We start from the raw sequence: 41,927 nt of genomic DNA, 5'->3' as shown, positions 1-41,927 counted from the left end.
CCACCGCGGTCACCCACCCGCCCGTACGCGAGACCTCCGCCGCAAGGGCCGTTGCCAGAGTCAGCGCTCCTGGGCCGTGGGCAGCCAGCACCGTTCCGGGAACAAGCCCCGGCTGGGTCAGCAGCGATGCCAACTCGTCAGCGACGGGCAGCAGCCGCTTGCTGTGCCCGATGTCCGCAGCATGCGCTATGTCCAATGCGCCGACCCCACGAGGGCCGGCTGGGTCCAATGCGCCGACGGCACGACGCAGCTGCACTGCCATCGCGACAGACTAGACGAACAATCGTCTTCACGAACGGTTGTTTATCAGCCGCTGCCCGTGCGTGTGCTTCCCCTGCAGCCTCTGGACAGGGGTTGGGCCGGCTACTTCGTGCCGACCAGCAGGGTCGCGCCGACTGGACCCGCCATCTCGCTATGCAGCGTGCCGGCGGAAACCTCGCACCAGTCCCCCACTCCCATGACCCGGGTCTCGTCCTCCAGTCCCAGCCGGAACTCGCCTCTGGTCACCATCGCCATGGCGGAGAACTCGTGGCTGTGAAGCTCGCCATCGGCGTGAGGCTCGAACTCGGCGTCGCGCGGTTCGCCATAGCCCTGCGCTGCCAGCTCGGAACGGAACTCGTCTTCGGTCATAGAGCCACAGTAGCCAGCGCCGTGCCAATCGCTCACGCGGGCGAGCTCGCGACGGTGCCTGTCGCTACCGCTAGCGAGCTAGCGACTGTGCTTGTCGCTATCGGCAGCAAGCTAGCGGTAGTGGGCGAAGAGCTCTTCAATGAGCTCGGCGATGCCGTCGGAGGTGTGGCCCCGGGAGAGGTCGATGGTGGCCACATTGCCGTACACGTGAATGTGATCGACGCCGCCCCGCTGGAACAGACGCCACGCCAGCAGGTCGGCCGGGTCCTCGGCACTGGCGGCATCTTCGGCACTGTTGTAGTAGCGGTGGCCCGCCCCGGTCAGCGGACGGTTGGTCTCGAACTGCACCGTGCCCACACGGACCGACGACGGTCGTTCTGCTACTCGAACGGGCTGACCCATGGCCGATGAGCGTAGCGACATATGTCGCTAGCTTGGGGCTGCTCGTATCCCGGATATTCCGCCCTTCTTGCACGAAACAGGAGCCCGACATGGCCGCTGCCGACACCGCTGAGATCACCGAGGAGCAGTTTGCTGCTGAGGCGCTGGATTTCTTGGAGGCCAACGCCAAGCGCAAAGCCGAGCGGCGAGAGTTCGTCTGGGGCGAGGGGCCCGACAACGCGGCACTCTTCGAGGAGATCGACCGCGAGCGCGAGCGCGCCGAGCTGGAGGCGTCGAAGGAGTGGCGTGCCGCCAAGTACGACGCCGGCTTCGGCTGGATCAGCGGGCCGGCCGAGCTGGGCGGCGGCGGCATGCCCCGCAAGTTCGAGCGCGTCTGGGGCCAGCTCGAGAGCCAGTTCGACACACCCGACGGCGGCTTCTTCGGCATCGGCCTGGGCATGGTGGCGCCGACGATCCTGGCCCACGCCGAGCCTGAGGTGTCCGCCGAGGTGCTGCCCCAGATGTACCGGGCCGACATCGTGGGCTGCCAGCTGTTCTCCGAGCCAGGCGCTGGGTCAGACTTGGCCAGCCTGCAGATGCGGGCCGAACGCGACGGCGAGGAGTGGATCCTCAACGGCCAGAAGGTGTGGACGTCGGGCGCGCACTATTCCGATATCGGCGAGGTGATCGCCCGGTCCGACTTCGACCTGCCCAAGCACCAAGGCCTGACTGGGTTCCTCGTGGACATGAAGGCTCCTGGGGTGGAGGTGCGGCCATTGCGGCAGATGACCGGCGGGGCCAACTTCAACGAGGTGTACTTCACCGACGTGCGCGTGCCCGACTCGCACCGCCTCGGCGAGGTGAACCAGGGCTGGGGCGTGGCGTTGACCACGCTGATGAACGAGCGGGCGGCCATCGGCGGCGGCTCGGGCGGCGGCACTGGTGGGGGCAGCTTCACCAAGCTGTCGGCCATGGCCGCCCACTACGGGATGGCCGACGACGCCCTGGCCCGCCAGAAGCTCGCTGAGATCTACACCCACGGCAAGGTGCTGGGCTGGTCGAACCAGCGCACGATGGATGCGCTGCGCGCCGGCAAGACCCCAGGTCCCGAGATGTCGCTGTCGAAGATGGGACTTATCCGCCAGATGAACGCCACTTGTGAGTTCGTGGCCGACACCATCGGCCCGAAGCTGGTGGTCGACTCCGGCGAGTGGGGCACGTTCTCGTGGGCCGGCTACGTGCTGGGCTTCCCGGCAATGCGCATCGCCGGCGGCTCAGACGAGGTGATGCGCAACATCGTCGGCGAGCGTGTGCTGGGGCTGCCCAAGGAGCCCGGCATCGACACCACCAGCCCGTTCCGGGAGCTGAAGGTCGGCACCCAGCGCGCCGAGTGAGTTCGCCGGCATGAAGATCGGGCTGGCACCGACGAACAGCGACTACGGCCCTGCGACTGCCGACATGGCAGTCGAGGCCGAGCAGCGTGGCTATGACTCGCTGTGGGTGGGCGAGCACAGCCACATCCCCGCAAGCCGCCAGACGGTTCACCCCGACGGGGGCGATCTGCCGCAGCTCTACTGGCACATGCGCGATCCGTTCGTCTCGCTGGCGACGGCCGCGGCGGCAACGTCGAAGATCAAGCTGGCGATGGGCGTGTGCCTCGTGCTCGAGCACGAGATCTTGGACTTGGCCAAGAGCGTCGCGACGCTGGACGAGGTATCCGACGGTCGCCTGCTCTTCGGTGTGGGCGTGGGCTGGAACCGCGAGGAACTGGCCAACGTGTCGAACGTGCCGTGGGCGCAGCGCTACAACGCCATGCGGGAGACCGTTGCCGCACTGCGGCTGCTGTGGACCGAGCACGAAGCCTCCTACTCAGGCGAGTTCGTGAACTTCGCGCCTTCGTGGGTGTATCCGAAGCCGACGCAGCGGCCCGGCCCCCCGGTGCTGGTGGGCTGCCGGGGCCGGATCGGGATGCGTCACGTCGCCGAGTACGCGGACGGCTGGTGCCCGCTCGATGTGGGCTTCAGGGATGTCAGGGTCGGCATGGAGCGATTCCGGACCGCTGCGGAGTCAGCGGGCCGCGATCCCGACGGCATCCCGATCTCCATGTACTGCTACGCGAGCCCCGACGCAGAGAAGCTGGAGCTGTACCGCGAACTCGGCGTCGAGCGGATCGTCCTTGCCGCCCCCGACGGCGCGGAGCGCTTGGCGCGCTACGTCGACCGCAACCAGCACCTCGTCGACACCTTCGCCGACTGACGCCCGCTGTTGTCCGAGCGGGTCAGAGCCGATCAGGCAGATCGGCGAGGGGGACGAGCTCGCCTTGGGGGGTTTCGATGTCGCCTTCAGGCAGCATGAAGCGCCAGAACGCTATGCCGAAGGGGCGACCTTCGGTGTCGAGCCAGTTGGGAACGCCCGGGTCAATGTGGGAGATCACGGCAGTGAAACGTCCGTCGGCATCGGCGACCATCTGGGCACGGTTGAGCGAGATGGAGCGGTTCGCGTAGTCGAGCGACTGCAGGTGGCGGTTCCACAGGCTGACGTTGGCGTAGCGGCAGTCGGGCCAGCGGCCGCGGATCACCAAAGCCTCGTCGGGTCCGACCACGAACGGTGCCAAGGCATAGGCGGCGTCGGTGGCGGACAGGCCGAGGTCGCCGGGCAGGCCGGGTGGCGGGAACTCGTTCGGCACCAGTGACACCCACGACCGGGGTTCGCCCTGGGCCATCGGCACACGGTCCACCGTGAGCTCGCGAATGAAGGCGGCGATTCGCCGGATGCCTGCGCTCACGGCGGTATCGGACGGCCGCGCCGGGGGCGTGCCGCCAATGACCTCGATCTGCATGGCCGGCCACCGATCCGGGTCGGTGCCCGCGTGCGTGGCGTCCTCGAAGTAGTGGCGGCTGATGATCTGCCCTTCGTCGGGCGGCGGCGCCAGCCAATTCCCCTCTTGGGGCTCGCCGCCGATGACGATCTCGAAGCGGCCGTCGGCATCGGTCTCGAGCGTCGTGTCATTGAGCACGCCGAGCACCTGGTTGTCCATCGACCCCCAGCCGGCGCTCGACTCCACGGTGATCGACAGGTAGTCGGCGTCCTTGGTCTCCCCCCGCACCCGGTAGGCGTAGTCAGCCGAGACCGGGGCCTCGAAGTAGACCGTGTCGGGGTTGTCGCCGAGCAGCTTGCGGTTCGGCGTCACCAAGCGTTCGAAGCGGGGGGCAGACGGGTCACGCTCGAACAGCCCCACCAGCCCCCACTGCAGGTAGTGCATAAGCGCCCGGTGCGCCTCGACGGCGTCGGCGGCGGTGTACAGGTTCCACTGGGGCGACACCCAGCGCTCGTCGACGTCACGCAGCACCTCGAGCAGCTCGGCGAGGGCCCGGCGGGACTCGGTCTCGGGAAGCGGGTCCATGATCGTGGCCGGCTCAGCCCTCTGGGGGCAGGTCGAAACGCTCGATGTACTGGGCCGTGGCGTCGCGGATGCCCTCGGCGGTGAAGCCCCAGTCCTCGGGCTGGTAGCGGTGCACTCCGTATTTGCCCTTGGGCTTGTGATCCAAGTAGTCCCGCACGGCGGTGGCGTAGGCATCGGTCATCGACAGGCCCATCTGCTCGAGGGCCGCACCCAGCGTGGCCACCGGGTCGGTCACGAGCTGCACGTAGTTGACGTCCACGAATTGCTCGTCCGGCACCACGCCGGTTGCTCGCAGATTCACCGAGTCGTTGAGGGCGAACGCGAAGGCATCGTGCACGAAGTGCGCATTCCCGACGGCGTCGACGTCGCTGAAGCGCATCCAGTGGACCATGGCCGTGATGTTGGCCGTGGAGGCCATCGTGCGGGCCGGGTCGCGGTGGGTCTGGATCACCCAGGCGTCGCCGAATGCGGCGAACAGCTGCGGCAGCACGAACAGGTGACCGGGCGTCTTGAGCACCCATTGCGTGGGACCCCCGCCGTGCTGGAGCACCTGGAGGATCTGCCGCTCGTAGCTGTAGTTCACGTCCAGGTCAGGAATCCACTCAGTCAGCGGGGCGATCATGCTCCAGTGGAACCCGGCGAAACTGCCGGTGGTCAGGGTGATGCACTCGACGGGCAGGTCGGCCCGGAACTCGTGCATAGCCAGGAACTCGGGCTGGATGTCGGCCCAGAACTCCTGCTCGCACTGCCCCATCTCCATCCGATCCGCAAGCCCCCCCTCGGGCAGCGGCACCGGGTGGAGCGCCTCGGCGCCGAGCGGGGCCCGCAGGTCGGGGTGCAGCCCCAGCAGCTCGAACAAAATCGAGGTGCCCGAGCGGGCCGGGCCGGCGATCATCACCGGTGAGGCCACCGGCGCCGCTGTGATCTGCGGCGTCGCGTCGATGGCGGCGGTGAGCAGCAACCGCGTGCGCAGCGAGCGCAGCAGCTCCTGCTTGGTCATCAGCCGGCCCAGCAGGTGCATGGACGAGGCGTCCAGCTCGGCCGACAGGGACTCGAAGCGATCCTGCCAGCCCGGATCGCCCAAGTCGCCGGCCGGCATGCCGCCGACGGCTGCGGTGGCCAGCTTCAGCAGCTCACCGGTGTCGATGGGCACCAGGTCCCCGGGACGCCCCCCGATCGAGTCGCCCATGAGGTTGATGCGTCGCACCCAGTCAGGCCGGGTGTACCGCTCTCCCATGGACGGAAGTGCATTGCTTTCATGAGACATACGGGCGGCAACGTATCAGCGCTTCGCTATCACGGTCGCCGCACTCGGCCCCAAGCGCAGCAGTACGACGGTGGCGGACCATGACCTGGCATCGGAGGATCGGAATCCCATTGGAGTCGTGTCACACGGGTTCGATACCTTCCACGCCGTGCGCGCTTCATGCCAACAGCAAGAGCCAATCAGAATCCGGTGAGCACTTCGTTCTCCTCCAAGAGTGCCCGACGGCTGCTCCGCAAGCTGACGGGCGATTCGGAGGCTGCGTTTCGAGACGACCAACTTGAGGTCATCCAGCAGTTAGCTGACGACCGGGGTCGTGTACTGCTCGTGCAGCGAACCGGCTGGGGCAAGAGTGCCGTCTACTTCATCGCGACCAAGATGCTGCGAGCGGCAGGGTTCGGTCCGACGCTCCTCGTCTCACCGTTGCTCGCACTCATGCGGAATCAGATCGAGGCAGCAGAAAGGATGGGCGTACACGCGGTCACCATCAACAGCTCGAATCGGGCTGAGTGGGATGAAGTGATTCAGCAAATCGAAGATGACGCAGCTGACATCGTCCTGATCTCTCCGGAACGGCTGGCGAATCAGGACTTTCGTAGCGATGTGCTGCCGGTCATCGGAAACCGCTGCGGCCTGCTGGTCATCGACGAAGCCCACTGCATCTCCGATTGGGGCCATGACTTTCGACCCGACTACCGCCGCCTGGTCCGGGTGCTGGACTTGCTGCCGCCTGGGGTTCCTGTGCTGTGTTGCACGGCGACGGCCAATGACCGAGTCGTCGCCGATGTAACGGCCCAGCTTGGATCGGAGTTCGAGGCTGTACGTGGCCCGCTCGGTCGCGAAGGGCTCCGTTTGCACGCGCTCACCATTCTCTCGCCGCCAGAACGACTGACTTGGCTCGCAGCCACGTTGAACGAGCTGCCGGGCACTGGAATCGTCTATTGCTCCACAGTGCGCGACACCGAACGAGTCGCGAGCTGGCTCATATCGCAGGGGATCGAGGCAGTCGCCTACAGCGGTGCGACCGATGCTCAGACTCGACCAGGTATTGAGCAGTCGCTGCTGAGCAATTCCGTGAAGACAGTTGTCGCGACATCCGCTCTCGGCATGGGATTCGACAAGCCTGACCTGTCGTTTGTCATCCATTACCAGTCGACCGGTTCCGCGATCGCCTACTACCAGCAGGTCGGTCGTGCGGGACGGGGGTTGAGCGAGTCGTGGGGCATACTGCTGCGCGGCGCCGAAGACGCCGACATTCAGGACTACTTCATCACCTCGGCGTTTCCAGAGCCGTTTCAGGCTCAGCAGGTGGTCGCTCTCCTGGAGAGTGATCACGAACTGATGACGACAAACCAACTGCTCCAGGAAACCAACGTGAGGCCGAGTCGGCTCGAGAACCTCCTGAAGAACTTGGAGGTGGACGGCGTTATCGAGCGCATTGGAAGGGAATGGCGGCGGACCCTGCAGACGTGGACGTTCGATCATGACCGCGTCGATGCTGTGACGTCACTTCGGCGCTCGGAGCTTCGACAGCTCTACGAGTACATCGACACGGACCAATGCCGTATGCGATTCCTCAGGAGTTGTCTCGACGACCCCGTCAGTGAGTCTTGCGGCATGTGCGACAACTGCAGCGGAGTCACGCTTGAGAAGGCCTTCGAGCCCGATGAGATCCAGAAGGCCGTCGAGTTCATGCGCAGCGCAAGCATGGTCATTGAACCGCGCAAGCAGTGGCCGAACCGCACGTCCATTCGGGCGGCGGCCCGTCTGGAGGAAGGAAGGGTGCTGTCCAGATGGGGCGACGGCGGCTGGGGCAGCATGGTGCGCAAGGGCAAGCAGTCAGACGGAAGATTCCGGAATCGCCTGGTGAAAGCCTCCGTCGCACTCATTCGTGAGCGGTGGCAGCCGGATCCCGAACCGACATGGGTGACGTTTGTGCCGTCCCGCCGCCATCCGCAGCTGGTTGCAGACTTCGCCGAGCGCCTCGCCGGGGCATTGGAGTTGCCGTGTCAGGATGTTGTACGTCAGATCCGTGACTCACGACCGCAGAAGTCAATGCAGAACAGTCACCAGCAGTACCGCAACGTTGCAGGAGCCTTCAGCGTCGATGGCCCCCTACCTGCTGGACCTGTGCTTCTCGTCGACGATGTCGTCGACTCTCGCTGGACACTGACGGCCGTCGGCCACATGCTGCGAGAAGCTGGATCAGGCCCTGTCATCCCATTCGCGCTTGCCGACGCTTCGGAGAGGTCGATCTCGTGAGACGCGGCGACGACGCACTCGCGACGCTCGCCCTCGTCAGTCGGTTGTCCGTCGGCGTCGTTCAGCCGTTGAAGGCTTCGGAATATTGGAAACTGAGTGCGCTCCTCGAAGCTGCTCCTAGCAGCCTGCTGGGAAAGACCGCCGCTGATCTGGCGGTTGGCTCTGGAATCTCGAGCTCTCTTGCAGATCGCGTGGCTGCTCTGGTGGATCGGGCAACGGCTCTCGCCTTCGAGCTCGAACGGCTGGAACACTCCGGTGTGCAGACGCTTACTCCGTTCGACGAGCACTATCCCAGCAACTGGACGCAACGACTCGGCCCCAAGGCCCCTCCGCTGTTGTACGCAGCGGGGTCGGTCGAGCTGTTGGACACCGCTGGGCTCGGGGTCGTGGGCAGCCGAGACGTGAGCCCTTCGGGGGCTGAGGTCGCTGTCGAAGCGGCCAAGTGCGCTGCTCGGCACAGCATTCCATTGGTGTCGGGCGGGGCCCGGGGGGTAGATCAGCTCGCCATGAATTCGGCGTTCGACTCAGGGGGCGCAGTCGTCGGGCTGCTTGCGGATTCTCTGTCTCGCAAACTCGCCAAGAGCGATGTCCGGGCTGCGATCCACAGCGGACTGGCGCTCATGTGCACGCCCTACAACCCCGACGCCGGCTTCAGTGCCGGCAACGCCATGGGTCGCAACAAGCTCATCTATGCCCAATCGACGCTCACCCTCGTCGTCGCGAGCGATGAGGACAACGGCGGCACCTGGTCCGGCGCCACCGAGGCACTCGACCACAAGTTCGGCCGGGTCGCCGTCTGGCGAGGACCGGGCGAGGGACCAGGCAACGAAGCGCTGGAACGGCGCGGCGCACTGCCCATCTCGGACCTTGACGACCTAGAGCGTCTCCTCGATGATGGCGATGCCAACACGACCCCCGATGCCTCTCCGCTCGCTTCCGAAGCTGAACAAGGAGTCCTGTTCAGTATCGCTACCGCAGACTGAGTCATCCACATCAGCTAGCACCTAGCCCTGATTCGCCAACTGGCGAGGTCGCCACCCCCAACGCCAGCGCTGTCGCCGAACGCCTTGCCGTCGTGCCTGCCGCGCTGCCGGTCTCCAGAGAAACCTGAGGGCCAAGTCCACGGGCGGGGATAGCTTCACGCCATGAGCCAATCGGAACTGCCGCGCGCTATCGACTTCATATTTCCTACCCTCGAAGCGCTAAAGGAACTCGGGGGCTCGGCGCGACGAGGTGAAGTGATTTCTGCTGTGGCAGAACGCGAAGGTCTCACGGATGAGCAACTCGAGGCTCGCTACGAAGCCAGTGGCGACCTGATTGCGGATGATCGGATCAGTTGGGCTCTGAGTGATCTCAAGAAGATGGGTGCTGTCGACAATTCCAGGCGCGGAGTCTGGGCAATCACAGAGGCTGGCCAGAGAATCGAGAGCCAATCCGAGATTGACACACAGCTGCGGGCCGTTCGAGCCGGGCTCGCGGCCCGCACAGCACCGCGACGGCACAACGAGCACGCTGACGCCGACGACAATCATGAACTGGACCTCGCCGAGGCCTCCGATCCGGACACCGGATGGCAAGCGACCCTGCTGCAGCGGCTGCTGGACATGTCGCCTGCTGGGTTCGAGCGCCTGATCCAGCGGCTGCTGCGTGAGGCCGGGTTTCGAGAAGTCGAAGTACTCGGACGAAGCGGCGACGGAGGCCTTGACGGGGTCGGCGTCTACCGGCTGTCCCTGGTGTCGTTCCCGATCTACTTCCAGTGCAAGCGCTACAGCGGCTCCGTCCCACCAAGTGCCGTCCGAGACTTCCGTGGAGCCATGGCCGGCCGCGGCGAGAAGGGCCTCCTTGTGACCACAGGCACCTTCACCCGAAGCGCTCGCGACGAAGCGAGCAGGGACGGCGCCTCGCCAGTCCAGCTCATTAACGGCGAGGATCTCTGCGATCTTCTCAAGGAACACGAACTTGGCGTCGTGACCCGCATCCGTCAGATCGAGGATGTCACAGTGGATGCCGAGTGGTTTGCCCGATTTGAGTCGGTCTAACTCTCGGACCCGCGAGTGAGCCAGCCACGCAGCCTCCCTTGGTTCTCGATTTAGACCAGCGACGGCTCGCCGCTCAGTCTCTCTCGATGCGATGCAAGAGCCAGTCCGGCAGCTCAGCCGAGCCACTCAATTCAGTCGTCTCCATGTAGACGGGTGCGGCCTCTTCCGCCAGTTCATCTGCACCGAATAGCGACTGCAATCCCGCTCGCTCGTCCCTCTCTCGTTGCCGCCGCTCTCGCAGTTCCGCTCGATACTCCGCGGACTGCTCGCGAGCCTGCCGAAAAACGGATGACATGATTCTGTCTCCCGCCGAATGGTCTGTCGCGAACACGAGCACGTACACCGGGTTGCCGCGCTCATTGCCCATCTCGATGGTGAGCGTCTTCCGGTATCCAAGCTCGCGCTCCAGCTTGAAGCGAAAGAGTGACAAGTAGAGATGTCTCGCCTCAGATGCCGCCAAGTCGTTGCTCTGGCGTCGGTCGTCAATCGCCCGCCAAGAATCCGAGCCAAGCAGCGAGGTGATCTTCACCGAGAGAGTGTCGTCGACTCCCATAGCGTTATCCCAGCCCGCCAGTCGCGGGATTGACGTGTGGGGCAGCAGAATCAGCATCTCGGCCTTGGTACGCGCACGTGAGTTCTTGAACTGAGCCAGCGCTTGCAGGGTGGACCAGTTCACGTCGAGACCGTCGGGGTCGACGAAGCAGAAGGTGGGAGCCCAGTCGAGACCATCGTCGCGGAGTCCCGCTAGACAACCTGCGATCGTCTTGTTGCAGTCACCCTGAATGACTCTGAATCTGTCGTCGTTGGGATATCGCTCGCGGAGCTGCTTCTTCAGGTGAGCGGCGTTGGGGTCTAGCTCAAAGAAGCGCAGGGTGCTAAAGCCCGGTTCTGTTTCCAGCGCGCGCACCGTTGAACCAAAGAAGTGACGGTCTTCGTCATCTCGCCGAACGTTGTTCACGCTGCCTGCGAAGAGATCCAAGTACAGCGTGGAACGTGCACTCCGGGAGGCCGTCGTGAATTGCGGCAGGTAGCGCGCCAAGGCATCCAGCTTGACTTCGGTCCAGAAGCCCCAGCTTCGGGGGCGTTCACCATCTCGCACGGGCCTATGCAACCGAGACGTTCACGGCTATGTCGTACGCCACTTCCGAATTGTGCGAGACAACAGGGTGCGACCTCGAAAGACTCGCCACAGGCATTTCGTCGTGGAAGCGCCCTAGGAGTTCGCGGCCCTTGGCCTTGGGGGTGCGGCCTCCCCACTGCTTGAAGAAGAACGCGACATCGGCGGCAGCGCACTGGTCTCTGAGGTCCAACACCCACTCCTCTTCGATCCGCCGGGCACGCGGACCGCTCTCGCCGCCGGCGATGAGCCAGTGGATGTCGGTCAAGTCGAGATCTGGCAGCGCCTTCAAGAGTGGTTCGGCGCTGATGAAACGAACCGCGGCGTCGACCGAGCGCAAGTGATCGATCCGGAAGGCGTAGCGAGGCGTCTCGACTGTGACCCCCATCCACACGTTCGGAGGCCAATCGAGATCGCCAGCCACCGACGCGAGCCGCTTCGAGCGCTTTGTCAGCACCTGATACGTGTGCTGCGGGGTGTCGGCCATCACGGCAAACACCTTCTGAATGAAATCCAGCGGCACCTCTGGATGGAAGAGATCGCTCATCGAGTTCACGAAGATCAAGCGGGGTCGGCGCCAGCGCCGGGGCCGATCGAGCAAGTCGTAGTGCAGCGTGAGACCGAATCCTGGGCCGCTCAGCTTGGGATCGCCGTCTCGCTCGTACCGCGGATTGCCCATCGCCTTGAGACGTTTCGCCAGCGTCAGCGCGTAGCAGTTATCGCAACCGACCGATGTCCGGTCGCAGCCCGTGGTGGGGTTCCATGTCGCTTCGGTCCACTCGATTCCGGTGCGGTCGCTCACGATCCCCTCCCTTCGGCAGATAGGCGGTCGGACAAATCGTCGACCTGTGCGTTGCTCAGCGCAACGACTCGTCGGCAAGTGCACGAACTCCAGAGTGCACAAGGGGTGTGACAAGCACTCCAGACGAGAGTACGCGGGTTCCGTCGTCAGCAACAGGGCGACGCCCACCCGATGGAAGACACGCGGCTTGCTCGCCGCGGCAACTCACTCGGATTCGGCCGTGCTTGCCAGGCTCTCGGCAAGGGCTTGGATCTCGGCGAGGGCGGCTTCGAGGTCTTCGGCGATCTCGGCTGCGAGGACATCTGGCGGGGGCAGGTTGTCGGCGTCTTCGAGGCTCTCGTCGCGCAGCCAGAACAGGTCGAGGCTAACTTTGTCGCGGGCGATTAGCTCGTCGTAGGTGTAGCGCTTGAACCGCTCGGACTCGGTGCGCTTGTGGCGGGTGTCGGCTCGGTAGCAGGAGACGAAGTCGTCGAGGTCGGCTCTGGTGAGCGGGTTCTGCTTGAGCGTGAAGTGCTTGTTGGTGCGCAGGTCGTACACCCACAGCTCGCGGGTCCACGGGTCCTCGGCGCCCTCGCGGCGGCGGAAGAACAGCACGTTGGCCTTCACGCCCTGCGCATAGAAGATCCCCGTGGGCAGCCGCAGCAGGGTGTGGACCTCGCAGTCGTGCAGCAGCCGGCGGCGGATCGTCTCGCCGGCGCCCGCCTCGAAGAGCACGTTGTCGGGCACCACCACGGCCGCGTCCCCGCCGATGCGCAGCAGGCTCACGACGTGCTGGACGAAGTTGAGCTGCTTGTTGCGGGTCGTCGCCCAGAAGTCCTCCCGCTCGTAGCTGTCCGATGACGACCGGCCGAACGGCGGATTGGTCAGCACCATGTCGAACGGCTCGCCGGGAGCGTCCCGCAGAGCGTCGTCCACGACGATCGGCGAGTCGGACTCGGGGCTCTCGATGCCGTGCAGCAGCATGTTCATCGCGCACAAACGGGCAGGCAAATCGGCGATCTCCCAACCCGTGAACGCACCCGAGCGCAGGTGCTCAACCTGATCGGGCTCCAGGTGGGGGAACCGCTCGACGATCGACCGGTACGCGCCCAGGAAGAACCCGCCGGTGCCGCAGGCGGGATCGCAGATGCGGTGACCGGGCTCGGGCGCCATCACTTCGACGATCGCGTTGATGAGCGCCCGGGGCGTGAAGTACTGGCCCGCTCCCCTCGCGCCTTCCTGGGCGGTCTTCTCGATCAAGCCCTCGTACGCGTCGCCCTTGAGATCGGCGTCGTAGCTCATCCACTCGTGCTGGTCGATGAACTCCTTGATGAGCTGCTCCAGCTTGGCCGGCGTCTGAATGCGGTTGCGGGCCTTGTGGAAAACCACGCCGAGCATGTCCTCGCCGGTGCCCAACGCCGAAAGGCACTCGCTGTAGTGGGCTTCGAGCTCGGCGCCCGAGCGGCTCAGCAACGACTGCCAGTCATGCTCCACAGGAACGATGCGCTCGCCGCCCAGCATCACGAACTGCTCATCGGCCATCTTCAGAAACAGCAGATACGTGAGCTGCTCCAGATAGTCGCCATAGGACAAACCGTCGTCACGCAGCACATCACAGAAGTCCCACAGCTTCTGCACCAACGCCTTCGGGTCCTGCGCAGCCACCGGCTCACGCTACGTCGGAGTGGCCCCAAATCTGGCGGTGGCTGTCCGCCGCGCACAAGGCTGTCGTCATTAAAGATATGGAAATAGCTTGAAATTCATCCGATTTCTGAACGAACATCCGGGCGATGGCCAGCCTCCACAAGCGCATCGCAAGAATGCGCCGCAACCCCCGGAATGTCTCTTGGGTTGAACTCGCCGGCGTCTGCGATGCGCTGTTCGGCAAGCCCGTACGCATCACCGGGAGCCACCGCATCTACGATGTGCGGTGGTCGGCCTCGCGCCTGCTGGTCTTGCAGCCGCGAGGCTCCAGCGCCAAGCCATACCAAGTCCGCCAAGTGCTCCAAGCCATCGACGAACTGGGACACCACAATGGCCACACTTGACCTCCGAGACGTGTACCGCTTCTGGACCGAGTGGTCCGAAGAGGATCAGGAATGGGTCGGCCTGTGCGATGCCTTCCCACTCATGAGCTGGTTGGAACCTGACCGCGAAGCCGCGGAAACGGGCATCAGGTCGGTCGTGGCCGAAGCAATCGAGATGCTCACGGCCGAGGGCCAGCCCCTGCCGCCACCGACCGGACTGACGGAGGATCAGCCATAGACGTTCGCGGCATGCGGCGATGACGCGCCTGCCGCTTCGAACACGAGGGCTGTTGACCGATCGGCAGGCCGGCTGAGGGCGGTACTGCGACCGGTCTCCCAGCAGGAGTGCTGATCACCCCTAGCGTGCGATCTCGTGCACTGGCGCTTCCAGGTCTTGGTCGATGAGTATCCGACCAAGGCGACGCGAACAGCGGAATCCGTGTGGATGTGGTGCATCGGCGTTCAGTACGCAATCCAGACAGTCTTGGGCACGGACAACGAGCACTACGAGAACATGGAATGGGTCCGGCATCGGATGACGTGGAGCGTGGACATCGAGCCAAGGCGGCGTCGACGTGAACGGGAGCTGTTCGGCGAACTGCTGCCTGCGGCACGAGTATCGCTACATTCGGCGGCGTTCATGGACCGAAATCGCGTCACCGGCTTGCGGCTCGTAGATCTGCATCCATGGGTTGCGGAGACAGCCGAACCGCTCTTCGAGGACGGACACCGAAAGCAAGCGATCCTCGCGGCGGCGCAGAACGTCGAGGTCCGCTGGCGACAACTGCTCGACATCCCCACGGGCACCCTCGCTGAACTGGCCCAGGAGTCGTTTTCTGCGGCCGAGCCGAACGCGGGTCACCCTCGGTTACGTTTCGTCACTCAGGCATCAGATACTTCAACGGACGAATGGCGCAACCTGCACATCGGAGCAATGGACTTCGCGAAGGGGTGCGCCGGGCGCATCCGCAATCTCAACCTGCATCACCCACCAGATCGCGAACCGGAACCGGAAGCTGTCATCGAGACCCTCAGCGCGCTCAGCCTGCTGGCGCGCTGGATCACCGATGCCGAAATTCACCGCGCCGAATAACCCGGCTCGAGCGGCTCCGCCCCCATCGCGGCCAGTGCTCAATCTCATCAAGGGCCGACGAACACAATGGATCAGGACGAGATGCACCCACCTTGGCCCGAACAAACGCTGTAGTCAGACCCCGCGCGAGTGCCCTTCATTAGCTCGTCCGCTGGATGACTTCCGACGGAAGGACGGCAGATGAAGCCGAAACAGTGGAGCAGACCTTGCTAGGAGAGTGGTGGTTGGCTGGTGCGGACTCGTCGGAGCAGGACGTTCCGCCGCGAGAACAGATCGTTGCCGGCAACCTCGACGATGGCGGCGGCGGCCCATGGGACCTATCGACATACGGGCTACTCGGCGATGACATTCGAGAGCCAATGTCGGCTCAGCGAGGCTTGCATCCACCGAGGAGAACAGTTTGGGGCGCGACACAAGAGCAGGCTCGCATCAGCCTGCTCGACTGTTTCCTGATGCGGCATCCCATGATGCCGCGGCACTCGCGAGATGGGGGCCAACTCTGGGTGACCGACTGCCTGGTAACCGGCAAGTCTTGGGTCTTGCCGAGCGACCAAGTCGACTTGATCGAACTCGAATTCGACGACTTGGCTGCGTGGGCCGCCGACCTCGCGGACTTCGATCTGCAGCGCGACGGCGCGCAAGTGACGGTGTCACTACAGCCACGCACGGTGTCAGCGGCCAGTTGCGACGTCGAGCTGCGATGGGGCTTCAGGTTGCCTGATTCGGAGTGGGAACTGGAGTTACAGCCGACAGCGACCATCGTGATCGAGACGAAGACAACGGTCGGCGAGATCGCAACTCGGTGGGCAAGACCGCTCCAGCGACTGCTCCAGTTCATGTGCATGAGGGCCAGCCGCATCACTCGAATGGCTGCTCGCTTGTGCCACTCGGACAGTCCCCATGACCGCATCGAGATCGTGGCGGGACAACGTGGCGTGCACGAACGCGGCGATCTGCAGGACACCGGCATGATCGCTCGGCACAACGACATGCTGGCGACGCGGCGCGATCTGGATAACGCCGGTGTCAGCCTCGACACGTTGCTAGACAGGTACTGGTCCAAGCGGGATGACGACCAGTGGCAAGTGGCATTGCTCCACCTTCTCGGTTCGCAAAGCGCAGGTAGCGAAACAAGTCGGGGAACCTCATTCCTCGACGCGGTCCTGGCAGTGGAACAACTGCACCCAACGGTACGCACATCACGGCAAATGCCACGGTCTGAGTACAGGCAGCGTGTCCAAGCCATCTTGGACACCTGCCCGACCGAACACCGAGAATGGCTGGAGCAGGCTCTTAGCAACAGCAACCGCAAGAGCTTCGCAACCCAGATGCAAGAGATGGTGGAGGAAGCGGGGGCAATTGGCGCAGACGTCGTGGGGGCCTGGCCGAAGTTGAGGGAATACGCGAGAGACGCACGCAATGACACTGCGCACGGCAACGACTACGTCCGGCAAGAAACGGTCAACCAGTACCGAGGCACCGAAGTCGGCCTCCAGTGGATTGCGCGGCGCGTGCTGCTGGCACAGCTGGGGATGCCGTCATCGGCCGCCGACGCGCTCATCCGACAACACATGGACTACCGGAGGTCGCTCCGATCCCTGAAGCATTGGCAGACACAGATCGACCACGCCGAGCCGAGCACTTCACAACCCGCGTTGCTTCGACCACAGCGAGATGCCATACGGACCTCCTGGATACGAATGTGCCTTCGATCGCTTCAACGCTGCCTCCGTCGCGCAACTGGCAGACGATGAGGAACAACAAGGTCCTCCGAAGCGTCGATGATTGAATCACAAGCAGGCTGCTGGCTCTACCGACAATAGTGATGTGATCACCGACGCCGAATGAGCGCAGAGGAGAACTCATGAAACAACGACGACTCCGCCTGTCTTGGTTTCTGTCGACACTACTCGTCAGCGTGGTCCTTCTGGGCCTCGGTCTTCTCGTAGATTCGTGGTCTCGGTCCTCGTGGTCAAATGCCTTGGTCGCTCTAGGAGCGGCGACGCTATTGCTCGCCGTTGGCATCGTAATCGAGCCGCTACTTATACGCCGCTTAGGCGAAACAACGGAGGAAACCGCTACTAGAGCAGCGGAGAGTGCCACTGATGATTTGAGGCGTCGAATCGTTCGCTTAGAAGATCTCGATCCTCAGCAGGAATCTCGCCGCGCGGAGAGAGCTGAACAGATGGAACAAATGCTATCTGGTCTCCACGATAACGTCTCCATCGAGACCATAGGACACGCGCTTGCGGTAGCACACGACTATGGATTGCTCAATCACGGCTATTTCCGGGTTCGTACGAGTCGCGAAGTTCAAGCTCCGGAACTGTTCTTTTTTTCCGCTAATACGACAAGATGATGTCGCGCTGATGTGGCTCAGTTTTTTTCCGATGACCGAGCGAGTGCCGATGCAGGTCGGAGATAAACATCTAGCGGTGCCCGCGGCATTAGATGGCACCGTGCTCTGGGACCCTGAGATTCATGCGGATGAAATCGCAGAGCAACTAGAGGTGGAACTGATGCGAATCAATATGCCATCTGCATCAGAATTCTCGTTCGCGTATGCCATCAGACAGTTGCTTGAGAGTATTCGAGTGATGTTTCAAGCTCGTATGGCGGCATCAGATAGCGAGGTTGCTCTGCAAGGCAGGCTGACCGTACTGATGAACGAAGACTGGGTCATCACAGAACGGGGTTTGGAGGCGACAAATGCCTCTCTAATCCTTAGCCTTGATGACCCGCAAGCAGACTTGGAAACGGTCACTCACCCGCCTAACTCAACTCAGTCGATGTGGGATGAGGCCGTGCAATACTCACAGCGATATCGGCAGCAGTGGCTTTCGAGGATCAAGTTCGGCAGGTCGATATAGTAGAGTTATCGAGGCAATCTCGACAGATGCAGAATGAGGGCGTTCCAGGGAGCGCATTCGACATCTTCTCACAACTGGTCTCGCTTGAAGAGCTCGAACAGTTGCCTCCGCTTCTGCGGCGATGTATCGCCCCTTGACTTTCCAATCATGCTTCGATTGGACTAATGGAAGGTACTTGTTCGTACCACCACCTGCGCTCCCACCGTTGCCAGCCGTCTCGATCGAACTGCCATATCGGCTGCGCGTAGCCGTGAATCTCCATGGAGCGCGCTGTGAAGAGGTCCGTCGCCACCCACACGCTGTCCAAACCCTGCAGATCAATCTCGCGGGGCGCTTCGGACCGGTCCGCGCCGCTTCGCAATGCGAGATTCGCAGATTCGCTGACTCCCGTGCCAGCCGGCAGCCAAAGGAACAAGTGCGCTTCTCGGGCGCCGTGTCTCTTCGCTGCCATCAGCTTGGCTCGATTCTGCGGCAGATGCACATCGATGGCGTCGGCAATTGCTTCAGGGTCTGACGGCGTGACGGCGGGTGCCTCGTTGATCCAGATTGTGGCATCGCGTGCGAGTTCACCGCGCCACGCGTAGCTGACGCCAAGAGATCGAAGCGCGCCAACCAGCGGGTGTTCCTCCCGGGTACCAAATCGGACATCCACAGACCTCAACTCGCGGGCGATGCCTTCCTGCTCGGCCTGAGCGAGGAGTGGTTCCAGGCCCGTCTTGAGCCCGTCAGACTGCTGGTGAATCGCCGCCGCGTCATGCGGGTCGCGTCCTGGCAAACGAACGCCCACGTCCCAGTGCCACTTGAGCGTCGGTGCCTTGATCGGGCAGTCGCGATCCCTCAAGGAGTAGAACACCCTCGATCTGCCCGCCGTGTCACTGGTCACCTCCACGGCGAATCGGTAGCCCTCGCGAAACTCCAAGTCGAAGTCATGCATCGCGTCCGCAGTGCCGTCGTCATGCACGATCCATTGCGACGCTCCGAGCATCGACCAAAGCAGTTCACCCGCCCAACGCTCGTACGGATCTGCTGAAGCCCGTGCCTGCTGCGCTCGCATCTCCGCCTTGACGTCCGAGCGGTCCATCAAGCTGTCGTCTGCCTCATCTGACACCGTCACGCTGTCCCTCTACTCACGCGTACACCGATTCAGTCTCCGCCATCGCCGAAATGCGCCATTGCACCGCCCATGTCCACGAAATGGAGCCACCTCGTCGTTCACTCAGCTCGGGTCCCCGAATCTCCAGCTGAGGTAATCGCGGACGGTGTCTTCATAGGTGCGCTCCGTACCGCATGCGATGCAGATGCCCTCGCCTACGTTGATGCCAAATGCATCGAACCCATCCGCGATCAAGGTCATGCGCCAGCAAGCGTCGCATTCCGCAGGTTCGGGCACCATTAGACGGTCCTTGAGGTTCAGAGGCAGCAGATCCATTGCCTCTTGGGCAAAGACCGTTGAAGCAGCATCCTCGAAGTCCATTCCATCGACCAGTTCCAGGACCTGAAGTGCAGGATGCTCATCCAATGCGATTAGCGCATTGACGTGGTTCTCGCGCAACACATCCCAATCCTCCTCGGCGCGCCCGTGGCGGAACTCCTGCGCTTTCTTGATCCCCTCTTCCAGGGCACTCAAGACCGAGCTACTGGGTGTGCCACCCGTGATGCTCCCGCCGGAACACATGACCGATAGAAGCGCCAACGGCGACCTGACTCGGTTCCCCGAGTCTTCATATTCCTGTCCACTCTCGTCGTAGGCGACGATTGCCGCCAGACCGTTCGCTGCGGCCGCGTCGAATGCACCGTCTCGCGGCAGCCGGCCGTCGCGCATCGCCAAGGTGTTGAGCGCATAAACGCAACGCCTCATCACGCGGCGACGCACTTCCCTGAAGTCATCGATCGAGGACACCGGTTGAAGATATCTGCGCCTGGCTGCTCCGGGCTCCGATCGAGACGGATCTCCATCGGTCCTGAGTTCGCAAGCTCGAATGGGCTCTCAATAGCGAAGTGTCGAGCACTGCGAAGATCGTCACCAAGGCCATGTGCTCAACATCAGTGCAGTGTGGAGGCGATCTGCCCAGGGTCCGCGTCGCTAGGCCGCTGACGTGTATGCGCCCGCCAGGCGACCTGATCCTGAGTCATCGAGCGGATTCTGTGGGACTAGACGGCCGGCGAATGCCTCTGCGAGAATCGAGCGGCGCAGGCGGCTGGCGCGAACTGCTACTCGATCAAGTTCAAACCGCTGGTGCTGGATGCCGTCGAGTGCTGAACGCAGCTGCGACGCGACGGCGCTCTGTTCTTCGAGCGTAGGTGCCGGGACAGGAAACGACTTCAACGTTGTCAGGTTCAGCGAAGCGAGATTGGTCGTCTGTTTGCCGTGAGTCTCGAACCACCGCTGGCCCCACGAGTTCGCGTGCAGTGACACGAAATAGGGATCGAAGCAGCCGTCGAGAAGGCGTGCGCGGAACACATGGTTCTGGTGGATGCAGTCTTCAATCTGCCCTTCCCACACCCAGCCGCGACCGAGCTTGTCGCGGTCACCGCCTTCGTTGAACAGGATGTCGCCTGGGCGGAGCACAAGTAGTTGTGCCTTGGATCGATCTGCTCGGATCGTTGTGACATCGGACAGATCGAGATAGCCGCGCTGAACGTTCGCGACCCGCAGATACGGGAACTCCCCGAACTCGGGGTCTGCCTCGCGTTTCGAGTCCTTGGTGATGCCCCCCTTGACCTCAGCAATCTCGCCCAGAGTCGTCCAATCCCAATCTGGCCTATCGAATGCGTCGACTGCAACGGAGCGATACATCGTATGCAGGTGACGGTCGGCGTCTGCGAGGGCACGCTCAGCGGCGTCGAGGCGGGAGAAATGCTCTTCGATGGCAGCGACGATGCGACGCTGCTCTGCCGACCGTGGAATAGGGACCTCCAGTGCCCGCAGGTCGCGCTGAGGAAGATGCGCGATGGTGCTCCCTTGGACACGGTCTCCAAATCGACCAGTTTCGGCTGCCCAACGCATGAAGTACTCGAGCCAACCGATTTCGACACCCGCTCTCGGCCGAACTCGGTGCAGAGCCTTTTGGAAGCACATCTCGACGGATGGCATCGTCCACCTCGCGCACCGTCCAACTTCGCCTCCCTCGCAGATCAGCAGGTCGTCGGGCTGAAGCAGGTACTTGGCGCGTTCAATCTCGGTGAAGTCCATGTGCGCCACGTCAGACAAGTCGATGCGGTGCCACTGAACGTTTTGGTTGCGCAGATACGGCATCGGGGCGAGTTCCTGCCTCGACTTCGCTGACAGCATCTTGCCGAGCTGGGTGTCAGCGATATCACCGAATCTCGCCCAAGCCCAACCCGGTGGTAAGCCCCCGTTCATGCGGCGAGGGCGGCGGTGAGTTCGTCGAGCAGGGCGTCGAGTTCCTCGCCGAAGAGTTGTTTGGCCTTGCCGAGGCCGCCTTGGGTGCTGAACGGTGGTGCCATCAATTCGCTAGGCGCGATGCCGAGGTTGGTGGCGATGCGGTCCTTGATGAGCTCCAGGTACGCCGCTTGCTCTTGGGAGAATGAGCGGCCTGCGTTGGACTGCTGCAGCAGCCAGGCTTCGAAGCGCTCGCTGACGAGGTCCGGATACGACACCAATATGTCGGCTTCGCCGAGCGTGTAGCGGACGAGGCTGACCAAGTCGGTACTGACTCGGTGGCCCGAACCGCGCACCTTGGATTTGTCGAGCGTCTCGTAGGCATCCCACAGCGCGTCCGGGGTCCAGCGATGCGGCGGTCGCTTGATTGCGTTCGCCAGTTCCTTGACGTCGTCGTAGCTAAGTCCCCCGCTGTACGGCTGGCTGTACAGCACCTGCAGCGCGGTGATCTCGTCCTTGTTGTCGTCGATGAACTGCCTCCACGACTCGACCTGGGCGCGGGCACGGTCGGCCGCGTCCTTCGAGAATTCGTTGATGATCAGTTGATCTTTCGAGGCTTCGTCGATCGCCTGCTCGTAGCTGCGCCTGACTTCGACCAGCTTTTCCCGCAGCGCTGAATTGCCTGCAAGCGGCTGCAGCGCCTCGCGAATCATCGCCGTAGCGGCGGCCTTGACCTGATCGGGTGTGGGATCACCGCCGGCCTGGGCTACTGCTGCCTCGTACTGGCGGTCAACATCCAGCGCGTTCACCATGCCGCGCACCAAGTCTGTCAGCGCGACTCCTGCCACGTTCTCCACCTCGGTCCGGTCTGCTGCGGTCATGCGCCGGTCCAGCCGGGTGAGTCGCGACGCTACTGACGACACCACGTCGGGATCGGTCGAACCCATACCGACATCGGTCAGCAGCTTGTCGAAGCTCTTCGTTCGCTGGCGTTCCATCGGAACCGTGTCGTGCAGATCGGCTTCGGTCACGCCGACGGCATCCACAATCACGAAGCGATCCTTGGCGGCGGCGTCAGGCGTGACTGCACGCAACTGGTCGCTGTCGATCACCCGCACGCCGCGTCCTTTCATCTGCTCGAAGAAGTTGCGGCTGCGCACCATGCGCATGAACACCACGCACTCGATCGGCTTCACATCGGTGCCGGTCGCGATCATGTCCACCGTCACGGCGATGCGGGTCTCGTAGCTGGTGCGGAACTGGGCCAGCAGATCCTCGGGCTTGTTGCCGGCGTCTCCTGAGCGGTAGGTGATCTTCACTGCGCCCTCGTTGCCCAGGTTGAACTCCTGGCGGACGGCCTGCACGATGTCGTCGGCGTGGCTGTCGTCCTTGGCGAAGATCAGCGTCTTGGGGATGTGCCGAAGCGAGCCGTCTTCCCGCCGCTCGCGGTCGGGGAACATCTCGGGAAGCGAACTCCGCAGCGCACGCACAACGGTGCGGATCTGGTCAGGCGCCACCACGCTTCTGTCGAGCTGGTTGGCGTCGTAGGTGATGTCCTCGTCGATCTTCTCCAACCGGTGCTCGCGTGTGTCACGGTCGCGGAACTTGGTGACGAATTCGGCGGGGACCGTGCCGCCGGACTCAGTGATCTCCGTGCGGATGCGGAACACGTCGAAGTCCACGTTCACGCGGTCAGCCACTGCCTGGGCGTGCCCGTACTCCATAACCAAGTTCTGGTCGAAGAACCCGAACGTCTGCATGCCCGGAGTTGCCGTCAGGCCCACGAGGAAGGCGTCGAAATACTCGAGCACCTGCCGCCACACGCCGTAGATAGAGCGGTGGCACTCGTCGATGATGATCAGGTCGTAAGACTCGATCGGTACCAGCCGGTTGTAGGCAACCTCGATCGGCTCAGACGGAGCGATCTCAAAGCCGCTTTTCTCGTCCAGAGCCTCGTCGAGCTCGTCATCGCCTCGCAGGATCGAATGCAGCCTCTGGATCGTGCAGATGTGGACCTTCGTGGCCGCTTCGTTGGCTATGTCGAGTCGTGACGACGTGAGATGGCGGACGTTGTAGATCTCGGTGAACTTGCGGCCGTCGTCGGGCGTGGCGAATCCTTGGAACTCCCGGAGTGCTTGACGACCGAGATTCGCTCGGTCGACGAGGAAGAGAATCCGCTCGGCGCCCGCATGTCGCAGCAGGCGATAGCAGACGTTGGCAGCCGTGAACGTCTTGCCCGAGCCGGTGGCCATCTGCACCAGGGCCCGAGGGCGGTTGTCCTTGAACGACTGCTCAAGGTTGCGGATGGCCTCTTCCTGCGCAGGCCATAGATGCCCAGCATCAGCGTCAAGACCTGGCAGATGCATCACGCCGGCACGCAGGCCGAGCCCGGAGTCCTTCCCACCGGCATGGTTCGCCAGCCAACGCGCCAACGTGTCGGGCCGATGGAAGGTGAACACTCGACGACTCGCCGGCACGGGGTCCAGCCCGCTGGTGAACCGGGTCTCGGTGCCGGTCGATTCGTAGCCGAACGGCAATGCCCCATTGACCTCGATGGCAGGCCAGGCCTCCGGGTATGCGGCCTGGTACTTACGCGTCTGCGGCTCAACACCAGTGAGCGTCATGCCAGCCTTCTTGGCCTCGATGACACCGATCGCCTGACGGTCCACGTACAGCACGTAGTCGGCAGGGCCGGCCGTGGTCGGCACCTCACGAACGGCAACGCCTCGAGCTGCAGCCACCGCCACTGACTTGAAGTCCTGCAGCACCCAGCCGCACGCCGTCAGCTGCTCGTCGATGTCCCGACGGGCCAGCTGCTCGGGCGACATGTACTCGCTCACAACGTCCCCGAACTCACGACCGCGACCCCGCACACCAGCGGTCATCGTACGATCTTGAACGGGATGGCGGTAGTGGCGCACGACCGCTCATGAGCGCTAGTGCCGCTTCTGAGATTGCGATGGCTGACTGCTGCTTGCCGATCGATTCACTGACAGTTGCTTGGGCCATCAGTGATGGTGGAGGTGCGTGAACTTGTCTTCGAAGCTTGTAGCTGCAGAGGTATTCCCGCCCGGCGAGCACTTGGCAGACGAACTTGCTGCGCGTGGCTGGACAATGCCGCAGCTTGCGAAGCTGATGGGCCAACCTGCGCACATCGTCTCGGGAATCCTCGATGCGCAGGTCGAGATCACCGAGGATCTAGCCGAGTCGATCTCCGTGGCACTCGGCACATCGGCGCAGTTGTGGCTCAATCTCGAAGCGGCTTACAGATCACACACGAGCGTGCATGGCGCGTAGTGAATCCGCGATGTCGTCGACGGCGAGGTCGGTTGAGGCGACGGTCATGACGAGGTCGTAGACGGCGTCGTTCGTGGTGGTGCTGACACTGGCGTCGTTGAGCTCCAAGAACACAGCGGTTGCGAGCCAGCCGAGGCGCTTGTTGCCGTCGACGAGCGGATGGTTGTTCACCACTGAGTGGAGCAGCGCTGCGGCCTTGGTCCAGATGTCGGGGTACGCGTCTTCGCCGAACGCCGATGCCTGGGGCCGAGCCGCTGCGGCTCCGAGCAGTCCCATATCCCGGATCGGCGGAGGATCGCCGAGCAGCCGGCGAGCGAGCTCGACGAGATCCTCAGCCGAGAGGTACTCGACGCTCTCGTTCACTCGCCGAGTCGCCGGAGCGCATCGGCGTGACGATCCGTGATGAGATCAGCCGCTGCCGCTACCCGGTCGCGATGGGAGGCCTTGACGACGTACTCGCGCACCGCGCGCCGAGCTGCCTCCTGCATGGAAGTGCCGTCGAGCGCGGCTCGCTGACGCAGAGCCTCCTGCTCGTCGTCGGTCAATCGCAGCGTCATCGCCATGGACGTGATGGTATCAAACCAGTATCACTCCCTTGCAATCAGCCGCCGCAACGCGAACGCGCTCACAGCACAGAAGGGACGAGCTGGCTGCCCGCTCGTGCCTGGTGCCGCCAGATCCGTCCGGTGCTGCGATATACCGGAACCTCAGTGAGCTTGCCTGCCGCCATGGCGGATTCATGACGAACCGACTTGTTGCCGCTATGGCCTTTGCCGCCTTGGTGATCTCGGTGCTGTCGTTGTTCGTGGCATTGAGCGCGACGGAGGTGGAACCGGCACGATCGACAACGGACGTCGCCGCTGCGGCCACCACGGCGGGCGCCCGTGACGAGCCTGCAACGTCGCCGCTGCCGACCACGACCGCAGGCGCACCGGCGGACGCTGCGACACCTTCGCCGACGGTCGTCACCGCTACTTCCGCGGCTACGGCAGAGCCTGCCGCCACGACGACGCCTGACACAGAACTGCCGGGCACTCCGGCGGCGTTCGGGCCCGCGGCCGGCACGCAACTCGGCGTCATCGGCGTCGCCTACGACGATTGGCTGAATGTGCGCGATGTTCCCAACGGCGAGGTTGTCGCAACGCTGACGCTGCAGTTGTCACCGCAGTCGCCAGCCGAGAGCGCGCTGCTGGTCCGTGATGCCGAGGCCGAAGCGGCGTTCGCGAGGATCGGCGTTGCGGGAGTGACCGCGACCGGCCGCTCCCGCGATCTCGCCACGAGCACGTGGCACGAGGTCCAAGCGGGACCGATCGTCGGCTGGGCCAGCTCGAACTACCTGGCGCCGCTGTCACCGGAGACCGCCCTCGACATCACCGCGCAGGCCAGTGCCGACATCGACGGCGACACGAGTGCCGACACATTCGCTCAGCTCGTCGACCGGGTCGTAGCGACCATCGCCTCAAACGAGCCTCGGTCGCGCGTCAGGACCGCTTCGGCACCCGACCCGGCGGGAGATCTCCTGGAAGTCATTGTGGATGTCGTGGGGCAGCCGGATGACTCGGTGCGTGGCTACCGGTTGCTGATCGTCGCCCAGATGGCAGCAGACATCAGGGCCTTGGGTGACAATGGCGGCGACGACTTCACCACCGACCTGGGGCCGTACACGCTGCGCAGCGTCCTGGCGACACCGCTGTGCTACAGCCATCGCGGGATCAGCGCAGACGGCGCCTGCAGCTAATCGTCGTCGGCAGGCGGCGCCAGCGTGTCGCCGATGAGGTGCTGCACAACTTCGGCGAGGGCCTCGTCGTGATCGGCGCCGACATCCAGCGCCGCCTGATACACGGCGAGCTGACGGTTCGCTGACGTGCCGTGTTCGCAGATGGTGCGGAGGTGGCGGATCTCGTCGACGCAGTCGAGCGCCTCGGCATCAGGCATCACCAGCTCGATGAGCTCGTCGACCAGGTGCTCGTAGGGCACCAGCGTGCCCTTGCCGAAATCGATCAGCGAGCCGCCGATGCCGTAGCGCTCGGCGCGCCACAGGTTCTCGCCGATGAGGAAGTTCGCGTAGCTGCGCCATCGCTGGTTCCCGTCACGCAGCCGCCACAGCATCCGCAGCAGGCAGACATACGCAGCCGCGATGGCGATGGTGTCTTCCATGCGGGTCGGCAGATCGGTGACCCGCATTTCGAGCGTCGGGTAGCGCTCGGAGGGCCGGATGTCCCACCAGACCTTCGACGAGTCCTCGATGATCCCGGCGTTCACGAGCACATCGACATGGCGACGGAACTCCGCCCACGAGTCGAACTTCGGCGGCAGGCCCGTGCGCGGCAGCGTCTTGTACACCGCCGAGCGGTAGCTGGCCAGCCCGGTGTCGCGGCCCTGCCAGAACGGCGACGAGGTCGACACGGCCAACAGATGCGGCAGGAAGTACGTCACCTGGTTCATCAGGTCGATGCGCAGCTCGGGGTCTTCGATGCCCACGTGCACATGCAGCCCCGAGATGACGAGTTGGCGCGTGATGTCCTGGAGATCGTCGGCCAGAACCCGGTAGCGCTCCTTGTCGGTGATCTGGAGCTCCTCCGGTCTGGCGAACGGATGGGTGGACGCGGCAATCGGCGCAAGCCCATGTTCCGCAGCGGCCTCGGTGACCGCAAGCCTCAGCAGCCCGACATCGGCGCGCAGATGCTTCATGTCGCGGCAGATGCCGGTGCCGATCTCGATCTGCGCGCTGAAGAGCTCCGGGCTCACGAGCCCGTGGCGCAGCTCGGCGACCCGTTCGATCAGCCCGGGCGGCTGGGCCTGCACCAATGCGCCGCTGTCGCGATCGACGAGGAGATATTCCTCCTCGATCCCTATCGTCCAGCTCGGTTCGTCGATCATCGCCCGCGAGTGTGCCAAACCCGTGCCTTCTGCCGTCGAGCCGGCTGGGCCTCGCATCAAGCGGGAGCGCGGGCGACCGTCTGCCGGATCAGTTGCGCGCCGTGACGATCCACGCAGCGGCAGGGAAGATCACGCCCTTCGGCGTCTCGAAAGGCGCGAGCGCTGCAATGACGGCGTTCTTTGCCTGAGCGTGCACTTCGGGCGGGTGCCCGGCCAGCGCCCGCCGGGCGATGCCCAGGTCCATGGCAAATTGCGCAGTGTCGGCAAGCGTGCTGCCCACGCCGTACAGCACCTCGGTCTCGAACGACTCCAAGCCAGCCTCCGACCACCCCGCTGCATCGAGCATGTCGCTCACGAAGTCGGGATCGGCAAATGCGAACGGATCCACTGCCGGCCCCCCGCCGTCGGGCATCTCCACGATCTCCAGCACCGCCTTGTTGACAGTGACCAGCCACGGGTTCTGGCGCGGCGTCTGCCAGCAGACGAATGCAAGCTGCCCGCCCGGCCGCGTGGCGGCGCGCAGATTTGCGAACGCCGCCGCCGAATCAGCGAAGAACATCACGCCGAAGCGCGAGAAGACGAGGTCGAAGCCGCCGAAGACCCCGTTGCGGCCCGAGGCAGCAGCACCGAGCGCGGCGATGTCCGCCGTCTGGGCGTCTGCGATCTCGAATGCGATCGGCGCCGTCTCGGGACGCTCGGCGGCATGCGCTGCGCCGCGCCGGCGGGCCACGTCGATCAGCGTCTCGCTGATGTCGAGGCCCAGCACCGAACCGCCGACGCGCTCGCTCCACTGCAGCGTCGTCTGGCCGCAGCCGCAGCCCACGTCCAGCACGTTGGCCTCCGTCGGCAGGCCCTCCACGGTCTCCATCGCCGCTAGGCCGATATGGCCGAGCTGTGCGTCCAGTCGCTCCTGCTCCTGCACCCACACGTCTGCGTTGCGCCAGAACTCGCGCTGTTGGGCGTTGGGGTCGTCGTTCGCACTCATCAGGGGCCTCTCTGTGAAGCTGCCTTCTTCTAGCAGCCCAGGGCACGCGGCTTCACTCCGATGCGGCACGTGAACTGCGGCCGGCGCTCGCTCGTCGCAACGGCGCGTCAGAACAATGTCGTGTCGGGTCCGGCGAAAGCCGTCGAGTAGGTCGCCAGCGCCGTCGAGGCATCGCTGTGGGCGGCGTTCGGTACCGGCTCGGCATCGGGCAGTGCCTCGGTGAACGACCAGCTCAGGCGGTGGATGGCGCACAGTCCATGGGTGGCCAGCGCGGCACGGTGGACGGGCGCGGGATAGCCCTTGTTCGACTCGAACCCATAGGGAGGGAAGTCGCCGGCCAGCACGGTCATGATGCGGTCTCGCACGACCTTGGCCATGATCGATGCCGCCGCGATCGACAGGCAGCGCCGGTCGCCCTCCACGATCGCCCGGCTGGGACGCCAGTCCACGAAGTTGAACTTGCCGTCGAGCAGCACGCGGTCCGGCTCGGCCGGCAGCAGGTCCAGGGCCCGGCGCGTGGCCAGCCGTAGGGCATCGGTCATGCCCAACTCGTCGCACTCGGCGGCGGTTGCATGCCCTACCGACCACGCACGGGCCCAGTCGTCAATGCGCTCGAACAGCTGCTCGCGCACCTCGGGGCGGAGCGCCTTGGAGTCGCGGATGCCGTTCACGCGACCGTGCGGCGAGACCACTACCGCGCCGACCGTCAAGGGGCCGGCCCAGGCGCCGCGGCCCACCTCGTCCACGCCGACAACAGTCGTCTCGCCGGCTTCCCAGCAGCGCCGCTCGAACGTGAGGCTCGGCCGGGCCGTCATGGATGTGAACCTAGTTGCCGACCCCGTGCCGAACGGAAGACCGGCTACGGCGGGCGCGGTGCTGCGAGGAGCGTTTCGCCCTGCCAGCCCGTGGCCGTGAACGCTGCGTCCAGTCCTGGAGCCGTGACTTCGGGTGCCACGGCGCCCGGGTCGTGTGGCACCACCTCCCATAGCAGCGCCGGTCGTTCGCCGTGCCAGCGGACCGCCCATGACACTGCCCCGATGCGTGTCGGCGCGTTGTGCACTTCGACCGGTTGACCCAGCCACGTCGCTGGCCAATGCGCCGCGAGCCGCAGGCGGGCCGGTTCGCGACCTGCTTCTCCGCTGCTGGCCGAATGGTCGTCGGGAACGTCGACCAGCAACCGCAGCAGCGTTCGTGTGAACAGGCCGCCCACCATCAGGTCGTGCCCCGTCCCGTTGGTGCCCGTGCGCAGCGTTGGGTGCATGTAGGTCGGCCAGTTCAGCGTCGGCGATGCCACTGAGACCAGTGCCTCAAGCCGCTCGAAGGCGCGTCCGGGCGCCGGTCGAGCCTCGGCGAAGGCCAGCAGTGCGGTTGCCACCATGTCGTGACCGCACAGCGCGGCAGTGTCGTCCACGAAGTCCGCAGGCGCGCCGTCGGCCGGCTCGGCGCCCACGAACGGCAACGGCGGCGCCCACGGCACCGCAGCGTGGATCCACAGCCCAGTGTCGTGCGACAGCCATTCCCAGCGCTGGCTCGGCGGTGCTGGCGTGTCGTCCCACGATGCTTCCCACGGCAGTCGCCCCAACCGATCGCGGTAGAAAGACGGGGACGCGATTGCGTCGGCACCACCGTCGGCAGCATGCAGGCCAACGCGGCGGCGTCCCGGGAGGCTGGTACGTGAGCCCGCTGAGTCGGCCACGTCAACCCGCAGTGCCTCAGGTAGCGAGATTGCCTCGCGCTGCAAGGCTCTCGCCGCGCGCTCAGCACCGATCTGCAGTAGCAGCCGGTAGCCCGCCCGCAAGCCTTCGCGGACAGCCCAAGGCTCTTCCTGCAGCTCCTTCTTGCCGTGCAGCAACCACCGTGCCGCCGCTGTCACGAACTCTGAGATGGCCTCGGCAAATGCCGGATCGGGATGCAGCGACAGCAGATGCTCGGCGAGCACCAGCGAGGTGCCCGTTACCGATATGCCCATGCTGGTGGTGACGCCGGAGAAATCCTGCGCCTGGGCCTGGCGCAACAGGAGATCGCGGACCTGTTCGGGCACACCCGACTCGATGAGCGCCAGCAGCTGCACGAGGTCGTCGCCGGCGAACTGCGCATCGGTGTGCACCGCCGGGGCGAGCATCGGGCCGACGACGCCAGGGCCGTCATCGAACGGCGCCGTCGAGAGCAGCTGCGCCGAGCGTGCCGCGAGCGCAGCATCTGCCAACCGGCCAGCGGGCAGTTCGAGCCGGCAACCCGCATCGACACGCAAGCGCCAGCCATTGGCCACCCTGTCCACGCCGGGCACCGCATCGAGCACGGCGGCGCCGAGCGCTGGGTTACCGGCGTCGTCCCATTCGAAGGCCAAGCCTCGCTCGACAATGGCGGCGCGCAATGTCGCCCCGGCGACCAGCGGGAAGACCGCCGCCGCATTGGCCAGGTGCTGCGGACACGTCACCGAGACCGGAGCCCGCTCGGGCTGCGGCGTCGATGCCGGCTCGGATCGCAGCGTCGACGCAGCATCCGGAAGTGACGAGGAGTCCCCGATGCTCACCGGTACCGAACTTGGCTGCCCTGCGGTGGCCTGCTCGCCTGCTTCCACCAGCGCGGCGACGCAATCAACCCCGTGACTGCCGACTACTACGTCGCCCGGTGCGCGATCGAAGATCACGGCCGCATGGTTCGTCGTGTGACGATGACCGTCGTTGAGCGTCATCACCCGGCCGTCAACGGTGATCTCGTCTATGCCCCACGCGTTCGACCACTCCCAGATCTCGTCGTCCTCATGCTGGAACGCACCCAGGTTGTACGGCCGTGCAGCGAGCGCAACCGCCACGGGCGCAGGCGTGCCATTGGTGATCTCCACCACGAACACTTCGGGAACGGCGCTCGTGCGGTCTCCAGTCGCCTGCGGGCCTCGCTGCCGCTTGACGTGCCGTTCGGCGTCAGCAAGCTGGACGGAAGCGCCCCGGGCCGCTGCAACCCGATGCACCACATCGCCGCCGCCGACCCGCAGCACGGTCTCCACCACCGGCATCCCGTCCACCAAGCGCTGCCGCACTGCGGCCGCCCGCGACGGGCAGACCCACTCCTCGCCGGCCCGCACCCACCAATCCAGTGACCAGCCTGACAGCGCCACGAGGCCGCGAGGGTCGATGTCTGCGCGATCGAACGTCTCCGGCATCCCGATCGTCGTCCATGAACGGCCCACCGTGTTCGCCAGCACGGTGTCCGAAACCTGACGGGCACCGAGCCAGTAGCGGACCCTGCTGGGCTCCGACGCATGCGCGGCCGAGCCCGGGTCGAGCTGGCGCTCAGCCCACCACGGTCGCACCCACCCCTCAGGAGGCTCAGTCAGCACCGTCTTGTCCTAGCAAACCGGGGCCGCCGACCGAGCCGCTTCCGTCATCGGTCGCTGCAGCCCACCAGCCCCCGGCCGAGCGGCCGTCTCGCCATCACGCCCGAGCGTGCCCATACACTCGCCGCGGGTGACTGATCGCGGCGACCCCGAAGCGGTGGTGCTGATCCCCGTGAAGGACTTCGAGCTCGCCAAGGGGCGGCTCGCCCCGCAGCTTCCAGCCGGTGAGCGGGCCGGGTTGGCTCGTTCCATGGCCGCGCGGGTCGTGCAGGCCGCCGGTCGCATGCCGGCGCTCGTGGTGTGCGACAACGACGAGGTGGCCGAATGGGCTCATTCGGTGGGGGCCCATCCGCTGCGAATCGAGGTTCGGGGACTGAATGGCGCCCTCACTGCTGCCCTCGCGCAATTGTCGGCTGCGACCCCGGACGAGTCACCGCCCTGGCGGGACTCGACCGACAGCGAGGCCGCATCTGATGGCCGCTGGCCGCAGCACGTCGTGATCGCCCACGGTGATCTGCCGCGAGCCGAGACACTCGGAGGGCTGGCCGAGCCGGGCACCGTGACGATCGTGCCCGACCGGCATCTTGACGGCACCAACGTGATGGCGCTGCCGCTGGGCACCGACTTCGAGCTTCACTACGGACCCGGCTCGTTCAGTGCTCATTGCGACGAAGCGCGGCGCTGCGGACTCAACTTGCAGGTGCGGCGGGTCGCAGCACTCGAATTCGACATCGACACACCCGACGATCTTGCGGTGCATCTCGCTGAGCGACCACCGGCAGCAAGCGATGACTGCTGACACCGGCTTCTCGATTGACCTGGCGGTGCCGGCATCGGCGCTGGTCATTGCCGCACACCCCGACGATGCCGAGTTCGACTGCGGGGCGACGCTGGCCAAGTGGGGAGCCGCTGGCGCGGTCGTCCACCACTTCATCTGCACCGACGGCTCGAAGGGCACCTGGGATGCCGACTGCGACCAGGTGGCGCTGGTACGAACCCGCCAGGACGAGCAGCGTGCCGCCGCTGCCGCGCTCGGTGCAACCGGCGAGGTGCGCTTCGGCGGCCACGTCGACGGCGAACTCGACAGCGACCTCGCGACCCGTGCGCAGGTCGCGCAAGCCATCCGGGAACTGCGGCCCACCGTCGTGCTGGGCCATGACCCGTGGAAGCGCTACCGGCTCCATCCCGATCATCGCCACGCGGGACTGCTGGCCGTCGAAGGCGTGGTGGCTGCACGCGATCCGTTCTTCTTCCCTGAGCTGCGCCTGCCGCCGCACCGCCCCGACGAGCTGCTGCTGTTCGAGGCCGACGAGCCCGACCACGCGGAGAACGTCGAGGGCTGGACTGCCGCCAAAACCGAGGCGCTGCTGTGCCACCGCACCCAATTCGTGACCACGCACGACATCACCGACCCTGACGACCCCGCCCAGGTGCAGCGCTTCGCCGACTGGGTGGACGCTGTCGCAGCGGCCAGCGGCCAGCAGGCCGGACTCGCCTACGCCGAGCTGTTCAAGCGCATCGACGGCGTTTGAGCTTCGCTAAGGCTCGGTGTCGATCTCGCTGTCGTCCCAGAAGCCGGCGAGCGGGGCCGCAGCACCGTCGGCATAGCTCTCGAGCCTGGCCACGGCAGCCTCGTCGAACAGCTCGATGACATCGAAGACGGCGGACGGTCCGAGGATGTGCAGTGCCCGGTCGCCTTCGGCGCCCACACGAGGCAGATGCGGCGTCAGCAACAGCAGGCGTGCGCCCGGCTGGGCCGAGGCCAATACCGATGCTCGCCCCAGCGCCTTCCAGAGTGTCTCAGCTCGCAATAGCCCCGGCCGCACGGTCGTGAACGCCCCCGCCACATCAATCCACCACTCACGGTTCGCGCGGTCGGCCACCAAGAAGCTGAGCTTCACCCCCGACCCGCGCACCGTGGCGGGGCTTCGCACAAGCTCGAAGCCTGAACGTTCCAGCAGTTCGCTGGCAATGTCGTGGGCTTTGCGACCGGCTTCCACCGCCTGGCCGACAAAGGCGTCAGCGATCATCGCGTCAGCAATTGCCTTTGGCGCCGCGGTGCTCATCTCGAAGAGCGGTGGCTGTTCGGTGTTGCGCAGCGCTTCACGCGGGGCCGAAGTGGCGGCTGCAACTCGTGCGCGTGCCAAGTCCACGTAGTCGGGATTCAGGTCGTAGCCCACCGGCCGCCGGCCACACAGCACGCTCGCGACCAGCGTCGTGCCCGAGCCCATGAACGGGTCGAGCACCAGGTCGTCCTCGTAGGTGTACAAGTCGATCAGGCGCCGGGGCAGCTCGAGCGGGAACGGCGCCGGATGCCGCACCCGCTGCGCGCTCTCGGGCCCCATGTCCCACACGTCGATGGTGGCTTCCATGAACTCGTCGGTGGACAGGCTGCTGCGATGCGGCAGGCCCTCGTCTCGGCGCTGCGCGGCCGAACGCGCCCGGTCGAAGCGGCCCTTGCTGGCGATCACGATGCGCTCGGTGGTGTCGCGCAGGGTCGGGTTGGACGGGCTGCGGAACGACCCCCATGCGCACGACCCGCTCGAGCCCTTGCTCTTCTGCCACACGATCTCGCCGCGTAGCAGCAGGCCGAGCTCTTCGAAGATCTTCGCCACGTCGCCCGACAGGCTGCGGTACGGCTTGCGGCCCAGGTTCGCCACGTTGACGGCGATGCGACCGCCCGGCTCCAGCACCCGCACGCACTCCGCAAAGACGTCCCTCAACATCGCGAGGTAGTCGAAATAGCTGGTGGGGATGCGATCGTCGGTGCCGGCGGCGATGGCATCTTCGTACGACTTGCCCACGAAGTACGGCGGTGAGGTGACCACCAGCGCTACAGAGGCATCTGGAAGCGCAGTCATCTGCCGGGCATCACCACAAAAGCAGCCGTCGCCGATGCGATCGGCGAACTCGGCATCGAAGTCAGGCCCCCGAGCCACCCTGTCGTCATCAGACAGCGCCGGCGGAGTGAAGCGTTCATAGAACGCCGACGCATCGTGCCCCTCACGCCGGGAAGCGCCGAATCGAGACGTAGCCGTCCGGCGAGCAGACGGCGCAACCGTGCGCGTCCCGCCCAGCGGCTCCCGGGGAGTCATTTGTTCCAAGGTACCGAACAGACGCGCGCCCGCCAAGAGCGGGCCGCTTGCTTAAGCGTCGTGGAGCACCATGCGGACGCGCTTGTTGCCCTTCCCCTTCGACTCGGTCTTGGTGATCTCGAAGCGGCCCACGGCACCGGTGGACGCCACGTGCGTGCCGCCGTCTGCCTGGCGATCGAGGCCCACGATGTCCACCACCCGGATATCGGTCACCCATTCGGGGATCAGGTTGACCTTGGTGCGGATGAGCTCGGGATCGGCCAGCGCCACCGAACGCTCCAGAAAGCTCACCTCGATGGGCCGATCCGCGGCGATCTCGGCGTTGACCAGCTCGGTGACCCGTGCCGCGAAGCCCTCAGGCAGCGGGCTGAACTCGAAGTCCATGCGGGCAGCCAGCGGCTCCATATTCCCGCCGGTCACCAGCACCCCCCATTCGTTCCAGATGACGCCGCACAGGATGTGCAACGCAGTGTGCGTGCGCATGAGCCGCAGCCGCCGCTCCCAGTCGATCGTGCCGGTGACCGTCGTTCCTGCCGGCGGCGGCTCGGAGTCCACCCAGTGCCAGATGAGATCGCCCTCCTTGCGGACGTTGCGCACCTGCCAGGTGTTGCCGTTCTGATCAACGAGCGTGCCGGTGTCATGGGGCTGGCCGCCGCCGGTCGCATAGAACACGGTTCGGTCGAGCGCGACGGCATCGTCTCGCACGGCGACCACGGTCGCCTCGACGGCCTGCTCGTACGCGTCGCGCAGGTAGATCTGGTCGGTGGCTTGGTCCGTTGACATCGCCGCAGACGATACGTGGCCGTTACGGTGACGCCGTGCGCATCGTGACCTGGAACTTGTGGTGGCGCTTCGGCGACAACTGGGAGGCCCGCCACGAGGTCATCGCCGCCACCCTTGCCGAACTCGACGCCGACATCGTGTGCTGTCAGGAGATCTGGGCCGAGCAAGACGGCGCGAACCAGGCCGACCAGCTCGGCGACGCGCTGGGCATGAACGTGGCGCACCACCCGCGCTTCGGGCGACGAGGACTGTCGTTCAGCAATGCAATCCTCAGCCGCACAGCGATCATCGAATCCAGCTCGCACTCGCTGGCGGTCGGCGATCCGTCGTCGCCCGAGGGCCAGCAGTCCGGGCACCGGACCGCTGTCGTGGCCCGGATCGCCCGCGGAGACGGCGAAATGGCGGTCATCTGCACCCACCTCGAGCACCGCTTCCATCTCAGCGAGATCCGCCAGGCACAGGTGTCCACGCTGTGCGAGCTGGCGGCACCTCATCACGATCCCGAGGGTTTCCCGATCGTCATGGCAGGCGACTTCAACGCCGTCCCGAGCTCCGAGGAGATCCGGTTGCTGACCGGCGAACGCCCGCCGCCAGTGCCGGGGTTGGTCTGGAGCGATGTCTGGGCTCAGGCAGGCGACGGCCCGGGCTTCACCTGGAGCGGTCAGAACCCTTACCTGCACCAAGCCATGTGGCCGAACCGGCGCATCGACTACGTGTTCGTGTCGACGCCGCGCCCGGTCCCGCAGGGCAACATCACGAGCGTCCGGCTGATCGGTACCGAATCCGTCGACGGGGTGGTGCCATCCGACCACTACGGCCTGGTCGTGGAGCTGGTCGACTGAGCCAGATCGTCAGGTCGCGTAGAGCTCCAGGATCGACGCGGCAGCGGCACTGCCAGCTTCGGCAAGCTCGGGTGGCAGCTCCACCGCGTTGACGACGTGCGCAGCGGCGCCGAGGCGCAGCAGCATCTGGCTGAGCACGAACGGGCTGCGGATCGCGTACGTCACGATGCACCGGTCGCCGTCATCGCGTACCTCGCGCGAGGGATACGCCTCCACCTGCCACAAGTCGTCGCGGGGGATCGACAGCACCACATCGGTCGTCTCGTCGGCCTCCGCAGGCGCAACGGCGCTGAGCTCGGCTGAGCTACTTGGCGCCTCGCGGGGCTCGGCCGGGCTGCCTGGCGCCTCGCGGAGCTCGGCCGAACGGCCGTGCGGCTCGCCGGTGTCGCTGCACTCCTCGATGCGGTCGACCCGAAACGAGCGCAGATCCTGCCGCAGGTGGCACCAGCCCCGCAGGTACCAGTGGCCATCGGCCAGCGAGACGTCCAGCGGGTCCACCCGACGCTCGCTGACGGCGTCGGTATTCGGGGTGTAGTAGTGGATGCTGACGGTGGTGCCAGCGCGTACGGCTTCCCGCAGCGTCGGCAAGCTGCGCGGCAGCGGCAGATCCACCGATACCCGTACTCGCTCGCCATACGCCGCGCGCAGCTTGTCGAGTGCGGTCGCCAGCGCACCCGTCCGGTCGGCGCCGCGCAGGGCCAGTGCGGACTGACCCGCTACGAGGATCCCGAACGCCTGCGGCACCGACAAGTCGAGCGGCCGATCCAGCATCGCTCCCGGCTCGACATGCACCCACGCCTCGCCGGCTTCGCCGTCGTCGCCGAACACGACGATGCCGAGATTCTCATAGGCACTTGCCCCGGTCACCTCGTAACACATGGCGGCGAGCAGCAGGTCGTACACGGCAGCCGGACGCATCTCGAATCGCTCGGCGATGTCGCCCACGGTGGCGCCGCCTCGCTCGACCACCCACGGCACGATGGCCAGCAGGCGCTCGATCTTCGTCGATGTACTGGGCCCCCTCACCGGTCGCCGTCCCCGGCATCGCTCGCCAGTGCTCGCAACCACGAGGTGACCTCGTCGACCAGTTCCGGCGGCGATTCCACGACGGCATGGCGGCCCATGTCCAGCAGCCAGACGCGAAACGCGGCGCGGTTGCGCACCCGCACCGTCACCGTCACCGAGCCGTCGTCATGCCGCTCGACCACGCGACCTCGTTCGGCCGTGGGCTGCTGCGCCATGGTGGCGTCGATCCGTACCCGGGCCACAAAGTCGTCGCCGAAGTCGATCTCCATCGGCTCGCTCGGCAGCAGCGCCGCGACATCGACATCGGCGCGGGCGAATGCCCCTCGCTCCCCCACGTCCGCGTCGCTCTCCATGCGATCCACCCGGAACGTCTTCACCACGCCGTCTTCGCGTGCAGCCAAGTACCAGTAGCCCGCCCGGCACAGCAGACCCAGCGGCTGGGCGTCGCGCTGCCGGCCCCCATACGCGAATCGGACCTGCGCGCGCTCGGCAGACGCAGCGGCCAGCCTCGGCAGCAGCGACCCGGCGGTCTGCTGCGCGGCAGCCGTCTCCAGCGCCACGTCTGCTGACAGCGATCCGTCCCCGCCGCTCGCAGCGGTCTCGGTGCTCGTGAGCTTGGCGACGGCTTCGAGATCCCAGGTCTCGCCGATGTCCACCCGAGCTGCAGCGAAGCGCAGTGCGAGCTGCTCGTCGGGCGTCAGCTGCAGGTCTGGCAGGAAGTAGTCCTCTCGGCGGATCGTGTACGACGTGGCGCCGTCGTGCTCGATCGACTCGGTGATGCGCACGCCGAGGTTGCGAATCAGCGCCTTGTCGCGCTCGAACGAGGCACGGGCACTGTCCAGCTGGCGCTTGTCGGTGGTGCCGTCGGGCGCGTACAGCCCGGTGTCGCGCCAGATCTCCTCACGCGTCTTGGGCACATCGCGAGCGAGCAGGTACATCACCAGCTCCATCACGCGCTCGGTCGCATCCGGCCGTGATCTCGCTGCCACGCTTCGGAGTGTAGGACTGCGGTATCGGGCGGCCCGTTGGGTTATCGGCCCGACGGCGGTGCTGCCAGAAACCGGGTCTCAGCCGTTGTCGCGCGCGGACTTGAGCGCCGCCCAGACACGCTCCGGCGTCAGCGGGAAGTCGTCCATCCAGACGCCGGTTGCGTCAGCCAGCGCTGCGGCCACGGCCGGTGCATAGGGGATCACGCCCATCTCTGCCATACCGCGGGCACCGAAGGGTCCCAGCGGATCGGCCAGCTCCAACACCACGCTTTCTGTCGTTACCGGGATGTCGCCGACGCCCGGGATCAGGTAGGTGCTGAAGCGGGGGTTCAGCAGCCGACCGTCGCGGCTGCGCAGGTACTCGCTGAGCACGTGACCGTGCGCCTGTGCCACTGCGCCCTCGATCTGGCCGACCACAAAGCGTGGGTTGATAGCACGACCCACGTCGTTCGCGCTGATCACCCGGTCGATGCGGATGTGGCCGGTGTCGACATCGACGGTCAGCTCGACGTGCTGGGCGACATAGCCGTAGGTGAAGTTCGGGGTGCCCTCGCCGGTCTCGGGGTCGAGCTCGGTGGTGGGCGGGGGCGTGAAGCGGAAGTGCCCGATGGCCGGCCGGACGCCCTCGCGCCATGCCTTCTCGGCTTCCTCGGCGGCACCCAGGATCGAGTTGCCCGCCATCCACGTCAGGCGGGAGGCCGACGCCGAGCCCGAGTCGCCCGATGTGCCGGTGTCGCTGAAGCGGCCCACAACACGGGACGGGTCGACGCCGGTCGCCTCGGCAGCCATCTGCAAGAACGCGGTATGCGCGCCCTGCCCGACATCGGCGCCGGCGTGCGCCAACTCGACCGATGCGGGCATGTCATCGCCAGGCTCGCCGTGCAGCACGATCGTGGCCTCGCATCGCTCGGGGAAGCCGAAGGAGAACCCGACGTTCTTGAATGCGCAGGCGAAGCCGCTGCCGCGGCGCAGCGACGAATGCCGCGCCGGCAGCGAAACGAACGGGCTGAAGAGCGCCGGCCCATCGGGCATCGGGTCATCGAGCCCCGAGCTGCTGGCGTCGCTCTCCAAGGAGGCGCTGCCTGAGCCGGCTGGCTGCGCCGCGGCGTGGGCACATGCCTCGATCACCTCGGGCATGGTCACACCGGCCGGCATCGGCGTGTGGGCGATGCTCGGCGATCCCTCGCGCAGGGTGTTGACGCGGCGGATGTCAACCGGGTCCATGCCCAGCGCTTCTGCCAGCTTGTTCACCTGACATTCCACCGCAAAGGCCGCCTGCGGAGCGCCGAAGCCCCGGAACGCTCCCCCAGGCGTGGCGTTGGTATACACGACATGGGTGTCGATGGCGGCGTTGGGCAGCTCGTACGGCCCGCCGAGACCCAGATGCAGGTTCCCCATCACCTTGTTGGAGGTGTAGTTGTAAGAGCCCGCATCCAACCAGGCTTCGGCCTGTGCTGCGGTGATCCTGCCGTCGCGGTCGGCGCCCCAGCGGGCCCAGATGCGTCCGCGGTGACGCTTGTGGTGGCCCACGATCGACTCCTCACGCGACCACTGCATGGCGACGGTGCGGTCGATGCCCCGTTCGGCCAGTCGCTGGGCAGCCAGCGCCAGGACGATCTGCATCGACGTGTCCTCGCGTCCGCCGAATGCGCCGCCGATGGCCGGATAGCGAACCCGGATGCGATCCTCCGGCAGGTCGAGGGCGTGGGCGATCTGCTCGCGGTCCTCGTGCACCCACTGGCCGGCGATCTCGACGTTGATGATGCCCTCGGCATCCACCCACGACGTGCCCGCTTCGGGCTGCAGGTAGGCGTGCTCCTGGTAAGGCACTTCGTAGGTGGCCTCGACCGTGACGGCGGCGGCGGCCCAGCCGGCATCGAGGTCGCCCTTGCGGGTCCGCATCGACTCGTACAGGTTCGAGCCGATGTCTTCGTAGGGATGCACGAGTGGAGCGTCGGGCGCCAGCGCCGAGTCCAGATCGGCGACGACTGGCAACGGCTCCCACTCGACTTCGATGGCAGCAGCGGCGGCACGCGCCTCGTCGAGGCTCTCGGCGACGATCAGCGCCAGATGGTCGGCCTCCCAGCGCGACACGTCGCACGGCACCGAACTGCGGCCGGTGTGCCCGAGACCGATGAACACCGGCTGGTCGAACTTGGTCAGCCCATACTCGTTGCAGGGCACGTCGGCTGAACCCAGCACCGCCACGACACCCGGAGCGCGCTGGGCCGGGGCGAGATCGAGGCGTCGCAGCCGGGCATGGGGCTGATCGGTGAACACCGCGAAGGCCCACAGCGCATCGGTGGGAATGCGATCCGCTGGGTAGCCGGCCAGTCCGGCGACCTTGGCAGGACCGTCGGCACGCGGCGGCGACTGGCCGGTACCGCCCGCCGTCGCCGCGGGCATCTCCAACTCGACAGCCGCACCGGTCTCGCCTGGAGCGGCGCCCTCCCTCACGACGGGTCCCCGGCCACGGTGTGCACCGCTGCTGCGTCACTCGAAGCGATATGCACCGCTTCGATGATCGAGCAGTAGCCGGTGCAGCGGCACAGGTTGCCCGACAGGCCCACGGTGATCTGTTCGGGCGTGGGCTCGGGAATCTCGTCGAGCAGCGCGACGGCGCTCATCACGAAGCCCGGCGTGCAGAACCCGCACTGAGCGCCGCCAGTGTCCACCATGGCCTGCTGGAAGGGATGCAGCTCGCCTGCCGGTGAAGCCACGCCTTCGACGGTGGTGATGCTCGCTCCGTCAGCTCGGCCCGCAGGCACCAGGCACGAGAACACGGCAGCGCCGTCGAGATGCACCGTGCACGCGCCGCACTCTCCTTCGGCGCAGCCCTCCTTGGTGCCGGTGAGCCCGAGATCGTCGCGCAACCAGTCCATCAGCGACTTGCCCGCAGCCCCCGCTGTGCTCCGCTGCACGCCGTTCACCGTCGCCGTGACGGTGTCGTGCGGCTCGGTCAACACAGTCGACGCCGGCCCGGCTTCAACAGCGCTCGCCGTCAACGCCAGACGCGGCGCTTGGCGGGGCCAGCGGTCGGCTTCGGTGTTGCTGGCCAGCGCCGTGATCGCTCGGTCCACCACGACGCCGACGGTGTGCGAGCGGTACTCGCCGCTGCCGCGGATGTCGTCGATGGGGGTTGCGGCCCGGCGGGCAGCAACCGTGATGTCGGCGTTGGCTTCGGCCAGCTCCCGTCCAGCAGCCAGCTCGGTCGCTTCGGGCACGGTGATGATCGTGGGCGCGACGCTGCCAAGGGCAACCACGAGGTCAGCCACCCGGCCGCCGTCGAGCTCCACGACCACGGCGGCATGCACCACCGAGATTGCCTGCGCCCTCCGCAGGCCCAGCTTCACGAACACACCGCGACGGTCATGTGAGCGGTCAGCACCGTCGAGGGCATCGAACTCAACTGCCGTGACGATCTCGTCAGGCTCAAGCACGGTCTGACGGAAGCCGGCAAAGAACTCGCTGATCGGAACCGTG

39 protein-coding genes and 1 pseudogene are annotated in these 41,927 nt (G+C 65.6%); 15 read left to right on the top strand and 25 right to left on the bottom strand.

From position 1 onward, the window contains the following. The 3 genes from VI480_RS01175 to VI480_RS01165 all read right to left on the bottom strand — a co-directional run. Positions 1 to 262 (bottom strand): hypothetical protein (locus VI480_RS01175; RefSeq protein WP_323670982.1); only part of this gene is annotated, 262 nt, incomplete at its 3' end. A gap of 101 nt (positions 263 to 363) precedes the next feature. Continuing rightward, positions 364 to 630, bottom strand: coding sequence for a cupin domain-containing protein (locus VI480_RS01170; RefSeq protein ID WP_323670981.1), 267 nt, complete (start codon positions 628 to 630; stop codon positions 364 to 366). Between the two features lie 111 nt (positions 631 to 741). After that, positions 742 to 1,032: a hypothetical protein gene (locus VI480_RS01165; RefSeq protein WP_323670980.1), complete on the bottom strand. Its 291-nt coding sequence runs from the start codon at positions 1,030 to 1,032 to the stop codon at positions 742 to 744. Between the two features lie 89 nt (positions 1,033 to 1,121). Between VI480_RS01165 and VI480_RS01160 the strand changes: the two genes are divergently transcribed. Together VI480_RS01160 and VI480_RS01155 are read left to right on the top strand one after the other, a co-directional pair. After that, on the top strand, positions 1,122 to 2,405 hold the full coding sequence (locus VI480_RS01160; RefSeq protein ID WP_323670979.1) for an acyl-CoA dehydrogenase family protein: 1,284 nt from the start codon (positions 1,122 to 1,124) through the stop codon (positions 2,403 to 2,405). Positions 2,406 to 2,415: 10 nt separating this feature from the next. Then, positions 2,416 to 3,267, top strand: coding sequence for an LLM class F420-dependent oxidoreductase (locus VI480_RS01155; protein WP_323670978.1), 852 nt, complete (start codon positions 2,416 to 2,418; stop codon positions 3,265 to 3,267). A gap of 22 nt (positions 3,268 to 3,289) precedes the next feature. Here VI480_RS01155 and VI480_RS01150 read toward each other — a convergent pair whose 3' ends face one another. Further along, positions 3,290 to 4,414, bottom strand: coding sequence for a DUF1214 domain-containing protein (locus VI480_RS01150; RefSeq protein WP_323670977.1), 1,125 nt, complete (start codon positions 4,412 to 4,414; stop codon positions 3,290 to 3,292). A 13-nt stretch (positions 4,415 to 4,427) separates the two neighbouring features. Beyond that, positions 4,428 to 5,651 carry a sulfotransferase gene (locus tag VI480_RS01145; protein WP_323670976.1) on the bottom strand — a complete coding sequence of 408 codons (1,224 nt, stop codon included), beginning with the start codon at positions 5,649 to 5,651 and terminating at the stop codon, positions 4,428 to 4,430. Between the two features lie 219 nt (positions 5,652 to 5,870). On the opposite strand from VI480_RS01145, the gene VI480_RS01140 reads away from it, so the two are divergent. The 3 genes from VI480_RS01140 (at position 5,871) to VI480_RS01130 (ending at position 9,979) form a co-directional block, all read left to right on the top strand. Then, positions 5,871 to 7,940, top strand: coding sequence for a RecQ family ATP-dependent DNA helicase (locus VI480_RS01140; protein WP_323670975.1), 2,070 nt, complete (start codon positions 5,871 to 5,873; stop codon positions 7,938 to 7,940). 191 nt (positions 7,941 to 8,131) lie between these two features. Continuing rightward, on the top strand, positions 8,132 to 8,923 hold the full coding sequence (locus tag VI480_RS01135) for a DNA-processing protein DprA (protein ID WP_323670974.1): 792 nt from the start codon (positions 8,132 to 8,134) through the stop codon (positions 8,921 to 8,923). A gap of 162 nt (positions 8,924 to 9,085) precedes the next feature. Beyond that, positions 9,086 to 9,979 (top strand): restriction endonuclease, encoded by an 894-nt coding sequence (locus VI480_RS01130; protein WP_323670973.1) that lies wholly within the window; start codon positions 9,086 to 9,088, stop codon positions 9,977 to 9,979. A gap of 73 nt (positions 9,980 to 10,052) precedes the next feature. Here the strand turns inward: VI480_RS01130 and tcmP are convergent, their stop codons facing one another. The 3 genes from tcmP to VI480_RS01115 form a co-directional block, all read right to left on the bottom strand. Beyond that, a complete protein-coding gene (gene tcmP / locus VI480_RS01125; protein ID WP_323670972.1) occupies positions 10,053 to 11,078 on the bottom strand; it encodes a three-Cys-motif partner protein TcmP in 1,026 nt (341 codons plus the stop codon). Positions 11,079 to 11,082: 4 nt separating this feature from the next. Then, positions 11,083 to 11,898, bottom strand: a complete 816-nt coding sequence (locus VI480_RS01120; RefSeq protein ID WP_323670971.1) for a phage Gp37/Gp68 family protein — start codon at positions 11,896 to 11,898, stop codon at positions 11,083 to 11,085. Between the two features lie 204 nt (positions 11,899 to 12,102). Next, complete coding sequence (locus VI480_RS01115) at positions 12,103 to 13,542, bottom strand: class I SAM-dependent DNA methyltransferase (RefSeq protein ID WP_323670970.1); 1,440 nt, start codon at positions 13,540 to 13,542, stop codon at positions 12,103 to 12,105. 125 nt (positions 13,543 to 13,667) lie between these two features. On the opposite strand from VI480_RS01115, the gene VI480_RS01110 reads away from it, so the two are divergent. The 5 genes from VI480_RS01110 to VI480_RS01090 all read left to right on the top strand — a co-directional run bounded on the left by VI480_RS01110 (position 13,668) and on the right by VI480_RS01090 (position 17,867). Further along, the gene (locus VI480_RS01110) at positions 13,668 to 13,925 is read left to right on the top strand and encodes a hypothetical protein (RefSeq protein ID WP_323670969.1); all 258 of its coding nucleotides are present in this window, start codon (positions 13,668 to 13,670) and stop codon (positions 13,923 to 13,925) included. Beyond that, positions 13,912 to 14,142 carry a hypothetical protein gene (locus VI480_RS01105; protein ID WP_323670968.1) on the top strand — a complete coding sequence of 77 codons (231 nt, stop codon included), beginning with the start codon at positions 13,912 to 13,914 and terminating at the stop codon, positions 14,140 to 14,142. The genes VI480_RS01110 and VI480_RS01105 overlap by 14 nt, the downstream gene beginning before the upstream one ends. Before the next feature lie 135 nt (positions 14,143 to 14,277). Then, positions 14,278 to 14,997 (top strand): TIGR02391 family protein, encoded by a 720-nt coding sequence (locus tag VI480_RS01100; RefSeq protein WP_323670967.1) that lies wholly within the window; start codon positions 14,278 to 14,280, stop codon positions 14,995 to 14,997. Positions 14,998 to 15,152: 155 nt separating this feature from the next. Further along, positions 15,153 to 16,751: a HEPN domain-containing protein gene (locus VI480_RS01095; RefSeq protein WP_323670966.1), complete on the top strand. Its 1,599-nt coding sequence runs from the start codon at positions 15,153 to 15,155 to the stop codon at positions 16,749 to 16,751. A gap of 636 nt (positions 16,752 to 17,387) precedes the next feature. Then, positions 17,388 to 17,867 (top strand): hypothetical protein, encoded by a 480-nt coding sequence (locus VI480_RS01090; RefSeq protein WP_323670965.1) that lies wholly within the window; start codon positions 17,388 to 17,390, stop codon positions 17,865 to 17,867. A 145-nt stretch (positions 17,868 to 18,012) separates the two neighbouring features. Here VI480_RS01090 and VI480_RS01085 read toward each other — a convergent pair whose 3' ends face one another. The 5 genes and pseudogenes from VI480_RS01085 to VI480_RS01065 form a co-directional block, all read right to left on the bottom strand. After that, on the bottom strand, positions 18,013 to 18,981 hold the full coding sequence (locus VI480_RS01085; protein WP_323670964.1) for a hypothetical protein: 969 nt from the start codon (positions 18,979 to 18,981) through the stop codon (positions 18,013 to 18,015). A gap of 102 nt (positions 18,982 to 19,083) precedes the next feature. Beyond that, positions 19,084 to 19,767 (bottom strand): hypothetical protein, encoded by a 684-nt coding sequence (locus VI480_RS01080; protein ID WP_323670963.1) that lies wholly within the window; start codon positions 19,765 to 19,767, stop codon positions 19,084 to 19,086. A gap of 183 nt (positions 19,768 to 19,950) precedes the next feature. Beyond that, positions 19,951 to 20,664 (bottom strand): restriction endonuclease subunit S, encoded by a 714-nt coding sequence (locus VI480_RS01075; protein ID WP_323670962.1) that lies wholly within the window; start codon positions 20,662 to 20,664, stop codon positions 19,951 to 19,953. Positions 20,665 to 20,778: 114 nt separating this feature from the next. Then, a pseudogene (locus VI480_RS15480) lies at positions 20,779 to 21,159 on the bottom strand (hypothetical protein); the annotation flags it as partial. Between the two features lie 68 nt (positions 21,160 to 21,227). Next, positions 21,228 to 24,095 (bottom strand): DEAD/DEAH box helicase family protein, encoded by a 2,868-nt coding sequence (locus VI480_RS01065; RefSeq protein WP_323670960.1) that lies wholly within the window; start codon positions 24,093 to 24,095, stop codon positions 21,228 to 21,230. A 148-nt stretch (positions 24,096 to 24,243) separates the two neighbouring features. Here VI480_RS01065 and VI480_RS01060 point away from each other — a divergent pair, with 148 nt between their 5' ends. Beyond that, complete coding sequence (locus VI480_RS01060; protein ID WP_323670959.1) at positions 24,244 to 24,507, top strand: hypothetical protein; 264 nt, start codon at positions 24,244 to 24,246, stop codon at positions 24,505 to 24,507. Here the strand turns inward: VI480_RS01060 and VI480_RS01055 are convergent. Beyond that, a complete protein-coding gene (locus VI480_RS01055; RefSeq protein WP_323670958.1) occupies positions 24,481 to 24,870 on the bottom strand; it encodes a type II toxin-antitoxin system death-on-curing family toxin in 390 nt (129 codons plus the stop codon). The genes VI480_RS01060 and VI480_RS01055 overlap by 27 nt on opposite strands. Then, positions 24,867 to 25,070 carry a hypothetical protein gene (locus tag VI480_RS01050; protein ID WP_323670957.1) on the bottom strand — a complete coding sequence of 68 codons (204 nt, stop codon included), beginning with the start codon at positions 25,068 to 25,070 and terminating at the stop codon, positions 24,867 to 24,869. The genes VI480_RS01055 and VI480_RS01050 overlap by 4 nt, the downstream gene beginning before the upstream one ends. A gap of 176 nt (positions 25,071 to 25,246) precedes the next feature. On the opposite strand from VI480_RS01050, the gene VI480_RS01045 reads away from it, so the two are divergent. Further along, positions 25,247 to 26,245: a hypothetical protein gene (locus VI480_RS01045; protein WP_323670956.1), complete on the top strand. Its 999-nt coding sequence runs from the start codon at positions 25,247 to 25,249 to the stop codon at positions 26,243 to 26,245. Here VI480_RS01045 and VI480_RS01040 read toward each other — a convergent pair. From VI480_RS01040 to VI480_RS01025, 4 genes are all read right to left on the bottom strand, one after another. Continuing rightward, positions 26,242 to 27,384 carry a carboxylate-amine ligase gene (locus tag VI480_RS01040; RefSeq protein ID WP_416246609.1) on the bottom strand — a complete coding sequence of 381 codons (1,143 nt, stop codon included), beginning with the start codon at positions 27,382 to 27,384 and terminating at the stop codon, positions 26,242 to 26,244. The genes VI480_RS01045 and VI480_RS01040 overlap by 4 nt on opposite strands. A gap of 91 nt (positions 27,385 to 27,475) precedes the next feature. Further along, entirely contained in the window at positions 27,476 to 28,372 is an 897-nt protein-coding gene (locus tag VI480_RS01035) for a class I SAM-dependent methyltransferase (RefSeq protein WP_323670954.1), read from the bottom strand. A 107-nt stretch (positions 28,373 to 28,479) separates the two neighbouring features. After that, positions 28,480 to 29,187, bottom strand: a complete 708-nt coding sequence (locus tag VI480_RS01030) for a ribonuclease HII (RefSeq protein ID WP_323670953.1) — start codon at positions 29,185 to 29,187, stop codon at positions 28,480 to 28,482. A 44-nt stretch (positions 29,188 to 29,231) separates the two neighbouring features. After that, positions 29,232 to 31,712 (bottom strand): hypothetical protein, encoded by a 2,481-nt coding sequence (locus tag VI480_RS01025; RefSeq protein ID WP_323670952.1) that lies wholly within the window; start codon positions 31,710 to 31,712, stop codon positions 29,232 to 29,234. A 127-nt stretch (positions 31,713 to 31,839) separates the two neighbouring features. Between VI480_RS01025 and VI480_RS01020 the strand changes: the two genes are divergently transcribed. Then, positions 31,840 to 32,508 (top strand): hypothetical protein, encoded by a 669-nt coding sequence (locus VI480_RS01020; protein ID WP_323670951.1) that lies wholly within the window; start codon positions 31,840 to 31,842, stop codon positions 32,506 to 32,508. Continuing rightward, positions 32,498 to 33,241, top strand: coding sequence for a PIG-L deacetylase family protein (locus VI480_RS01015; protein WP_323670950.1), 744 nt, complete (start codon positions 32,498 to 32,500; stop codon positions 33,239 to 33,241). Before VI480_RS01020 ends, VI480_RS01015 begins: the two co-directional genes overlap by 11 nt. A gap of 6 nt (positions 33,242 to 33,247) precedes the next feature. On the opposite strand, the gene VI480_RS01010 is transcribed toward VI480_RS01015, so the two are convergent. Together VI480_RS01010 and VI480_RS01005 are read right to left on the bottom strand one after the other, a co-directional pair. Continuing rightward, positions 33,248 to 34,804: a site-specific DNA-methyltransferase gene (locus VI480_RS01010; protein ID WP_323670949.1), complete on the bottom strand. Its 1,557-nt coding sequence runs from the start codon at positions 34,802 to 34,804 to the stop codon at positions 33,248 to 33,250. Positions 34,805 to 34,855: 51 nt separating this feature from the next. Next, the gene (locus VI480_RS01005; RefSeq protein WP_323670948.1) at positions 34,856 to 35,587 is read right to left on the bottom strand and encodes an alanyl-tRNA editing protein; all 732 of its coding nucleotides are present in this window, start codon (positions 35,585 to 35,587) and stop codon (positions 34,856 to 34,858) included. A 35-nt stretch (positions 35,588 to 35,622) separates the two neighbouring features. Here VI480_RS01005 and VI480_RS01000 point away from each other — a divergent pair, with 35 nt between their 5' ends. Next, positions 35,623 to 36,429 carry an endonuclease/exonuclease/phosphatase family protein gene (locus VI480_RS01000; protein ID WP_323670947.1) on the top strand — a complete coding sequence of 269 codons (807 nt, stop codon included), beginning with the start codon at positions 35,623 to 35,625 and terminating at the stop codon, positions 36,427 to 36,429. A gap of 9 nt (positions 36,430 to 36,438) precedes the next feature. Here VI480_RS01000 and VI480_RS00995 read toward each other — a convergent pair whose 3' ends face one another. The 4 genes from VI480_RS00995 to VI480_RS00980 form a co-directional block, all read right to left on the bottom strand. Further along, positions 36,439 to 37,455: a helix-turn-helix transcriptional regulator gene (locus VI480_RS00995; protein WP_323670946.1), complete on the bottom strand. Its 1,017-nt coding sequence runs from the start codon at positions 37,453 to 37,455 to the stop codon at positions 36,439 to 36,441. Continuing rightward, positions 37,452 to 38,444, bottom strand: coding sequence for a WYL domain-containing protein (locus VI480_RS00990; RefSeq protein WP_323670945.1), 993 nt, complete (start codon positions 38,442 to 38,444; stop codon positions 37,452 to 37,454). The genes VI480_RS00995 and VI480_RS00990 overlap by 4 nt, the downstream gene beginning before the upstream one ends. A gap of 78 nt (positions 38,445 to 38,522) precedes the next feature. Beyond that, the gene (locus tag VI480_RS00985) at positions 38,523 to 40,901 is read right to left on the bottom strand and encodes a xanthine dehydrogenase family protein molybdopterin-binding subunit (protein WP_323670944.1); all 2,379 of its coding nucleotides are present in this window, start codon (positions 40,899 to 40,901) and stop codon (positions 38,523 to 38,525) included. Beyond that, positions 40,898 to 41,927 (bottom strand): 2Fe-2S iron-sulfur cluster-binding protein (locus VI480_RS00980; RefSeq protein ID WP_323670943.1); only part of this gene is annotated, 1,030 nt, incomplete at its 5' end. The genes VI480_RS00985 and VI480_RS00980, both read right to left, overlap by 4 nt.

The sequence above is a fragment of the Candidatus Poriferisodalis multihospitum genome (genome assembly GCF_028283155.1).
GTDB lineage: Bacteria > Actinomycetota > Acidimicrobiia > Acidimicrobiales > Poriferisodalaceae > Poriferisodalis > Poriferisodalis multihospitum.
The sequence above is the reverse complement of the archived record's forward strand: the minus strand, read 5'-3'. Positions and strand labels throughout refer to the sequence as shown.

Excerpts from the sequence above, each read along its gene's own strand:
- VI480_RS01165 (WP_323670980.1), bottom strand. The coding sequence starts at position 1,032 with ATGGGTCAGCCCGTTCGAGTAGCAGAACGACCGTCGTCGGTCCGTGTG.
- VI480_RS01105 (WP_323670968.1), top strand. The coding sequence starts at position 13,912 with ATGGCCACACTTGACCTCCGAGACGTGTACCGCTTCTGGACCGAGTGG.
- VI480_RS01075 (WP_323670962.1), bottom strand. The coding sequence starts at position 20,664 with ATGTATCGCTCCGTTGCAGTCGACGCATTCGATAGGCCAGATTGGGAT.
- VI480_RS01145 (WP_323670976.1), bottom strand. The coding sequence starts at position 5,651 with ATGGGAGAGCGGTACACCCGGCCTGACTGGGTGCGACGCATCAACCTC.
- VI480_RS01035 (WP_323670954.1), bottom strand. The coding sequence starts at position 28,372 with ATGAGTGCGAACGACGACCCCAACGCCCAACAGCGCGAGTTCTGGCGC.
- VI480_RS01090 (WP_323670965.1), top strand. The coding sequence starts at position 17,388 with ATGACCGAGCGAGTGCCGATGCAGGTCGGAGATAAACATCTAGCGGTG.
- VI480_RS01050 (WP_323670957.1), bottom strand. The coding sequence starts at position 25,070 with ATGGCGATGACGCTGCGATTGACCGACGACGAGCAGGAGGCTCTGCGT.
- VI480_RS01015 (WP_323670950.1), top strand. The coding sequence starts at position 32,498 with ATGACTGCTGACACCGGCTTCTCGATTGACCTGGCGGTGCCGGCATCG.
- VI480_RS01010 (WP_323670949.1), bottom strand. The coding sequence starts at position 34,804 with ATGACTCCCCGGGAGCCGCTGGGCGGGACGCGCACGGTTGCGCCGTCT.
- VI480_RS01150 (WP_323670977.1), bottom strand. The coding sequence starts at position 4,414 with ATGGACCCGCTTCCCGAGACCGAGTCCCGCCGGGCCCTCGCCGAGCTG.
- VI480_RS01095 (WP_323670966.1), top strand. The coding sequence starts at position 15,153 with ATGACTTCCGACGGAAGGACGGCAGATGAAGCCGAAACAGTGGAGCAG.
- VI480_RS01065 (WP_323670960.1), bottom strand. The coding sequence starts at position 24,095 with ATGACCGCTGGTGTGCGGGGTCGCGGTCGTGAGTTCGGGGACGTTGTG.
- VI480_RS01030 (WP_323670953.1), bottom strand. The coding sequence starts at position 29,187 with ATGACGGCCCGGCCGAGCCTCACGTTCGAGCGGCGCTGCTGGGAAGCC.
- VI480_RS01170 (WP_323670981.1), bottom strand. The coding sequence starts at position 630 with ATGACCGAAGACGAGTTCCGTTCCGAGCTGGCAGCGCAGGGCTATGGC.
- VI480_RS01005 (WP_323670948.1), bottom strand. The coding sequence starts at position 35,587 with ATGTCAACGGACCAAGCCACCGACCAGATCTACCTGCGCGACGCGTAC.
- VI480_RS01160 (WP_323670979.1), top strand. The coding sequence starts at position 1,122 with ATGGCCGCTGCCGACACCGCTGAGATCACCGAGGAGCAGTTTGCTGCT.
- VI480_RS01155 (WP_323670978.1), top strand. The coding sequence starts at position 2,416 with ATGAAGATCGGGCTGGCACCGACGAACAGCGACTACGGCCCTGCGACT.
- VI480_RS01110 (WP_323670969.1), top strand. The coding sequence starts at position 13,668 with ATGGCCAGCCTCCACAAGCGCATCGCAAGAATGCGCCGCAACCCCCGG.
- VI480_RS01130 (WP_323670973.1), top strand. The coding sequence starts at position 9,086 with ATGAGCCAATCGGAACTGCCGCGCGCTATCGACTTCATATTTCCTACC.
- VI480_RS01045 (WP_323670956.1), top strand. The coding sequence starts at position 25,247 with ATGACGAACCGACTTGTTGCCGCTATGGCCTTTGCCGCCTTGGTGATC.